This is a genomic window from Pararhizobium sp. O133, from assembly GCF_051669845.1.
GTDB lineage: Bacteria > Pseudomonadota > Alphaproteobacteria > Rhizobiales > Rhizobiaceae > Pararhizobium.
On record NZ_CP196426.1, the window covers coordinates 4,551,108 to 4,605,976 of the forward strand.

The 54,869-nt window shown below is 62.0% G+C and carries 62 protein-coding genes (2 of these 62 cut by a window edge); 27 read left to right on the forward strand and 35 right to left on the reverse strand.

Annotated elements, in window-relative coordinates; all coding sequences use genetic code 11:
* The 3 genes from ACST81_RS22105 to ACST81_RS22115 form a co-directional block, all read right to left on the reverse strand.
* Positions 1-620 carry the 5' portion of a peptidase M14 gene (locus ACST81_RS22105; RefSeq protein WP_438750607.1) on the reverse strand. It extends 439 nt beyond the left edge of the window, so the window shows 620 of its 1,059 coding nt (coding positions 1-620); it begins with the start codon at positions 618-620; its stop codon lies off the left edge, out of view.
* 156 nt (positions 621-776) lie between these two features.
* Complete coding sequence (locus tag ACST81_RS22110) at positions 777-1,688, reverse strand: alpha/beta fold hydrolase (protein ID WP_438750609.1); 912 nt, start codon at positions 1,686-1,688, stop codon at positions 777-779.
* 139 nt (positions 1,689-1,827) lie between these two features.
* Complete coding sequence (locus ACST81_RS22115; RefSeq protein ID WP_438750610.1) at positions 1,828-2,469, reverse strand: 2'-5' RNA ligase family protein; 642 nt, start codon at positions 2,467-2,469, stop codon at positions 1,828-1,830.
* A 158-nt stretch (positions 2,470-2,627) separates the two neighbouring features.
* Between ACST81_RS22115 and ACST81_RS22120 the strand changes: the two genes are divergently transcribed.
* Positions 2,628-3,125: a methylated-DNA--[protein]-cysteine S-methyltransferase gene (locus ACST81_RS22120; protein WP_438750612.1), complete on the forward strand. Its 498-nt coding sequence runs from the start codon at positions 2,628-2,630 to the stop codon at positions 3,123-3,125.
* Positions 3,126-3,178: 53 nt separating this feature from the next.
* Positions 3,179-3,742, forward strand: coding sequence for a methylated-DNA--[protein]-cysteine S-methyltransferase (locus ACST81_RS22125; RefSeq protein WP_438750614.1), 564 nt, complete (start codon positions 3,179-3,181; stop codon positions 3,740-3,742).
* 24 nt (positions 3,743-3,766) lie between these two features.
* Here ACST81_RS22125 and ACST81_RS22130 read toward each other — a convergent pair whose 3' ends face one another.
* Positions 3,767-4,138 carry a YciI family protein gene (locus ACST81_RS22130; protein WP_438750616.1) on the reverse strand — a complete coding sequence of 124 codons (372 nt, stop codon included), beginning with the start codon at positions 4,136-4,138 and terminating at the stop codon, positions 3,767-3,769.
* 188 nt (positions 4,139-4,326) lie between these two features.
* On the opposite strand from ACST81_RS22130, the gene ACST81_RS22135 reads away from it, so the two are divergent.
* Positions 4,327-4,677 carry an ArsR/SmtB family transcription factor gene (locus ACST81_RS22135; protein ID WP_438750618.1) on the forward strand — a complete coding sequence of 117 codons (351 nt, stop codon included), beginning with the start codon at positions 4,327-4,329 and terminating at the stop codon, positions 4,675-4,677.
* Entirely contained in the window at positions 4,670-5,170 is a 501-nt protein-coding gene (locus tag ACST81_RS22140) for an SRPBCC family protein (RefSeq protein WP_438750620.1), read from the forward strand. Before ACST81_RS22135 ends, ACST81_RS22140 begins: the two co-directional genes overlap by 8 nt.
* A 207-nt stretch (positions 5,171-5,377) precedes the next feature.
* On the opposite strand, the gene guaA is transcribed toward ACST81_RS22140, so the two are convergent.
* Positions 5,378-6,940, reverse strand: a complete 1,563-nt coding sequence (gene guaA, locus ACST81_RS22145) for a glutamine-hydrolyzing GMP synthase (RefSeq protein WP_438750622.1) — start codon at positions 6,938-6,940, stop codon at positions 5,378-5,380.
* A gap of 163 nt (positions 6,941-7,103) precedes the next feature.
* Between guaA and ACST81_RS22150 the strand changes: the two genes are divergently transcribed.
* The gene (locus ACST81_RS22150) at positions 7,104-7,406 is read left to right on the forward strand and encodes a BrnT family toxin (protein WP_438750624.1); all 303 of its coding nucleotides are present in this window, start codon (positions 7,104-7,106) and stop codon (positions 7,404-7,406) included.
* Complete coding sequence (locus ACST81_RS22155) at positions 7,378-7,683, forward strand: BrnA antitoxin family protein (RefSeq protein ID WP_438750625.1); 306 nt, start codon at positions 7,378-7,380, stop codon at positions 7,681-7,683. Before ACST81_RS22150 ends, ACST81_RS22155 begins: the two co-directional genes overlap by 29 nt.
* Position 7,684: 1 nt before the next feature.
* Here the strand turns inward: ACST81_RS22155 and ACST81_RS22160 are convergent, their stop codons facing one another.
* The 3 genes from ACST81_RS22160 to ACST81_RS22170 form a co-directional block, all read right to left on the reverse strand.
* Positions 7,685-8,323, reverse strand: coding sequence for a 5'-methylthioadenosine/S-adenosylhomocysteine nucleosidase (locus tag ACST81_RS22160; RefSeq protein ID WP_438750627.1), 639 nt, complete (start codon positions 8,321-8,323; stop codon positions 7,685-7,687).
* Positions 8,320-8,772, reverse strand: coding sequence for a PaaI family thioesterase (locus tag ACST81_RS22165; protein WP_438750629.1), 453 nt, complete (start codon positions 8,770-8,772; stop codon positions 8,320-8,322). Before ACST81_RS22165 ends, ACST81_RS22160 begins: the two co-directional genes overlap by 4 nt.
* Before the next feature lie 83 nt (positions 8,773-8,855).
* Entirely contained in the window at positions 8,856-9,308 is a 453-nt protein-coding gene (locus tag ACST81_RS22170; protein WP_438753763.1) for a TspO/MBR family protein, read from the reverse strand.
* 86 nt (positions 9,309-9,394) lie between these two features.
* On the opposite strand from ACST81_RS22170, the gene ACST81_RS22175 reads away from it, so the two are divergent.
* Positions 9,395-9,922, forward strand: coding sequence for a GNAT family N-acetyltransferase (locus ACST81_RS22175; RefSeq protein ID WP_438750631.1), 528 nt, complete (start codon positions 9,395-9,397; stop codon positions 9,920-9,922).
* A 7-nt stretch (positions 9,923-9,929) separates the two neighbouring features.
* Here ACST81_RS22175 and ACST81_RS22180 read toward each other — a convergent pair whose 3' ends face one another.
* The 10 genes from ACST81_RS22180 to ACST81_RS22225 all read right to left on the reverse strand — a co-directional run bounded on the left by ACST81_RS22180 (position 9,930) and on the right by ACST81_RS22225 (position 22,144).
* A complete protein-coding gene (locus ACST81_RS22180; protein ID WP_438750633.1) occupies positions 9,930-11,030 on the reverse strand; it encodes a DUF1513 domain-containing protein in 1,101 nt (366 codons plus the stop codon).
* 210 nt (positions 11,031-11,240) lie between these two features.
* Entirely contained in the window at positions 11,241-12,272 is a 1,032-nt protein-coding gene (locus ACST81_RS22185) for a magnesium transporter CorA family protein (protein WP_438750635.1), read from the reverse strand.
* Between the two features lie 202 nt (positions 12,273-12,474).
* On the reverse strand, positions 12,475-13,608 hold the full coding sequence (locus ACST81_RS22190; protein ID WP_438750637.1) for an imelysin family protein: 1,134 nt from the start codon (positions 13,606-13,608) through the stop codon (positions 12,475-12,477).
* Positions 13,608-15,053, reverse strand: coding sequence for a di-heme oxidoreductase family protein (locus tag ACST81_RS22195; RefSeq protein ID WP_438753765.1), 1,446 nt, complete (start codon positions 15,051-15,053; stop codon positions 13,608-13,610). Before ACST81_RS22195 ends, ACST81_RS22190 begins: the two co-directional genes overlap by 1 nt.
* Positions 15,054-15,435: 382 nt before the next feature.
* On the reverse strand, positions 15,436-16,716 hold the full coding sequence (locus ACST81_RS22200) for an imelysin family protein (protein ID WP_438750638.1): 1,281 nt from the start codon (positions 16,714-16,716) through the stop codon (positions 15,436-15,438).
* A gap of 217 nt (positions 16,717-16,933) precedes the next feature.
* Positions 16,934-18,223, reverse strand: a complete 1,290-nt coding sequence (locus ACST81_RS22205; protein WP_438750639.1) for an RsmB/NOP family class I SAM-dependent RNA methyltransferase — start codon at positions 18,221-18,223, stop codon at positions 16,934-16,936.
* Positions 18,224-18,402: 179 nt separating this feature from the next.
* Positions 18,403-18,765, reverse strand: coding sequence for a septal ring lytic transglycosylase RlpA family protein (locus ACST81_RS22210; RefSeq protein WP_438753767.1), 363 nt, complete (start codon positions 18,763-18,765; stop codon positions 18,403-18,405).
* A 468-nt stretch (positions 18,766-19,233) separates the two neighbouring features.
* The gene (locus ACST81_RS22215; RefSeq protein WP_438750641.1) at positions 19,234-20,106 is read right to left on the reverse strand and encodes an SDR family oxidoreductase; all 873 of its coding nucleotides are present in this window, start codon (positions 20,104-20,106) and stop codon (positions 19,234-19,236) included.
* Positions 20,106-21,266, reverse strand: a complete 1,161-nt coding sequence (queG, locus tag ACST81_RS22220; RefSeq protein WP_438750642.1) for a tRNA epoxyqueuosine(34) reductase QueG — start codon at positions 21,264-21,266, stop codon at positions 20,106-20,108. Before queG ends, ACST81_RS22215 begins: the two co-directional genes overlap by 1 nt.
* A 185-nt stretch (positions 21,267-21,451) precedes the next feature.
* Positions 21,452-22,144, reverse strand: a complete 693-nt coding sequence (locus ACST81_RS22225) for a glutathione S-transferase family protein (RefSeq protein ID WP_438750644.1) — start codon at positions 22,142-22,144, stop codon at positions 21,452-21,454.
* Between the two features lie 179 nt (positions 22,145-22,323).
* On the opposite strand from ACST81_RS22225, the gene ACST81_RS22230 reads away from it, so the two are divergent.
* Positions 22,324-23,130, forward strand: a complete 807-nt coding sequence (locus tag ACST81_RS22230) for an undecaprenyl-diphosphate phosphatase (RefSeq protein WP_438750645.1) — start codon at positions 22,324-22,326, stop codon at positions 23,128-23,130.
* A gap of 98 nt (positions 23,131-23,228) precedes the next feature.
* Here ACST81_RS22230 and ACST81_RS22235 read toward each other — a convergent pair whose 3' ends face one another.
* The 3 genes from ACST81_RS22235 to ACST81_RS22245 all read right to left on the reverse strand — a co-directional run bounded on the left by ACST81_RS22235 (position 23,229) and on the right by ACST81_RS22245 (position 25,027).
* Complete coding sequence (locus tag ACST81_RS22235; protein WP_438750647.1) at positions 23,229-23,387, reverse strand: hypothetical protein; 159 nt, start codon at positions 23,385-23,387, stop codon at positions 23,229-23,231.
* Between the two features lie 250 nt (positions 23,388-23,637).
* A complete protein-coding gene (locus ACST81_RS22240; protein ID WP_438750648.1) occupies positions 23,638-24,618 on the reverse strand; it encodes a complex I NDUFA9 subunit family protein in 981 nt (326 codons plus the stop codon).
* A 121-nt stretch (positions 24,619-24,739) separates the two neighbouring features.
* Entirely contained in the window at positions 24,740-25,027 is a 288-nt protein-coding gene (locus ACST81_RS22245; RefSeq protein WP_438750649.1) for a DUF1330 domain-containing protein, read from the reverse strand.
* A 521-nt stretch (positions 25,028-25,548) separates the two neighbouring features.
* On the opposite strand from ACST81_RS22245, the gene ACST81_RS22250 reads away from it, so the two are divergent.
* Complete coding sequence (locus tag ACST81_RS22250) at positions 25,549-26,511, forward strand: IS110 family transposase (protein WP_438749419.1); 963 nt, start codon at positions 25,549-25,551, stop codon at positions 26,509-26,511.
* An 86-nt stretch (positions 26,512-26,597) separates the two neighbouring features.
* Here the strand turns inward: ACST81_RS22250 and pyrF are convergent, their stop codons facing one another.
* From pyrF to ACST81_RS22275, 5 genes are all read right to left on the reverse strand, one after another.
* Positions 26,598-27,296 (reverse strand): orotidine-5'-phosphate decarboxylase, encoded by a 699-nt coding sequence (pyrF, locus tag ACST81_RS22255; protein ID WP_438750651.1) that lies wholly within the window; start codon positions 27,294-27,296, stop codon positions 26,598-26,600.
* Positions 27,293-27,883, reverse strand: coding sequence for a histidine phosphatase family protein (locus ACST81_RS22260; protein ID WP_438750652.1), 591 nt, complete (start codon positions 27,881-27,883; stop codon positions 27,293-27,295). The genes pyrF and ACST81_RS22260 overlap by 4 nt, the downstream gene beginning before the upstream one ends.
* 8 nt (positions 27,884-27,891) lie before the next feature.
* Positions 27,892-28,488: a phospholipid N-methyltransferase PmtA gene (gene pmtA / locus ACST81_RS22265; protein WP_438750653.1), complete on the reverse strand. Its 597-nt coding sequence runs from the start codon at positions 28,486-28,488 to the stop codon at positions 27,892-27,894.
* Between the two features lie 529 nt (positions 28,489-29,017).
* Positions 29,018-30,136: a DNA polymerase III subunit beta gene (dnaN, locus tag ACST81_RS22270; RefSeq protein ID WP_438750655.1), complete on the reverse strand. Its 1,119-nt coding sequence runs from the start codon at positions 30,134-30,136 to the stop codon at positions 29,018-29,020.
* A gap of 293 nt (positions 30,137-30,429) precedes the next feature.
* Positions 30,430-30,954, reverse strand: coding sequence for a DUF6428 family protein (locus ACST81_RS22275; protein ID WP_438750657.1), 525 nt, complete (start codon positions 30,952-30,954; stop codon positions 30,430-30,432).
* 42 nt (positions 30,955-30,996) lie between these two features.
* Here ACST81_RS22275 and ACST81_RS22280 point away from each other — a divergent pair, with 42 nt between their 5' ends.
* The 10 genes from ACST81_RS22280 to ACST81_RS22325 all read left to right on the forward strand — a co-directional run bounded on the left by ACST81_RS22280 (position 30,997) and on the right by ACST81_RS22325 (position 38,949).
* A complete protein-coding gene (locus ACST81_RS22280) occupies positions 30,997-31,353 on the forward strand; it encodes an ArsR/SmtB family transcription factor (RefSeq protein WP_438750658.1) in 357 nt (118 codons plus the stop codon).
* Complete coding sequence (arsN2, locus tag ACST81_RS22285) at positions 31,317-31,784, forward strand: arsenic resistance N-acetyltransferase ArsN2 (RefSeq protein WP_438750660.1); 468 nt, start codon at positions 31,317-31,319, stop codon at positions 31,782-31,784. The genes ACST81_RS22280 and arsN2 overlap by 37 nt, the downstream gene beginning before the upstream one ends.
* Positions 31,784-32,482: an aquaporin gene (locus ACST81_RS22290; protein WP_438753769.1), complete on the forward strand. Its 699-nt coding sequence runs from the start codon at positions 31,784-31,786 to the stop codon at positions 32,480-32,482. Before arsN2 ends, ACST81_RS22290 begins: the two co-directional genes overlap by 1 nt.
* Positions 32,479-32,934 carry an arsenate reductase (glutaredoxin) gene (arsC, locus tag ACST81_RS22295; protein WP_438750661.1) on the forward strand — a complete coding sequence of 152 codons (456 nt, stop codon included), beginning with the start codon at positions 32,479-32,481 and terminating at the stop codon, positions 32,932-32,934. The genes ACST81_RS22290 and arsC overlap by 4 nt, the downstream gene beginning before the upstream one ends.
* An 86-nt stretch (positions 32,935-33,020) precedes the next feature.
* Positions 33,021-33,950 carry a 16S rRNA (cytidine(1402)-2'-O)-methyltransferase gene (gene rsmI / locus ACST81_RS22300; protein WP_438750662.1) on the forward strand — a complete coding sequence of 310 codons (930 nt, stop codon included), beginning with the start codon at positions 33,021-33,023 and terminating at the stop codon, positions 33,948-33,950.
* Positions 33,940-34,308, forward strand: a complete 369-nt coding sequence (locus tag ACST81_RS22305; protein WP_438750663.1) for a YraN family protein — start codon at positions 33,940-33,942, stop codon at positions 34,306-34,308. The genes rsmI and ACST81_RS22305 overlap by 11 nt, the downstream gene beginning before the upstream one ends.
* 104 nt (positions 34,309-34,412) lie before the next feature.
* Positions 34,413-35,711, forward strand: a complete 1,299-nt coding sequence (locus tag ACST81_RS22310; protein ID WP_438750665.1) for an extracellular solute-binding protein — start codon at positions 34,413-34,415, stop codon at positions 35,709-35,711.
* 438 nt (positions 35,712-36,149) lie between these two features.
* Positions 36,150-36,974, forward strand: a complete 825-nt coding sequence (locus ACST81_RS22315) for an ABC transporter permease subunit (protein ID WP_438753770.1) — start codon at positions 36,150-36,152, stop codon at positions 36,972-36,974.
* Between the two features lie 11 nt (positions 36,975-36,985).
* Complete coding sequence (gene ugpE / locus ACST81_RS22320) at positions 36,986-37,828, forward strand: sn-glycerol-3-phosphate ABC transporter permease UgpE (protein ID WP_438750667.1); 843 nt, start codon at positions 36,986-36,988, stop codon at positions 37,826-37,828.
* Between the two features lie 11 nt (positions 37,829-37,839).
* A complete protein-coding gene (locus tag ACST81_RS22325) occupies positions 37,840-38,949 on the forward strand; it encodes a sn-glycerol-3-phosphate import ATP-binding protein UgpC (RefSeq protein ID WP_438750668.1) in 1,110 nt (369 codons plus the stop codon).
* 452 nt (positions 38,950-39,401) lie between these two features.
* Here ACST81_RS22325 and ACST81_RS22330 read toward each other — a convergent pair whose 3' ends face one another.
* Entirely contained in the window at positions 39,402-40,106 is a 705-nt protein-coding gene (locus ACST81_RS22330) for an SDR family oxidoreductase (protein ID WP_438750670.1), read from the reverse strand.
* A gap of 131 nt (positions 40,107-40,237) precedes the next feature.
* On the opposite strand from ACST81_RS22330, the gene gcvA reads away from it, so the two are divergent.
* The 3 genes from gcvA (at position 40,238) to ACST81_RS22345 (ending at position 44,595) form a co-directional block, all read left to right on the forward strand.
* Positions 40,238-41,125, forward strand: coding sequence for a transcriptional regulator GcvA (gene gcvA, locus ACST81_RS22335; RefSeq protein ID WP_438750671.1), 888 nt, complete (start codon positions 40,238-40,240; stop codon positions 41,123-41,125).
* A 756-nt stretch (positions 41,126-41,881) separates the two neighbouring features.
* A complete protein-coding gene (gene gshB / locus ACST81_RS22340) occupies positions 41,882-42,829 on the forward strand; it encodes a glutathione synthase (RefSeq protein ID WP_438750673.1) in 948 nt (315 codons plus the stop codon).
* 233 nt (positions 42,830-43,062) lie between these two features.
* On the forward strand, positions 43,063-44,595 hold the full coding sequence (locus ACST81_RS22345) for a YifB family Mg chelatase-like AAA ATPase (protein ID WP_438750674.1): 1,533 nt from the start codon (positions 43,063-43,065) through the stop codon (positions 44,593-44,595).
* A gap of 640 nt (positions 44,596-45,235) precedes the next feature.
* On the opposite strand, the gene cysK is transcribed toward ACST81_RS22345, so the two are convergent.
* Both cysK and ACST81_RS22355 read right to left on the reverse strand, forming a co-directional pair.
* On the reverse strand, positions 45,236-46,204 hold the full coding sequence (cysK, locus tag ACST81_RS22350; protein ID WP_438750675.1) for a cysteine synthase A: 969 nt from the start codon (positions 46,202-46,204) through the stop codon (positions 45,236-45,238).
* Positions 46,205-46,336: 132 nt separating this feature from the next.
* Positions 46,337-46,954, reverse strand: coding sequence for a LysE family translocator (locus tag ACST81_RS22355; RefSeq protein WP_438753773.1), 618 nt, complete (start codon positions 46,952-46,954; stop codon positions 46,337-46,339).
* A 212-nt stretch (positions 46,955-47,166) separates the two neighbouring features.
* Between ACST81_RS22355 and ACST81_RS22360 the strand changes: the two genes are divergently transcribed.
* Positions 47,167-47,724: a cysteine hydrolase family protein gene (locus ACST81_RS22360; protein WP_438750676.1), complete on the forward strand. Its 558-nt coding sequence runs from the start codon at positions 47,167-47,169 to the stop codon at positions 47,722-47,724.
* Between the two features lie 2 nt (positions 47,725-47,726).
* Here ACST81_RS22360 and ACST81_RS22365 read toward each other — a convergent pair whose 3' ends face one another.
* Together ACST81_RS22365 and ACST81_RS22370 are read right to left on the reverse strand one after the other, a co-directional pair.
* Positions 47,727-48,032: an NIPSNAP family protein gene (locus tag ACST81_RS22365; RefSeq protein ID WP_438750677.1), complete on the reverse strand. Its 306-nt coding sequence runs from the start codon at positions 48,030-48,032 to the stop codon at positions 47,727-47,729.
* A 15-nt stretch (positions 48,033-48,047) separates the two neighbouring features.
* Positions 48,048-48,950 (reverse strand): DMT family transporter, encoded by a 903-nt coding sequence (locus ACST81_RS22370; RefSeq protein WP_438750678.1) that lies wholly within the window; start codon positions 48,948-48,950, stop codon positions 48,048-48,050.
* Between the two features lie 134 nt (positions 48,951-49,084).
* Between ACST81_RS22370 and ACST81_RS22375 the strand changes: the two genes are divergently transcribed.
* Entirely contained in the window at positions 49,085-49,528 is a 444-nt protein-coding gene (locus ACST81_RS22375; RefSeq protein ID WP_438750679.1) for an Lrp/AsnC family transcriptional regulator, read from the forward strand.
* 3 nt (positions 49,529-49,531) lie between these two features.
* On the opposite strand, the gene ACST81_RS22380 is transcribed toward ACST81_RS22375, so the two are convergent.
* Together ACST81_RS22380 and dut are read right to left on the reverse strand one after the other, a co-directional pair.
* A complete protein-coding gene (locus tag ACST81_RS22380) occupies positions 49,532-50,419 on the reverse strand; it encodes a GNAT family N-acetyltransferase (protein WP_438750680.1) in 888 nt (295 codons plus the stop codon).
* Positions 50,420-50,890: a dUTP diphosphatase gene (dut, locus tag ACST81_RS22385; RefSeq protein ID WP_438750681.1), complete on the reverse strand. Its 471-nt coding sequence runs from the start codon at positions 50,888-50,890 to the stop codon at positions 50,420-50,422.
* 90 nt (positions 50,891-50,980) lie between these two features.
* Between dut and ACST81_RS22390 the strand changes: the two genes are divergently transcribed.
* From ACST81_RS22390 to ACST81_RS22400, 3 genes are read left to right on the forward strand one after another with little or no spacing between them, the layout of a single operon-like run.
* Complete coding sequence (locus tag ACST81_RS22390; protein ID WP_438750682.1) at positions 50,981-52,564, forward strand: peptide chain release factor 3; 1,584 nt, start codon at positions 50,981-50,983, stop codon at positions 52,562-52,564.
* A gap of 22 nt (positions 52,565-52,586) precedes the next feature.
* Positions 52,587-53,636: a ketopantoate reductase family protein gene (locus tag ACST81_RS22395; protein ID WP_438750684.1), complete on the forward strand. Its 1,050-nt coding sequence runs from the start codon at positions 52,587-52,589 to the stop codon at positions 53,634-53,636.
* A gap of 3 nt (positions 53,637-53,639) precedes the next feature.
* A complete protein-coding gene (locus tag ACST81_RS22400) occupies positions 53,640-53,996 on the forward strand; it encodes a VOC family protein (RefSeq protein ID WP_438750685.1) in 357 nt (118 codons plus the stop codon).
* Positions 53,997-54,008: 12 nt separating this feature from the next.
* Here ACST81_RS22400 and ACST81_RS22405 read toward each other — a convergent pair whose 3' ends face one another.
* The gene (locus ACST81_RS22405) at positions 54,009-54,683 is read right to left on the reverse strand and encodes an HAD family hydrolase (protein ID WP_438750686.1); all 675 of its coding nucleotides are present in this window, start codon (positions 54,681-54,683) and stop codon (positions 54,009-54,011) included.
* Between the two features lie 125 nt (positions 54,684-54,808).
* A protein-coding gene (locus ACST81_RS22410) for a LysE family translocator (RefSeq protein WP_438750688.1) crosses the window boundary here: on the reverse strand, positions 54,809-54,869 show its 3' portion. Its footprint extends 551 nt past the window's final position; 61 of the gene's 612 nt are visible here — the last part of the coding sequence; the start codon falls outside the window, past its right edge; its stop codon occupies positions 54,809-54,811.

A 54,869-nucleotide genomic window follows, 5' to 3' on the forward strand; every position in this document is an offset into this window, starting at 1 on the left:
CGGCTGGCCTTCTCGCCGGTCTCGTATTTCCAGGCGTATCCGACCGCCTCCTCGAAGGCCGAGCTTTCGCCGTCTGCCAGGAACACCACGGCCATGTCGAGTGCTGCGGCGAGATCGGACGCCTCCGGCCAGAAGGCCTCGTCAATATAGGCATATTGCAGGGATTCGTCGTCGCAGTGCAGGTCGAGCACCAGATCGGCACCGAGCGCCATATGCAGCAACTGCCGCTTCAACCGGTCCACCGCCGTGTAACGGTCGAGATCGGCGATCAGCGTCTCGCGCTCGCCAAGCGAAACCAGCGGGAATTCGCGATTGAAATTGGTGCGCGAACCGAGATCGAAGCGGCCCTGGGGATCGCCGAAATGCGACTGCGCGCCGCCGATCGGATTGGCCTGCGGCACGATGGTGATATCGCCCCGAATGGCGCCATCAGCCTCGGCCTTGCGCAAGTGTTCGCAGAGGAAATGCAGAAGCGCCGTGCCGGGCAGTTCATTGGCATGCAGCGCTGCCTGCAGATAGACCTTCGGCGCCGTGGGATCACTGCCCTTGAACCGGATGACCGGCAGGCGAAAGCTCGTGCCGATCGTGTCGCCCTCGATGATAACTTCGGAAATGTTCATGCGCAGCCTCTCCCGTTTTGAGGAGCTTATGCGGTCTTGCGACGGCTGGTGCAAGACGCCAAAAATCGCGGCTAAACCGCGATGGATCACGCTTTGCCGGAAACGGAACGACGCGCTGGCAATCCACGCGTCGCTGCAATCTCCGGCTTGCGCCGACTACTGGTCGAGAAAGGTCCGGATCGCCTTGACGGACGCTTCGGGCTGCTCCTCCATCAACCAATGGCCGGAAGCCGGGATCACCACTTCGGTGACATTGTCGGCCGCGGCGCGGGCAACGACAGCCATGGTCGATCCGAACGACGTCTCGCCGCCGATCGCAAGAACCGGCATGGTCAGCTTGCCCCTTGCCAGAAGCGCCGCGTTGTCGACGGCATCCTGATCGAAGGCCAGGAACTGGGCAAAGCCGGCATGCATGGCGCCGGGCTGCGCATAGAGCGCCGCGTAATGTTCACGCGCCGCCTCGTCCCACTTTTTCGGATCAGCCGAGAATTCATTCCAGAAACGGTCGAGATAGATGCGCTCGCGGCCGGCGACCAGGCGCTCCATGTCCGGGCCACCGAAATGGAAATGCCACAGCAGCGGATGCTTGAGAATCTGCTCCCAAGGACCGACACCCGGGATCGGCGCATCCATCAGCACGAACTTGCCGACCTCCTGCGGATACTGGGCGACGAAGGCATAACCGACCATGTTGCCGATATCATGGGCGACGACATCGGTCTTTTCGACATTCAAGGCCTTCAGCACGCCGGCAATATCCTGCCCTTGCGTCTTCTTGTCGTAACCCTTGTCCGGCTTTGCCGACAGGCCCATGCCGCGCAGGTCGGGCACGATCACCGTATGATCGCGTGCGAGCTCCGTTGCCAGCGGCACCCACATGTCGCCGGTTTCACCGTAGCCGTGCAGCAGCGTCACGGCCGGGCCTTTGCCGCCGATGCGCACATGCAGCGTCGTGCCGTTGGTTTCGATCTCCTGCGTCGTAAACTCCGCAGGATATTGCGGAACGCCGGCGGCGAAGACCGGGGAGGAAAAGGCGATGACGGCACTGGCAATCAACGAGCGGAACATGGGGAAGATCCTGTCCTTGCGGCAGACCGGATTGGCTGCCTGATGACTGCAAGCTCGCACACTGCAGGGGTTCGGACTAGCCGGAGAAATCCGGAACTGCCGTTCGGAAAAACAGAACGGCAATTCCAGTGGATCGTCATCACCCCAGAAGCGGCCAGCGGTCGAGACATTCATACCGGCTCTTGCCGATGATGCTGCGGACAAGGACGAACTCGCGGGCGGTCCAGGTTACGCGCTCGGCAACGAGATGTTCCGGAATGGGCTTATCGTCATAAACCAGCGTCATATGCGGCAGGAAGCGCGGATTGTAGGTGAAGGTCAGGCCGACCGCCCACATTTCCTTGGCGATCTGCACATGCAGGTCCATCATCTCCTCGCTGCGCATGGCATTGGTCAGCACAACGGCGTTCGGCCCGGCGAAATACGAGACCCGGTCGAAGGCTACCTCGAAGGGCATCGCCTTGATCGTCGACATCGCCGCCGAAACGGCAAAGATCGTCTCTTCGGGAACACCGTTATACCGGCCGACGCCGTTTAGCGACACATGCATCAGGTCCTGCGGGCGCGGTACACCCGACAGGTCGTGACGGCGGACGGTATCGCGGCCGATATCGGCCGCGCGCAGGGCCACGTCCCGCTCCGGCATCAGGGCAAGGAAGAGATTGCTCGCTCCGAAATCCCCGACACGTCTGTTGCGCGGCCTCATCCCCGCCCCTCCATTGCCGAACGCGAACGATTGCTGATCGGCGCGCACGACTTCATTCCCGGCTGTTTCAAGCATGGCAAACCTCACCTCTTTCTGGATGCGGCCAGTATACGTGAGTCCACGTTTCGATCAAGAACAAAACAAGAACATTGTGAATTTATTCCCACAAAGCGGAACGCAGAACGCGCAAGAAACGGGTGGCTTTCGCGCGAAAACTGATCGAAAATCGGACCATGATCCAGGTTAAAAAGACAATTTCCTCGCCGGTCGGCCGGCTCACGCTCGTCGCGCGCGGCGAAGGGCTGGCGGCGATCCTGTGGGAGAACGACGATCCGAAGCGCGTGCGGCTTGGCCCTTCCGTTGAGGACGGCGACCACCCGGTCATCGAGGAGGCCGAGCGGCAGCTGCGGCAATATTTCGATGGCAGCCGCACCGGCTTTTCCGTGACGCTCGACCTCGTCGGCACGGAATTTCAGAAAGCGACCTGGCATGCGCTGCTGACGATCCCTTACGCAGAAACGCGGACCTATGCCGAGATTGCCCGCCAGATCGGCAGCCCGAAGGCCTTCCGCGCCATGGGTGCCGCCAATGGGCGCAATCCGGTGTCGATCATCGTGCCCTGCCACCGGGCGATCGGCTCGGACGGCCTGCTGCACGGCTTTGCCGGTGGGCTGGAGGCCAAGCGCTACCTGCTGGACCTCGAAATGAACCACCGGTGCGCCGCGGCCTGAGCGGCCGGCGAGACCACGCTCCGCCCGGCGGGAGCGAAGCGAAGGAGAAAATCATGGCCGAGAGAGCCCAGACCTATCACATTTTCGAAACGGCCGGGGGCTGGTGCGGCATCGCCTGGAACGACGTCGGCGTCACGCGTTTTCAGCTGCCGACACGCAGCCTGGATGCGACCGAGCGGAACATGCTGCGCCGCGTGCCCAGTGCCGAACGGGGCATGCCGACGCCGGCAATCGCCGAGACCATCGCCGCCGTAAAACGCTATTTCGACGGCGAGACAATCGATTTTTCAAATGTACAGCTTGACCTCGAAGGCCAGGAGGATTTCTTCCGGCAGATCTATACCGCCTTGCGCCGCGTCGGCTGGGGGCGCACCACCACTTATGGCACGCTGGCCAGGGAACTCGGTGCCGGCCCGCAGGCTGCGCGCGATGTCGGTCAGGCCATGGCGAAAAACCCGATTCCGCTGATCATTCCCTGCCACAGGGTGTTGGCGGCCGGTGGCAAGGTCGGTGGCTTCTCGGCCCCCGGCGGCGCCACCGCCAAGGTCCACATGCTGGAGCTGGAAGGCGTGCGCCTTGGACCGCCGGAGCCGACGCAGCAATCGCTGCTGCTGTAGCGCCGCCGGCAGAGGTGTGCACGACTATTGCTGCAGGTCGGCCATATCGTAGAGCGGGCGGATTTCGATCTCGCTCGGTCCGGGCATCGGGTTGGGGCAACGCTTGACCCATTCGACCGCCTCGTCCATGTCCTTGACATTCCACAGCCAGAAGCCGGCGACCAGTTCGCGCGCCTCGGCGAACGGGCCGTCGATCACCTTGCGACTGGGGCCATCGAAGGCGATCCGCTTGCCCGCCGACGAAGGCTTTAGCCCGTCGGCGGCGACGAGGATACCAGCGGCCTCCAGTTCATCGTTGAACCGACCCATCGCCTCCATCATCTCGTTGGTTTCGGGCGTCGGGAAAAAGCCCTTTTCACTGTCTTCGGTCGCCTTCACGAGAACCATCACACGCATCACCTGTCTCCTTGTTGAAGCCGGTCTGACCGGCCGGACATCACAACGACGAACGGCCCGCCGGAAAATCGACAGCACGCCGCAGATTTTTCAATGGTAGAGGATGGACGAGCGACATCAAGGCTGGCCGCCGCGATACGCCCCCCCCTCTTGCGCGCCGCTATCCCTTGCGCTATATACTGAACCAAATGGTTCAGCATTCATCACCCCATCTCAATGCCGCCTTCGCAGCCCTGTCCGACGCCACAAGACGTGGCGTGCTGGAGCAGCTCGGACGTGCCGACGCCTCGATCACCGAGCTTGCCGACAGGTTCCACATGACCCTGACGGGCATGAAGAAGCATGTCGGCGTGCTGGAGCAGGCGGGGCTGGTCCAGACGGAGAAGATCGGCCGCGTGCGCACCTGCAGGCTCGGTTCCCGCCGGCTGGAGGATGAGGCAGCGTGGATCGAGCGCTATCGCCAGCTCTGGACGGCGCGCTTCGACGATCTGGATGCAGTTCTTGAGGATGTGAAACGGAAGGAGAAAACCAATGGATGAGCAAAGGCAGGCAGAATCCACCTTCATGGACCAGCGCACGACGGTCGAACGCAAATCGGACCGGGAACTGGTCGTGACGCGCTTCTTCGATGCCCCGGCGCGCCTCGTGTTCGAGGCCTGGACGAAGCCTGAACTGTTCATGCGCTGGTGGGCGCCGAAATCCTCCGGCGTTCCGCTGTTTTCCTGCGACATGGACGTCCGCACCGGCGGCGGCTACCGCGTCGCCTTCGGCCATGACGCCGAAAACACCATGGAATTCTTCGGAAAATATCTCGAAGTCATCCCCAACGCCCGCCTCGTCTGGACAAACGAGGAAAGCCCGGACGCGGCACTCACCACCGTCACCTTCGAGGACAAGGGCGACAGGACGCTGCTCACCCTGCACGAACGCTACCCCAACAAGGAAGCCCTCGACGAAGCCATTTCCGGCATGGAATGCACGCCCGCACAGTTCGATCAGCTGGAGGAACTGCTGGCTACGCTCAAGGCTTGAGGGTTACAGAGCGGATCAATGGAGCGGCGGCAGTCATATGCCGCCGTCAGTTCGCGGAAGCGACCGGCCCATATTCTCCGTCGTGCTCGGGCCTGTCCCGAGCATCTACCAGGGTATGATTTTGCTGGCATTTGCAGATCCTCGGCACAGGGCCGAGGATGACGGAGGCAAGTTCAACGACGGCAGTCAATGCCGCCGTTCGCCTTCTCACTCCCACTCGATCGTGCCGGGCGGCTTGCTCGTCACGTCGTAGACCACCCGGTTGATGCCGCGGACTTCGTTGATGATGCGGGTGGCGGCGCGGCCGAGGAATTCCATGTCGTAGTGGTAGAAATCCGCCGTCATGCCGTCGACGGAGGTGACGGCGCGCAGGGCGCAGACGAATTCATAGGTGCGGCCATCGCCCATGACGCCGACGGTCTGGACCGGCAAGAGCACGGCGAAGGCCTGCCAGATGGCATCATAGAGGCCGGCCTTGCGGATTTCGTCGAGATAGACGGCGTCCGCCTCGCGCAGGATTTCCAGCTTTTCACGGGTGATGCCGCCCGGGCAGCGGATGGCAAGGCCCGGTCCCGGGAAGGGATGACGGCCGATGAAGCTGTCCGGCAGGCCGAGTTCCTTGCCGAGAATGCGGACCTCATCCTTGAACAGTTCGCGCAGGGGCTCGACCAACTGCATGTTCATGCGGGCAGGCAAGCCGCCGACATTGTGGTGCGATTTGATGGTGACCGAGGGGCCGCCGGTGAAGGAAACGCTTTCGATCACATCCGGATAGAGCGTGCCCTGGGCAAGGAATTCGGCGCCGCCGAGCTTCTTGGCTTCCGCCTCGAACACGTCGATGAACAGGCGGCCGATCGTCTTGCGCTTGGTTTCCGGATCGCTCTCGCCTTCCAACGCATTGATGAACATGTCGGATGCATCGACATGGACGAGATGCAGGTTGTAGTGCTCCTTGAACATGGCGACGACATCGGCCGCCTCGTTCTTGCGCATCAGGCCGTGGTCGACGAGGATGCAGGTCAGCTGGTCGCCGACCGCCTCGTGGATGAGCAGTGCCGCGACGGAACTATCGACGCCACCGGACAGGCCGCAGATGACGCGCTTGTCGCCGACTTGGCGGCGGATTTCGGCAACGGCCTTGTCGCGATAGGCGGCCATCGACCAGTCGCCCTTGAGGCCGGCGATCTTGTGGACGAAATTGGCGAGAAGCTTGGCGCCATCCGGCGTGTGCACGACTTCCGGATGGAACTGCACGGCATAGAAGCGCTTGGCTTCGTTGGCGATGAAGGCGAAGGGGGCGTTCGGCGAGGTGGCGACGACCTCGAAGCCGGGGGGAATCGCGGTAACGCGATCGCCATGGCTCATCCAGACCTGATGGCGCGAGCCGACGGCCCACAGCCCGTCGTAAAGCGCGCAGTCCTTGTCGATCTCGATGAAGGCGCGGCCGAATTCGCGGTGATGACCGGCCTCGACCTTGCCGCCGAGCTGTTCGCACATGGTCTGCTGACCATAGCAGATGCCGAGAACCGGAAGGCCGCTGTCGAAGATGATTTTTGGCGCGCGCGGGGAACCGATATCGAGCGTCGATGCTGGGCTGCCCGACAGGATGATCGCCTTCGGATTGAGCCGCTTGAAGCCCTCTTCCGCCGACTGGAACGGAACGATCTCGCAGTAGACGCCGGTCTCGCGCACCCGGCGCGCGATCAGCTGGGTGACCTGGCTGCCGAAATCGACGATGAGAACGGTATCGGGATGGACTGTCGCTGTCATGACGCGCTTCCGTGGGCTTGGGGGATCATGGCGAGCCTTTAATGAAAGCAGGGCCTAAGAGCAACGATTACATTGCACCCGGACAATTTCAGACCTTGATACGAATTTTTGTATGCACAAAAATCAACCATGCTATAATCGGGCACCTGAACTTGGAGACGCGATGTCCGAAGCATTGGGCAGGCTGACGATCAACTATGACCCCGCCAAGAATGAGCAGAATATGCTTCAGCGTGGCCTTCCATTTTCACTCGTCGGAGAGTTTGAGTTCGATAGTGCCTTCATCGTTGTCGATGACCGATATGATTACGGCGAAGTGCGTCAGGCGGCTCTGGGTTTTATCAAACAACGGATCCATGTTCTGATTTTCACCATCCGGGCAGAAACGCTGTGGGTCATTTCGTTGCGCAAAGCAAACAAGCGGGAGATAAGACGTTATGTCGAATATCTTGAAGAAAAACCCTGAGACTTTGGCGAAGACCCCATTAGAGCGGGCTCGTCTGGCCTTGGCCGACATCAGCACAGAGGAGGATGCTTCGATTACCGCCGACGCGCTGCTGGATGCGGATAACCCGCCGGCCGGCGCGCTTTTTGCCAGGCGCGGGAGGCCTGCTGCGGAAAACCCGAAAGAACGTATAACGATCCGGGTGGATAGCGACGTTCTCACGCATTTCAAAGCGAATGGCCCGGGATGGCAAACCCGCGTCAATGCAGCGCTGCGCAAAGCAGCCGGCTTGCAGTAGATTACAGAGCGATGTCGCCCAATGCCAAAGCCTCTTCCAGCACATCGACGGCAGAGGCCAGCTTCTCGTCGATGACGTGGAGATATTCCGTCCAGTCGCCGATCTGCTTCAGCTCCGCCTTGCCATCGGAAATGCCGCGCAGGCCGATCAGCGGAATGCCGAAGGATTGGCAGGCGCGCAAGGCCGCGAAGGTTTCCATCTCCACCATGTCGGCGGCGATCGTGTCATAGGCGGCGCCCGAAACGATATTGGCGCCGGTCGATAGGCTCGCCGGTTTGACACCGGGAATCGAGAACGGCAGATCGACGGTAACGGGCAGGTCGAGGAAGGGGGTCGCGCCCTTGACGAAACCGAGCGGCGAGGCGTCCATATCGCGATAGGCGACCGAGGTCGCCTGATACACTTCCGCCTGTTCCAGCCGGGCGGAACCGGCCGAGCCGAGAGAAATGACCAGATCCGGCAGGCTTTCACGGGCGTTGAGTTCGGCAAGCGTGCGCGTCAAGACCACTGCAGCTTCCACCGGGCCGACCCCTGTCATCAGCGGCGAGATGCGGGCGCGCAGATGCGTGCCGTATTCCGCATCGACAGCCATGACGTAAAGCAGCGTCTTGCCCACCACAGGCTTCAGCTCGAAACTCATCCTTCGATCCCCTCGCGTCCACGGATCACCATCATCGTGCCGGTCATCGATGCGATGAGCTTGGCCGGGCCGTCGGAGGAAATCGCATAGCCACGGCCGTCGGAAACGATGATCGTGGTGCCGGGCTTGGTCACCTCGCCGCGAAACAGGAAGCGCTCGCCCCGTCCCGGCGACATCAGGTTGACCTTGAACTCGATGGTCAGGATCGAGGCGTCGGGATCGATGACGGAATAGGCGGCATAGGTGCCGGCCGCATCCAGCGCCGCCGAAATGATGCCGGCATGCAGGAAACCGTGCTGCTGCGTCAGTTTCTCGTCGAACGGCAACTCGATTTCCACCGTGCCCTGCTCCACCCGCGTCAGCTCGGCGCCGATCGTCGCCATGGCGGCCTGTCGGTTGAAACTCTTAGCGATGCGGTCGCGGAAATCCGCATTATGCCAGTCTGTCATCGGCCTGAACACATGCCCCCATGACCGGGCGCGATTGCCCGGTTGCGCTGCAACAGTGGCATGTGGCCGAGACCGGGACAAGTTCAATTCATCAGGAAAATCGACCCGTTGAGCAGGGTGGCAAAGGCGACCCAGGCGAGATAGGGCACGAACAGGATCGCCGAAAGATAATCTTGCCTGCGGGTCGCGGCGATGAAGGTGACGATCGAAACCAGCAATGCGATGATGACGATCAACGCCAGTGCGACCTCGTTTGCGCCGAAGAACAGCGGCGACCAGGCGAAGTTGAAGATCATCTGCGCCACCCACAGCCGCATCGCCGCTGAATGCCGGTGGTCGAGGAAAGTCCGGGCGCCGACGAAACCGATGATGACATAGAGCACGGACCAGACCGGCGCGAAGATCCAGTTCGGCGGATTGAACGACGGCTTGGCGAGCGACTGGTACCATTCGCCGGGAATATTGTTGATGCCGATGAGCAGGCCGCAGCCGAGCACGCAGACGACGAAGATGATATGGGTGAGGATACGGTTCATCCGACGGAGGTAGAGCGGGACGCTCCCAGGTCCAGTCCAGGCCATTCTCCCTTTCGCAGGCACGCTTTCGCACCCATATGCCCCTCATGAACCAGAACTTCCGCATCCGCCCCGCCGACACCGAGGACCTGCCAATGATCGGCGAAATTCTCGTCGAGACCTGGCGGCATACCTTTCGCGGTATCATCGACGACGCCTTTCTTGCCGGCATGAGCGAGCAGGATCAGATGATGCGCCACACGCGCCGCATGGGCATTGCAGGTGTCGCCTACCAAGCTGGTGTGGATACCGACGGCCTGATCGGGTTTGCCAACTATGGGCCTGCTCGTGGGTCAGTATCTTCCGGCGTGATGGAACTCTATTCGCTCTACATTCGCCCGGCCGCTCAGGGAATCGGTCTCGGCAAGGCACTGGTCAAGGCAGCCGCCACGGATTGCCGAAACCAAGGCGCAGAAGGCCTTTTCGCCTGGGTGCTGGCCGAAAACGCCAATCGCGGATTTTACGAATATCTCGGCGCCACAGCCTCGGCCCGGTCAACAATCCACGTCGGCAACAGTGATCACGAGCAGATCGCCTATCTCTGGCAGGACCTCGACGAACTCATCGAGATCTGATCCCGCCTCAGCCGAGGCGGACAATATGCTGATCCCAAGCCACCTCGCTCCTCGTCCAGCCAAACCATCCGTCATAGGACGACGCGACAAAATCATCCGCCGACGATGCGATCCCGGCCGCTTCGGCCAAGACAGTCTGCCGCAAAACCTTCCCCGACTTCGCATCGATCGTCACCTCTGCGCCGCCCTTCGGCGATGTCAGGCCGATGAGCCCGTGGCGCCGGTTGACGGCGATCGCCCCGACATAATTGGCAAGTGCCAGCGTCGTCTCCTCCGGCAGGTCGAGGAAGCGGATATCCTCACCCTTCGAGAAGGATCCTGCGAGCGGCGGCAGGTCGTTGCGCGCGCCCTCGTACTGGCAGGCAAACCAGATCCGGCCGTTGGCGTCGATATCGACATGGCGGGTCGATAGCTGGCGCAATTTGGCCGGCATGACATGTCGCTCGATCAGGCGACCGTCCCTTGTATCGATCAGCGCCAGCGACGGCTCCATGTGATCGAGATTGAGCTTGGTGCGGCCGAAGTCCGGATGGGTCTCGATGCCGCCATTAGCGACGACGAGCATATGCCCGTCCATCCCAAGCGTCATGTCATGCGGCCCGATGCCATAGGACGGAAATTCGCCGATCCGCGCAAAGCCGTCGGTGCCGTCATAGACGCCGATCATGCCGCGGTTTTCGTCGAAGTCGTTTTCCGTCGCATAAAGCAGACGTCCGTCGGCGGAAAAGCAGCCATGGCCGTAGAAATGGCGGCCTTCCACCGATGTGATGACGATCGGCTCGATGCTGCCGTCAGGTGCGAAGATCATCGCGAACGTACCCGGACGGCGGGCAAAGGCGACGGCGCGATTGGCAACCGGGCTATAGGTCATGCCATGGGCCCGGGCCGGCAGCGGCATGCGATCGATGATCGCGCCTTCCTCGCTCAGCATCGCCACGCCATAGGCCCCATCGGGCGACCGGAACGCGGAGGCATAGATGGCGTCAGTGCGCGACAGCGCGACGGCCGCTTGCGGCGCGAGCGTCGCCACCCAGGCCGCGCCAGCCATCTTCAGGAAGTCCCGGCGGTCGGTCAGGACCCGCTTCGACGATATGTTTTGATATGCCATGACGTTCCGCCAGCACGCGAGTTGCCGTTGATCGACACGGCCTCAACACCCGTCACTCCTGTGCTTGTCACAGGAATCCAGCCACGCGAAGTCCTTCGCGTGAATGAGTCTTTCGCGTCGCGGACGCGACGCGGCTGGATCCCCGCCACAAGGGCGAGGATGACGGAAGTTAAAGCCTTCCGCAGTTTCCAATATTCCTCAATTCCACCCCTACAGCCAGCCCCGCCGCTTGAAATACAGAAACGGCAACACAGCCGACAGCACCATCATGCCGAGCGCCATCGGATAGCCGAACTCAAACTTCAGTTCCGGCATGATCTCGAAATTCATGCCGTAGATCGAGGCGACCAGCGTCGGCGGCAGGAAGACGACGGCGGCGACCGAGAAGATCTTGATGATCTGGTTCTGCTCGAGATTGATCAGGCCGAGCGTCGCATCGAGCAGGAAATTGATCTTGTTCGACAGGAACAGCGCATGGTCGCCGAGCGACGCCGCGTCGCGCTGGATCAGCTTGACGCGCTGCCGGCTTTCCTTGATCGCCTTGCGGGTACCGATGCCGTCAAGCGCCGTGTGATAGGCAACGAGGCGGCTGACGCTGACCAGGCTTTCGCGGATCACCGTCAGGAGATCACCCTTCTGGCCGATCTGCTCGATCAGCGACTGCAGGTCGCGGGTCTTCTTGGTCACCGTCGCATTGGTCTTGCGGAACACTTCGCGCGAAATGCCGTCGACCTCGTTGCCGACGCGCTCCAGCGCATCCGCCGTCCGATCAATCATCGCTTCCAAGAGCCCGATCATGGTCAGTTCACCGGTCTCGCAGGAGGCGCCGTTCAGCTTCTGCATGCGGGCCGCATAGATGTGAAACGGCTTCGGGTCGGCATGGCGCACCGTCACCAGCGTCGTGCCCTTCAGGATGAAGGTGATGGGAACCTTGACCGGATAATCGCCGTCGAGCTCGGTCGCGGCGGTCATGGTCATGAACTCGGCGCCATCCTCCTGGTAGAGGCGGGCCGAAAGCTCGATCTCCTGCATTTCGTCACGGGTCGGGATTTCGATGCCAAGCTCGCGCTCGACGGTCCTGATCTCGTCCTGCGAGGCGTTGAACAGGTCGAACCACACGATCGAGCTGGTCTCGGTCACGATCGAGCCGATCTCGGTCACGGCCGGAACGGTTCCGGTCTGGCCGGTTGCGGCATCAATGAGGACGAGCTGGTTGCCCTGGCTTTTGTAGGTGCGCAGCATATCGGGTTCCAATCTGGCAAGTCTATCGACCGCCAGCGGCACCCCTTGCGATCAGGGCCGGACGGTCGAAAACATCGAAGCTGTACTTCGACTGTCGGGGTTCATGATCCTTGATCCTTGTTTGGCGTGTTCGCCTTGAACACAGCCGACCCATTGCGCCAATATGGCCGCCCTGTCAACCGCTTGGCAGCCTTCCCCTTGCTCAGTCGCCGTCGGCGAACGAGAAGCCCGATGTCAATCCGATGGCGGCGCCAAAATCGAGGTTCAGGCGCTGCAGCACATCGTTGGTATTCTGCAGGATACGGTTCAACAGCGCCCGCTGTTCATCGTCGGCAATGGCCTCGTCGATCGGCAGGTCGATCTGGTCGGCATCGTCGACGATCGCCTGCAGCACATAGTTGACCGCGCTCACCACCGACTGGTCTTCCTGCGGCAAGAGCGCTTGCATGTCGGCGGCGTTGAACAGAGTCTGCAGCGCCATGAAATTCGCCGATAGCGCGGGCATCGTATTACCGGAGCGCCAGTAGATCGCCAGTTTCGGATGGCCCTTGTCCGGCTCGCCCTTGATGATGCCGGCATAGAACGGTCGCAGCCGCTGGTCGCGAATGCTTTCGACGCCATGCACAAGAATGCCCAGGAGTTCGGTCGCGGCCTCCTTGCCGTCACGATAGAGCGGATTGGCGGGGCCGGGATTCTTCCAGGCCGCCTGGATGCCATCGGGGTTTTCCCATTCGGCGCTCAGCTCAGTGGCGATGGCTTTCAGATTGTCGGCGATGGCGGCGCCATAGCGGCAGCGAAAGCTGCTCTTTTCCTGCGGCAAGACTTCGGCTCCGGTGCCGTAGAGCACATATTCCAGCGCACCCAGCCCCTGCGTCGCGACGCTCTTGCCCTTCAGCGTGTCGGGCGACGTCGCGGTCTCATCTCTGGTCGCCAGAATGCGCTGAACCTGCTTCAGGCCGGTGCTCTTGCGATCCGGAAAAAACAGGAAGCGTTCGAAGCGATTTCCCTCAATCACCGGCCCGACGCGAACGATCTCGATTGTCGACCACTGCTGCACCACTTCGTCGAACGTCATCTGGACGTCGCCCAGCGTTTCTTCCGATGGTTTCTCGCACAGCACATGCGCGGCCTCGGCCAGCGATTCGGTGCCTTCCATCAGGTCGCGGTAGCTAGGGCGGATGAAATCGTCGACGGCCTTTTTCATGACGTCGGGCACGGCTTCCTGCTTCAGGGTGGCGCGCGGCGCCGCCGCATCCTCGGCATCCTCGGCAAACGCGGAAAAGGAGAGCGTGGCGGACAGAATAAGGCTCATAAGCAAAGTGGGCCGATGGCGCATCAAAGGGACTCCAGGAATGTGATCAAGGCTTGCCTTTCGGCTTTTTCGAGAGCGGCAAAGCGGTCGCGGGCCTTTTGCGCCTCGCCGCCATGCCAGAGAATGGCTTCCGTGAGATTGCGCGCCCGCCCGTCATGCAGAAAGAACGTGTGCCCGCTCACCACCTTGGTCAGACCGATACCCCAAAGCGCCGGCGTGCGCCATTCCCTGCCCGATGCTTCGCCCACCTGCTGGCCATCGGCAAGTCCCTCGCCCATGTCGTGCAGCAGGAAATCGGAATAGGGCCAGATCAACTGGAAGGCATGCGCCTTGTTGCCGGCATCGCGGCGGGTGACGAATTTCGGCACATGGCAGGAAATGCAGCCGGTCTCGTAAAATACTTTCTTGCCATCAAGCGTTTCCGGGAAACTCGCCTTACGGCGGGCAGGTACGGCGAGGTTTTCCGAATAGAAGGTGATGAGGCCCAGAACCGGGTCTGGCGCTTCCGTATCGCCGAGCCGCGCCTGCACCCCATCGGCCATCGACAGGCATTTGGCCTGCGCGGCCGTGCAGTCGCCATGGCTGCGTTTGGCGGCGGGCGAGGAAATACCGATATCGCCGGCCAAAGCTTCCGCCGCCTGCTGCCGCACCGAGGCCGTCTGCGCCTTCCAGCCGAACCGGCCGAGCACCAACTGTCCGGACTGTGGATCGCGCACCATCGCTGCCTTGCCGCTGATCCCGTCGCCGTCCCGGTCATCGGGATCGGCGTTGGCGATTATATCGGCGGAATGGATAGCCTCGACCAGCCCGAGCCCGCCCATTGCCTGTGTCACACGCGGCGACAATGTCGTTTCCGCGTCGAGCGGCCCATAACCCAATTCCGCAATCGAATATTCCGGCTGGCGCAGCGACACGATCTCGCCGTCGGCAAGCGTCATCGTCTTTTCGGTATAGCTGATCGTCATATGGCCTTCGGCGGGAAGACCGGGCACGGCGCTGTCCTGCAATTGCGCGCCATAGACGGGATCGGGGAAATTCAGCACGTCATGTGCCGCGACCGCCTGCCGCTCCGCTTCCGTCGCGGCCGGCCGGGCCAGCCGCAGGAACATCGACGTCGTATCCGTGGCCTCTTCCGGCGGATGGCCGCGCCCGTCCTTCAAATGGCATGTCTGGCAGGCGCGGGCATTGTAGAGCGGCCCCAGCCCGTCCGATGCCTGCGTCGAGGAAGGCGACGAGACCCAGAGCTTGCGAAACAGCGCATTGCCGAGCTTGAAACTTTCTTCCTCGGCAAAGGTGATATTGGCGGAGAACTGCGAAAAACTGTCCTGATTGACCGGCGCGATCGAGGTGCCGGCGCCACCCGCCATTGCCTCGAACTTCTCAGCCTTCTCGAAATTGACCGTCGGGCGGGTAACATTCTCGACACGCTTGCGGTCGGCCTCGGACAGGTCGGTGCGCGGTGACGCCAGATCCTCTACGTGGCTCTCGCTGTTTGCCGACGCGTTGTCGGCGTCATTCGTATCATCGGCAAGGGCAATTGAAGACCCCTCCCCAACCCCTCCCCACAAGGGGGAGGGGCTAGGCTGCTGCACTCTCCCACCATTCAGCGACACATCGAGCAAGGTGACAATTTTGTGTGGCGGTGCGACTGGGTTAAGCCCCTCCCCCTTGTGGGGAGGGGTTGGGGAGGGGTCTTTTGCGCCAAATGCAAAACTTTCCGTCCAAAAAACAGAAAAGCCGCCCGCCACGCAGCAGAATGCGATGGCAAGCGGCAGGATCAGACGGGGTAAGCCCCAAGCATTCATTCCGGACAACCGGGCCGCCGTCATGCGACGGCCCGCCTTTGCTTTCTTATTGGAAGACCGCGTTAGGATTATCCAGGCTGTCGGAACCTTCAAGCTCGATCGTGCCGAGATCGAGCGACGCAATGACGCGCTCGACGGTCTTGGCCTGGGCGACGAGGCCGTCGATGGCAGCCTGGACGACGGCGTTACCCTCGGCATTGCCCTCGGCGATCATCTGGTCGTATTTTTCGACCGTGTCGCCGCGCTTGGCCATGGCCTGCATCGCCGTGACGGTCGTCGCCAGCTTCTCCTTCATTTCCTTGTCGAGCGCCGGATCCTTGGCGGCAACGAGTTCGGACAGCGACGGGCCGGTCAGCTTGGTGCCGTCGGCCTTGGTATAGTCGCCGGTATAGGCGGCCTGGATACCGATGGCGTCGTGCAAATGCGAGTTGTAGGTGTTGTCGGAGAAGCAATCATGCTCTTCTTCCGGATCGTGCAGCAGCAGGCCGAGTTTCATGCGCTCGCCGGCCAGTTCGCCGTAGGACAGCGAGCCCATGCCGGTGAGGATAGCGGCGATGCCGGCCTTGGCGTCACCCTCGACAGTCTTGGTGGCCGCGCCATCCGGCGCCCAGTTACCGACCATTTCCTTCAAATCGGAAACCAGAAGTTCGCTGGCAGCCTTCAGATAGGCGGCGCGGCGATCGCAATTGCCGTTGGTGCAGGCCTTGGTGTCATAATCCGTGTACGGGCGGTTTCCGGCGCCCGCGCCGTTGCCGTTCAGGTCCTGGCCCCAGAGCAGGAATTCGATGGCGTGATATCCGGTTGCAACGTTCGCCTCGATACCGCCCGCTTCCTGCAGCGTACCTGACAGAAACTCCGGCGTGATGTTAGCAGCGTCGACATCCTTGCCGTCGATCTTGATCGTCTTGTTGGCGATGACATTGGCGGTGAACAGCGCGTTCTCGTCGCTCTCGGTACCGTAGCTCGGATCGACATAGTCGATCAAACCTTCGTCCAGCGGCCAGGCGTTGACCTTGCCTTCCCATTCATCGACGATCGGGTTGCCGAAACGGTAGACTTCGGTTTCCTGGTAGGGGTTGCGGGCCGCCAGCCAGGCTTCACGCGCCGCCTTCAGCGTCGCCTCGCTCGGCGTGGCGATCAGCGCATCGACGGCCTTGTCGAGCGCTTCGGCGGTCAACAGCGCATCGGCGTATTTCGCATGCGCGACTTCGGCATAATGCTTGACGACAGCGGCCGCATCGGTCGCCGCCTGCGCCGGCTGCAAGGCCAGCAAGGATGTCGCGGTGGCCAGCGCCAGCGCGGCGCTGCGAAGGAATGATTTGGTCATGACCTCTCCTGATATTTTTCCGAATGGATTCGGTGTTCCCCGCCGCCCGCAATGATGATCCCCGTCGCGCAAACCGCGCGGCCCGGACCATGGGCGTGGCTATTCAGCCCGGTTTTCATGAACCAAAACCAAACTTGTGTCAAAGTGTATAGTTTAGAACGTTTTCAATGTGCTGGGTGGCGATCGGACAGCCGAACACAACGCTCGAAAACCAAGCTCAGCCCTTCCTGCCCATCATGCAGAAGAAGAAGCCGTCTGTGTCGGTGGAAGCCGGCGTCAGCGTCACGGTCTTCATGTCCGCCGACCAGGGCTGGCGCTTGTCGGTGCCGAACAGGTCGGCCCAGGCGTCCGCCACCGACAGGATCTCGAAATCCGGGTTCTCCTCGCAGAACGCATAGACCTGCGCCTCGTTTTCCTGCGGCAGAACCGAACAGGTGACATAGATCAGGTGACCACCCGGTCGCACGAAGATCGAAGCCCCCGCGAGCGCTTCCTGCTGCTGGCCCAGCCGTTCGTCGAGGTTTTTTTGCGTCAGCCGCCATTTGGTATCCGGACGGCGGCGCCAGGTGCCGGTTCCGGTGCAGGGCGCATCGACGAGAACGCGGTCGCAGCGGCCGGCAAGCGGCTTCAGGCCTTCCAGCCGGTCGTGGACCTGGACATTGCGCGTGCCCGCCCGCCTCAGCCGTTCGATGATCGGGGCGAGCCGCTTGCGATCGGTGTCGTAAGCGTGAATCTGGCCCTTGTTGTTCATGGCCGCGGCCATGGCCAGCGTCTTGCCGCCACCGCCGGCGCAATAGTCGAGGATTTGGTCGCCTTCCTTCGGCATGACGAGATCGGCGACGATCTGCGATCCCTCGTCCTGAACCTCGAACCAGCCCTTTTCGAAGGAGATTTCGGCGGTGACATTGGGCAGGCGCGAAGCCCCCTCGCCCGCCTGCACCCGCACGCCATTGCGGGCGATCGCGGTCGGCTGGACGCCGCTTCGGTCAAGCGCCTTCAACACCTTGTCGCGGGATGCTTTCAACGTATTGGCGCGCAGGTCGAGCGCCGGACGTCCGGCCAGCGCCTGCGCTTCGGCGAGCCACTCGTCCTCGAAATTCTCCTCGAAGGACGGCTGCACCCATTCGGGGATATCGCCCTGCACATGCAGCGGCGCATCATCAAGCTTGCGGCTGGAGAAGGCGGACTTCATGTCGCCGGTCAAAGGCTCGGGGGCGAACCGGTCGCCCTCCAGTTCCTGCGCCAGTTGTTCGGGCGAAACGCCCCACTGGCGGAACATCACCGCATGACCGAGCGCCGTGGCGCTATCGCTGTCCATCAGAAAGGCATGCGACAGTTTCATCCGCAGCGCGTCATAGACGATATTGCCGATCGCCGCCCGGTCGCCGGATCCGGCGAAGCGGTGTGCCAGCCCCCAATCCTTGAGGGCATCGGCAACGGGACGCTTGCGCGTCTCTATATCGGCAAGAACCTCAATGGCTCCGGCGAGCCTGCCACCCAGTCGCATCGTTCAAACTCCATTTTCCGCCGTGGTAGCGGTGATGGACGTCAAGAGCAAGCAGGCAGTGCCGCTGCGTGACGATTGCCGACCAGTTGCGAGGCGAGACCGAAAGGGAAAACCGGTGGTTCTCCGATCGGGCCGGATCAAAGTCGCCGGAACAATATCCGGGCGAGTGTGTTGTCGTCTCAGCCGACGACGCGATAACAGACGCTGGCTGTTCCCGAACGGATCATGCCGATATGGGAAGCAGCGGCCTTGGACAGATCGATGACACGACCGCGAATGAACGGGCCACGATCGTTGATGCGAACGACAACCGTCTTGCCGTTGCGCTTGTTGGTGACGGCGACCTTGGTGCCGAACTTGAGGTTGCGGTGGGCGGCAGTCAGGTAGGAAGCGTTCATTCGTTCGCCGGATGCCGTGCGCGACGACAAGGCGTACCAGGAAGCGCCGCCACAGCCTTTTCCGGCTGCTTGGCTTGGTGTCACGAATGTAAGAGTTGCCCCCACGGCAAACGCTGCTGCCAGCGCAGCAGAAGTGATTTTCATCTTGATCAAACAGATGACCCCTTCGTTTGAAATTTAGTCAAGTCTTACGAAGGATGCGCTTGTCACCGCCAAAAATGGCGAAAAAGTGCTTCAACCTTTAACCCTGGATTAGGAAATATTGACAATCTGCGAAAAATTAAAATTACGAAATCTTCAATGACGATCACAAAACTGCAGAAGTGCTTTGGAATCAGGCGTTAACCGAAAGCGACCAGACAAAACCTCCCCAAACGTGCACGCGCACATAAAAAGCGATTCAATTTTTTGAAATTGGCTAAAGCCGGCGGATTTAAAAGCTAGAAAAACAACAGATCACGCCAAGGTTGCATTTCATCGGAAGCATAAAAGCAGATCATCTTCCAACATGGAAAGACCAAAACTGGAGAAATCCGGTAATATTATTAGGCGAATGCGCGAGACTGTCGCCGGAAAGCCGGACACTATTCCAGCACCGCTTTACTTGACAGATCATCCCCGCCAGCTGTCGTTACCCCACAAATCCGCTAACGAAATCCGATAGTCGGGGAAGAGGAAGACATAACCGCTGTCACGCAGTCGGGCGTTGGAGACGCGCTTGTTCTCGCCGTAGAACGAGCGCGCCATCGGCGAAAGCTCGGCGGTCTCGAAGGGGATTTCCGGCGGTGGGCTGACGCCCATCAGCCGCGATGCCTCCAGCACCACATCCTGCGGCGGCGCCGGCTCGTGATCGGTGACATTGAAGACGCCTCCCATCGATCTCTCCGACAGAAACAGCGCGGCGCCGGCGATATCCTCGACGCGGATGCGATTGAAGACCTGGTTGGGCTTGATCAGCCGGCGCGCCGTGCCAGCGGCGATATTGCAGAAGGCGTTGCGGCCGGGACCATAGATTCCGGAGAGACGCAGCACGGCGACCGGAATATGGTTGCCGCGCCCAACGGCAAGCCAGTCCTTCTCGGCCGCGACACGCTCGACGGAACGGGCCGAGACCGGCTCCAGAGACGCGTCCTCCGTCACCCAGGCGCCGCCGTGATCACCGTAGACACCGACGGTCGAAAGATAGCCCGCCCATTTCAGGTTCGGCATCAGGTCCTGCAGTGGTGCCGCATCCGGCCGCATCATCGGGTCACCGTCGCGACCTGGCGCGATCGACTGGATCAGATGCGTCGTCCGCTGCATCACGGCCGCAAGCTCCGGCGAAATGGTCACGCCGTCATAGACCAGCGCATCGATCCCTGCGGCCTCGATGGCGGCGAGCTTGGCGGCCGAGCGAGTGGTGCCAACGACCGACCGCGCCAGCGGCAGGAAAGCCTTTGCGATCGCCTTGCCGGAGAACCCGGCGCCCAAAATCAGAACATGCATCAGACCACTCCTGCCAGTTTCCATTCGGCGAGAACTTCCGGATTGGTCTCGCTGTGCCGTCTTGCCGCAAATTGCGAGAAATCGCCAGAGGGCATGAGGCGCGACAGAGCCCAGACCGCCATACCGCGCACAACGGGGGACGCATCGTCCGCCAACGCCAAGCATGGACCCAGCAGCGAGATATCCCCGGAATTCCCGGCCGCGATCAGACAGTTGCGCACGAACCGGTCACGGCCGATGCGCTTCACCGGCGAGCCCGAGAAGAACGTCCGGAACGTCGCATCGTCGAGCCCCAGCAGATCGGACAGTTGCGGCTCCTTCAGGTCTTCGCGCGCCTGCAGCTTCATTTCCGAGGCCGTCGCGGCGAACTTGTTCCAGGGACAGGCGGCCAGACAGTCGTCGCAGCCATAGATCCGGTTGCCGATCTTCTGGCGCAGTTCCGGGTCGATCGGCCCCTTGTGCTCGATCGTCAGGTAGGAAATGCAGCGGCGCGCATCGATCCGGTACGGTGCTGGAAAGGCATCGGTCGGACAGGCATCGAGACAGGCGCGGCAGGAGCCGCAATGATCCCGTTCCGGCGTGTCGACCAACAGTTCCGCCGTGGTGAACAGGCTGCCGAGAAACAGCCAGGAGCCGAAGTCGCGGCTGACGAGATTGGTATGCTTGCCCTGCCAGCCGAGGCCCGCCTGTTCGGCGAGCGGCTTTTCCATCACCGGCGCGGTATCGACGAAGACCTTGACGTCTTCGCCGGCCCGCGCCGCAAAGCGCGTGGCGACCTCTTTCAGCCGGCCCTTGATGAGATCGTGATAATCGCGGTTGCGGGCATAGACGGAGATGGCGCCCCGGTCCGGCCGATCCTGAAGGGCGCGCGGATCCTCGTCCGGCCCATAATTCATGCCAAACAGCACGACGGAGCGGACATCGCCCCAAAGGACACGCGGATCGGCCCGTCGCTCCGCCGTCTCGGCCATCCAGTCCATCGTCCCGTGGAAATCTTGCGCAAGAAAATCGGTCAACCGCTCCGGCGCGCGCGGAATGGAATCCGGCAGCGCGACGCGACAGACGTCGAACCCCTTCTGCCGGGCCTCGTCCTTCAGGAAGTCGGTCAGCGTCCGGCGCTTCTTTTCGTCTTTCTCCTCACGGAGCGCATTGCCGGACACAAGACCCTCCTGCGCAGGAATATAGCCGATGGCGTAAAGACCCCTCTGGCCTGTCGGCCATCTCCCCCACAAGGGGGGAGAAACCCAGCCGCTGCCCGCTGTTTTCATCATCGGATAGGGCGGCAGGCTAAGCCCCTCCCCCTTGTGGGGAGGGGTTGGGGAGGGGACTTTACCAAGGATAACGATCAGAAATCCAGATCGGCGTAATGAGACACCGGCGTCACGCCGCGCACGCGCTCGGCCAAGAGCGGACGGAAGGACGGGCGCGACTTCAGCCGCTGGTACCAGTCCTTGACGGAGGGCACTTCCGACCAGTCGATCTCGCCGAGATAATCCAGCACGGAGATCGCTGCGGCGGCGGCAAGATCGGCATAGGACAGCCGGTCGCCGGCCAGATAGGTGCGCGAGCCGGCAAGCCAGCCGAGATATTTCAGATGCTGGCGAATGTTCGAACGCGAAGTGCGCAGCATCTTCGAATCCGGCGCGCCGCCGCCCTGGTCCGGCGTCATCTGCAGCTTGAAGATGCGCTCGCGCACCAGCGGCCGCGTCACGTCGGCCTCCATCTTCTGCAGGAACCACTCGGCCAGCCGGCGGATTTCCGCGCGCTGGAAAGGATCTTCCGCCAGAAGCCGGCGGTCGCGCTTCAGCACGCCATTGGTCTCGTCGAGATATTCGGAAATCACCGTCGCGCCACAGAGCGCGCGCATGCTGTCATCGACATAGACGGGCAGCGTACCGGCGGGGTTGAGGGTCAGGAAATCGCGCCGCTTCTCCCACGGCTGCTCCTCGGCCAGTTCCGTCTGATAGCCGTATTCCGACAGGATCAGGCGTACGAACCGGGACGCTGTAGACATGGGGTGGTGATAGAGTGTCGGCATCGGATATCGGTTTTCGTCAATTCGTTTGGGAGGGAACGGGTTTGTCGCACAGGTTTCGTCTGGCCACGACGCGTTTGAAAAAGCTATAGGAATTTGCTGCCGCGAACACAAGCGAATCAGCCAACGCCCTTCGATGGTCCCAGACCCTAACCTCCAATGCTTCAGGGATACTTAATTTCATGGCCGATCAATCGATCATCAGTGCGCTTATCCTTGGCCTCATCGAAGGCCTGACGGAGTTCATCCCGGTATCATCGACCGCCCATGTTCTGCTCGCCGGCCATTTCCTCGGCTTCAAGTCGCCCGGCAACACATTCGCCGTTCTGATTCAGCTTGGTGCGATCCTGGCTATCCTGCTCGTCTATTTCCAGCGGCTGCTGTCGATCGCTTTTGCCTTGCCGTCCAGCGCCAAGGCGCGGGGCTTCGTGCTCTCGGTCCTCATCGCCTTCCTGCCGGCCGCCGTGATCGGCGCCATCGCCCATGACTTCATCAAGAGCGTGCTGTTCGAAACGCCGATGCTGATCTGCATCGTCCTCATCATCGGCGGCATCATCCTCTATGCGATCGATCGCATGCCTCTGAAGCCTATCTATCGCGACGTCATGGATTATCCACCCTCGCTGGCGCTGAAGATCGGTCTTTTCCAGTGCCTGGCGATGATCCCCGGCACGTCGCGCTCCGGCGCCACCATCGCCGGCGCGCTTTTGATGGGAACCGACAAGCGTTCTGCCGCCGAGTTCTCCTTCTTCCTCGCCATGCCCACCATGCTCGGCGCCTTCACGCTCGATCTCTACAAGAACCGTGATGCCTTGAGTTTCGACGACGTCTCGCTGATCGCCGTCGGCTTCATCGCGGCCTTCGTATCCGCCCTGTTCGTGGTGCGCTCGTTGCTGAACTTCGTCTCGACCCGCGGCTTTGCTCCCTTCGCCATCTGGCGCATCCTCGTCGGCACGGCGGGCCTAATCGGCCTCTGGCTGGTCGGCTGAGCGCAATAAAAAACCGCGCGCGTCCCGTTGAAAGGATGCACGCGGTTCCTGGCCCCCGCCATAAGGGAAAGCCGCCCCGATTGACGAGGCGCAATATCTTACTTGTCGAGCGATCCGATCGACGCGGTCGTGCAGGGATCGACGCCATAGGCCGGCGTGCAACTGTGATTGCTGGCAACCGTCTTCGGTGCGGCGAACGACCCGGCCAGAACGACAAGTGCCGCGCACGCAAAGAAAATCGCGATCGATTTACCCATGAAAAAAGTGCCTCTCAAGATGAATGTGATGGCGCCGGCCGGTCTCTCAACCGAACGATGCGGCGCGGCTGCTGTCTAGGCGCTGGCACCGTCGTTATCAATATCGAGACATGTTGAATCGACGGTAAATGCCAATCGCTTTTTTAAGTGAGGCAGAAACGCAACGCTTTTTCAAACCGAACAAAAAGAAACCGCCGGTGGAGGCCGGCGGTCGTGATTGCAACCCGATGCAAAGGGATGAAAATCGTCCTCAGGCGGCGCTGCCGGAGCGGCTGTACTGACCCTGCGGACGGTAGCGGACCATGTAGGACGGCAGCACGGATTCGACCGACGTGCCATCGATGCCAAAGGCCTTCAGCGTGCGGCCTTCCGACTGCGCGGCACCGGAAACGACATTGTCGGTCTTCAGGAGCGTGACCTGGTCGACCGTCAGCGGCGGCGTGATCAGCGGGATCATCGAGACGACGGAGCCGATCATCGAGGCGATGCCGAAGGGTAGCGGCAGGAGCATGCGCTTGCGGTCGATGACCTTCATCATGATCTCGAGACAGTCCTTGAAGGTCAGTACGTCCGGGCCGCCAAGCTCATAGATCCTGCCGCGCGCGACCTTGCCTTCGACGGAGCGAACGACCGCTTCGGCGACATCCGTGACATAGATCGGCTGGAACGCCGTGTTGCCGCCGCCGACCAGCGGCAGGACCGGCGAGAAGCGCGACATTTCCGCGAACTTGTTGAAGAAGCCATCTTCCGGACCGAACACGATCGACGGACGCAAGATCACCGCATCCGGAACGATATCGAGGATGGCCTTTTCTGCGCGGCCCTTGCTGCGGGCGTAAACCGATTCGGAGTTCACATCGGCGCCAAGCGCCGAGACATGGGTGAGCGTCGCGCCGACGCCTCGCGTCGCTTCCGCCACCGCGCGCGCGCCAAAATCCTGAACGGCGTCGAATGTGTTGCGGCCAGCCTCGAACAGGATGCCGACGCAATTGACGACGTGATCGGCGCCCTGCACCGCCGCATCCACCGACTTGCGATAACGCAGGTTGGCCTGGACGAAGGAAATCTGCCCGACATTGCCGAGCGGCTGAAGGAAACCGGCGAGATCCGGGCGGCGGACGGCGACGCGGATGCGATAGCCGCGCTTGGCGAGCGCCCGTACGACATGACGGCCGACAAATCCGGAGCCGCCGAAAACGGTGACGAGCGGCGGGAGGTTGGACAAGGTCATGGCGCAGGCACTCCTGATGTTCTGCAAGATATATGTGAGCTACATAGCCCAATCACCGGGCGAGGTGAAGGCTTATAGCGCCGGCTTTGCTGCCGCTTTCCGCCGCAGCCGCAAATGATCGTCAGATACCTTCGACGACGACCATTTCCGCATCCGCCACTTCCTGGCGGATGGCGGCGGCGATCTGGTATTCCGGCGAGTTGTAGCAATGGACGGCCGCCTGCAGCGAGGGGAACTCAATCACGACATTGCGCGCCCGCACATCGCCCTCGAGACGGTGAAAAGCCCCGCCCCGGGCAAGGAAGCTGGCCCCGTATTTTTCAAAGGCCGGCTTTGCCGCCGCAACATAGTCCTTGTAACGCTCGGTGTCGCGCACATCGACCCGTGCGATCCAGTATCCCTTGGCCATGATCGTCTCCTTTGTTCGTTGCAATCCGGCTCTGTTCCCGCTTCTTCCGCCAAATCATTTGGCCGGTCAAGCGGGCTTGCTCGGTGGTGGACCGTCGCTCGTTCCGAATGACAGGATCAACGGCAATGGCGACTGAACATCCAGGCTGCTGACGATGCTCAAACCGGCTTATTGGATGAAGATTGCACCCCATTCTCCGTCATCCTCGCCCTCGTGGCGGGGATCCAGCGACCCGACGTCCGTCGGGTCAAAAGACTCTTTCCATCTCAATGACTTGAGCTGACTGGATTCCTGTGACAAGCACAGGAATTGTCTGTCTGAATCATGCTTTAATGGGGTGAAGCTGGATCATGCCCGGGGTGGCCACCCCGGGCATGATGCGGTCACGCGCCCGAACAGGAATAGGTCTTGACGACCGGCCTCATCCTGGGCCGTGAGCGCACCAGCTTCGCATCGCTTGTTGACTTGAATGGGCCGGTTTTCACCGCGCCCGCAGACAATGCCAAGCATGGAGCCCCATCATGATCGCGAATGCCGATGAAATCCAGTCCACCCTCGGCTGTGATGTCGCCAAGGATACCGTCACCCTTTTCGACAGCCGCACCTTGAAAACTCTCACCGTCTCCAACACGACAGCTGCTCTGAAGGCGGCTCTGAAGCCCTATGCCGGACGCACCGGCATGCTTGCCATCTGCGAGGCGACCGGCGGTTACGAAGACGAACTGCTGCGCGTTCTGGAGAGCCTGGCCATCCCGGCCCACCGCGCCGATGCCGCGCGGGTGAAGGCCTTCATCCGCTCTTGCGGCACGATGGCCAAGACCGACCCGATCGATGCCCGCCATATCGCCGAATACGGCCTCCTGCGGGCAAAATCGCTGCCGCGCTTCCAGGCGCCGGAGCCACAGGACGCGCGCATGAAGCTTTTGGTCGCACGCCGGGCCGACCTCGTTGCCATGCGGGTGCAGGAAGAAAACCGGCTGAAGGCGCCGCGCAACAAGCCGATCGCGCGCGAAATCGCCGGGCATGTCGCCGAGATCAAGCGGCGCATCGATGCCATCGACCGGCAGATCGAGGCGACCGTCAGCGGCAACCGCCGGATGAAGGAGCGTCAGGCGATCCTGCGCGGTGTCCCAGGCATCGGAAAGGTGATCGCTCCCGTCCTGCTCGCCCTCATGCCCGAACTCGGCCGGATCGACCGCAGGCAGGCCGCAAGTCTCGCCGGCTGTGCGCCGCATCCCCGCGACAGCGGCACCTATAAAGGACGGCGATTTGCCACCGGCGGGCGCCGCCAGCTCCGCCCGCTGCTCTTCACCGCCGCCATGGCCGCAAGCCACAGCAAAAGCCACCTCGCCGTCATATACCGACGCCTCCTGGCCGCGGGAAAATCAAAGATGACAGCCCTCGGCGCCCTCATGCGACACATCGTCGTCATCGCAAATGCAAGGCTCAAGGAATATGAAGCCGCCGATGCACGACTGACTTGATGAGGGAGAGGATGGCAGCCGCAGGACTTCCAAAATGACCTGCAGAATCATCGGAAAATGCGTTTGTCAGCGGCCTGAGCGCCTGATCAGAGCGCACCGCTCATCTCGTCGAGAATGACGCGAGCGGCAGCCTTCGGATCGTTGGCCTTGACGATCGGGCGTCCGACAACGAGATGGCTCGAGCCTGCATTCAGCGCGGCGGCAGGTGTCATCACCCGCTTCTGGTCGCCCCTGTCGCTACCGGCCGGGCGGATGCCGGGCGTGACGATCGCCATGTCCGCACCGACGATCTTGCGCACGGCCGCCGATTCCTCGGCCGAGCAGACGATGCCGCCCATGCCGGCATTGCGCGCCTGTTCGGCGCGGCGCAGCACCAGCGTGTGCGGATCATATTCATAACCGGCGTCGATGACGTCCTGTTCGTCCATCGAGGTCAGCACCGTCACGCCGAGCAGGCAGAGATCCGAGCCCTTCGCCGCCTCGACCGCCGCCTTCATGGCTTTCGGATAGGCATGAAGCGTCAGCATCGACATGCCCATCTTGACGATATTCTCGACGCCCTTGGCAACCGTGTTGTCGATATCGAGCAGCTTCATGTCGAGGAAGACCTTCTTGCCGTCCCTGGCGAGGTCGCGAGCAAGTTCCAGGCCGCCGGCAAAGACCAGTTGGTAGCCGATCTTGTAGAACAGCGCGTCATTGCCCAGTGCTTTGACGATGGATTCGGCCTCGCCGATAGTGGGAAGATCAAGGCCGACGATCAGCCGGTCGCGCGCGGTCGCAGTCATTGTTGCCATCCTTGCCAGAACTCCATGGCGGTCCAGTCGCATGCAAGGGACCGGTCCGCAAGGGAAAATGCGAACAGATTGCCGCCGCCGGCCGGCTGGTCCTGGCTGCGCGCGATCGGCCGGCCGGCCAGATGGCATTTCAGCAGGGTGCCGACGCCGCCATGGCCGACGAACGCGATCGGTTGTAGCGGATCATGCTTGTCGAGCACGGAAGAAACCGCAGACACGATACGCTGTTGCGCATCGATGGCCCGCTCCCATCCGTGGAAACTCTCCTGCGGATGGGCAAAGAACCAGTTGGCAGCCTTTTCGAATTCCTCGGGAACGAGAAAGCCGGTCGCCGAGCGGTCGTTTTCACCGGAATGTTCCAGCACCTCGACATCGCAACCACTTGCTTGCGCCAGGATCGCGGCGGTTTCCAGCGCCTTGGTCTCGTCGCTGGACAGGATGCGCTTCAACTCTGCCGCCCACTCGCAGCGCGCCGCCTGTTCAGCCCGGGCGGCACCAATCTCCGACAGACCCCAGCGCGGCACCGGCACGCTCGGATCGATGCGGACCTGCGGATGGGTGATATAGACCCCGAACACGGAAAGGCTCAGTGCGTCTTGCGATAGACCCAGAGCTGGGCCGGGGGAATGTTGCGCACCATGAAATCGTAATGCGCGATCTGGTAACGATCGGGCATGGCCACGACCGGCGACAGCGGGCCATAGGAGATCTGGATGACCGGTCGCCCGACGGGTATGCGCGACAGCAGGTCTTCGATCAGCGATACGCGCACATGCATGGGAAAATTGAGAAGCGGCACGGCGGAGATGACACAGTCGAATTTCTGGTCGCGGCGCAGACCGAGCGTCGTGTCGAGATCGAAGGCATCACCATTGATGAACTCGACGCCGGGATAGGTCTTCACGAGATGCTGGTAGAAATCGGTGGAGAACTCGACGGAAACAAGGTTTTCCGGCTGAACGCCCTTCTGCAGGATCGCCTTGGTGATGACGCCGGTGCCGGGGCCGAGTTCGAGGACCGGCAGGCCCGAATACGGATTGACGACGCTGGCCATCCTGCGGGCGGTAAAGCCGGATGTCGGCACGATCGAGCCGACCGCCTTCATGTTGCTCTTCCATCCTTTGAAGAAACGGATTTCCTCATCGAATTTCTTGCCAAGACGCTCTTTCAGACGAAAATTCATGCGGATCTCCAGCAACCTCGCCTGCGTTGCGGGCAGCACATCATGTCTGCCTGTTGCAACGCAGCACCCTCCATTACGAAATGATTATGTGTCGTCCGATGCGACAAAAACAAGTCATTTCGCGCCATAAATTGTTGCTGCCAACAGGAAGCTTGCCAATCCTCGCACGCCCACACTCCCGGCACCGCATTTCGTTTTTTCGACAATTCCTATACAAAAAAGACCGGATCAAGTCCGGCCTCCAGCCTGCTGACAAACCTGAAAGCGGCTGTTTGACGAAAGCCGCTCCCCACTCTCCGTCATGCCCGCCCTTGTGGCGGGTATCCAGCGACCCGACGTCTGTCGGGTCAAAAGACTCTTTCAGCTTAAGGACTTGAGCTTACTGGATTCCTGTGACGAGCACGGGAATGACGGATAGGATGGTAATCGCCGAGTGTCCCAAGTGATCTTCAAAGTCGTCAGGAAAAGACTTTGTCAGCTATTTCGGCCGGATCACGTCCGTCCCATTTTCGTTGCCGCAATACGCGTCCTAAACCCGCATCGGCATCAGCACATAGAGCGCATCGTCTCCCGCCATGTCACGCACCAGCGTCGGCGAGCCGGCATCGGCCAGCATGAACACGGCATCGGTGCCGGACAGCTGGGCGGTGATGTCGAGCAGATATTTGGCATTGAAGCCGATTTCCAGCGGGTCGCTGTCATAGCCGACCGGCAGTTCTTCCGTCGCACTGCCCGAATCCGGATTGTTGACGGTCAGTGTCAGCTGGCCGTCGCTCAGCGCCAGCTTCACCGCGCGGCCACGCTCGGAGGAAATCGTCGAAACGCGGTCGACGGCCTGCGCGAAGGACTGGCAGTCGATCTTCAACTCCTTGTCGTTGTTGGCCGGGATGACACGCTGGTAATCCGGGAAGGTGCCGTCGATCAGCTTCGAGGTCATGACGATCGAGCCGATGGTGAGCCGGATTTTGGCGTCCGACACCTCGACGGTGACGACGACATCGGGATTGTCGACCAGCTTCTGCAACTCGCTGACGGTCTTGCGTGGAATAATGATGCCCGGCATGCCTTCGGAACCCGACGGCGCTTCGAGATCGGCGCGGGCGAGACGATGGCCGTCGGTCGCGACCGCGCGCAGCTTCAGCTGGCCCTTGCTCTCGATCGTGTGGATATAGATGCCGTTCAGGTAATAGCGGGTCTCTTCCGTCGAGATCGCGAACTGGGTGCGATCGATCAGCATCTTCAGGTCCGTCGCCTTCATCTTGAACGTATGGGTAAAGGCTCCGGCCGTCAGGTCCGGGAAGTCCGACTGCGGCAGGCATTGCAGCGAGAATTTCGAGCGGCCGGACTGGACCGTCATCGCCGTTCCCTCGGCATTGGTGGCCAGCGCCACTTCCGAGCCGTCGGGCAGCTTGCGGACGATATCATAGAGCAGGTGCGCCGGAACCGTCGTCGCGCCGGGCGTCTCGACCTGGGCGGGCGTCGCCTCGGTGATTTCCAGATCGAGGTCGGTCGCCTTCATGTCGAGGCTGGCGCCATCGGCGCGCAAAAGCACGTTCGAGAGGATCGGAATGGTGTTGCGACGCTCGACCACGCGATGGACGTGGTTCAGCGACTTCAGGAGATTGGACCGCTCGAGAGTAATGCGCATGGATGCTACCGCTTTCAACCCGTGCCGGAAACAGGGCTCCCGGCCTTGACGTATTCGACCGCCCAGAAGGCAGCAAAGATGTGGACGGGCAAAATGGCAGAAAGAGGTCGCGAAAATCAAGCGCTATCGCGGATGAGTCGGGACGATTGTAGGCGGGATGGGGCGGATCATCCCCATTATCCCTTGAAGCTTCGGCATATACCTTCTCCCCGCGAGCGGGGAGAAGGTGCCCGAAGGGCGGATGAGGGGCAACTCCGCAGGCTTGTCACCTCCAAGCTCAAGGCCTCAAAATATCACGCGCAACACTTCGCCCCTGCGGCAGCCGGCCCGCAGCAGGAAGATGCCTGCCTGACCGTTTCCGCCAGCCAACGGTCGCGCGGCTTGCAGCTTGCCGGTCGCGGTCCGAGGTCGACATGAAGGACACCGCCGCGCAGCACCGGTGACGACGCCTTGTGGAGTTGCATCGGGGCGATGCCATCGGAGACCTCGAATGTCAGCCGCGCCGAGCCATCAAGCGCCACGTGTTCGGCGACCTTGCGAACGATGGCCGCGAATTTGCGGGCGGGCATATGAGTTCGATCACCTTCCTCGATATCCCACAACTGCACGAAAATCTCCGACCAGGCCTCCGGATTGGCGCCGCAATCGAGCGCGGAGAAGTGCCCGGCCTTGACCTCGGTGATGTGGTAGCCCGGCCGGATATCGGCGCCGTCATAGGAAAAGACCAAGGGCGCATCCGGGCTGGCGTCCAGCACCGCCAGCAGGAAGCCGAGATCGATGTCGTCGGCTGCGGATTGAGTATTGTCGAGTGTCGCCATTTGCGCTAATCCTTATTTTGACATTTTTAGGATTATTGAAATATGGATGAACGTCAAGCCCTCTCCGCCTTCGGCGCGCTCTCGCAGGAAACCCGGCTGCGAATTGTCTGCACCCTCGTGATCGCCGGGCCGGAAGGCCTGGCCGCCGGCTCGGTCGCCGAGGCGGTCGGTGTTTCCGCGACCAATGTCAGCTTCCACCTCAAGGCGCTCGAACAGGCCGGGCTGGTCAGCCAGCAGCGGGCATCGCGCTCGATCATCTACACCGCAAGCTACGATACGCTCGGCGCGCTGGTGCGGTTCCTGATGGAGGACTGCTGCGCCGGCCACCCGGAAATCTGCGCACCGATCAGCGCCGCTAATATTTGCTGCGCGCCGGCGATCACGGAGAAAACCCGGTGATAGAGTTCGAACCAGTTTCCGGAAATAATCCCGCCCTCAAGCGTATGTTGGAAGCCGCTGGGCTTCCGACCGACGATCTATTGGATGCCGGGCGTGCGTTCTTTGCGGCCACCAGGGGCGGTGTGGCGCGCGGTTTCGGTGGCTTTGAAACGGCAGGGACGGATGTGCTCCTGCGATCCATCGTCGTCGATCCGCATGTCCGGGGCCAAGGCGTCGGCCACGTGATTACACGCGGCGTGCTGGATCAGGCCCGCGCAGGCGGCGCGGCGCGGGCTTTTCTCCTGACGACGTCGGCAGCCCCCTTCTTCGAAAGAATTGGCTTCACGGTGATCGATCGCGCCGCTGCTCCCGACGCAATTCTTCAAACCCGGCAAGCCGCCTCCATCTGTCCGGTATCCGCCATTCTCATGATGATGGACCTAGCGTCATGATGGTCTTCAGCCTCGGCCGCCGCCTGTTCGCCGAAGCGATCGGAACGGCCATTCTCGTCGCAACCGTCGTCGGATCCGGCATCATGGCCGACAGGCTATCGGATGACACAGCCGTCTCGCTGCTGGGCAATACCATCCCGACCGGCGCGATCCTCGTCGTCCTGATCACGCTTCTGGGGCCGATCTCCGGCGCGCATTTCAATCCCGTCGTCACCATGGTCTTTGCCGCCAGGCGAGAGATCGGCTCCCGTGAGGCGCTGTTCTATGTTTTCGCGCAGGTCGCGGGCGGCATCGCCGGCACCTGGCTGGCGCATGCGATGTTCGATCTTCCGATCCTGCAGATCTCGCAGACGGCGCGGCTGGGAACAGGCCAGTGGACCGCCGAAGTGGTCGCCACCTTCGGCCTGGCGCTGACGATCCTCTGTGGACTGCGCTTTCGCGGTGACGCGATCCCGTGGCTCGTCGGCCTTTACATCACCGCCGCATACTGGTTCACGGCCTCGACATCCTTCGCCAACCCGGCGGTCGCCGTTGCGCGCGCGCTCACCAACACCTTCTCCGGCATCCGCCCCATCGATCTTCCCGGCTTCATCGTTTCGGAAATCGCCGGCGCGCTGCTGGCCGCCACCATCGCCGGCTGGCTGCTGACCGAACCGTCCCGCCTTCCGCTAACCGCCAATCCCGAGGGTGCAGAATGACCTTCCCCATCACGATCTATCACAATCCGCAATGCGGCACCTCCCGTAACACGCTCGCCCTGATCCGGCATGCCGGGATCGAGCCTGTTGTCATCGAATATATTCAGACGCCGCCGACGAAACCGGAGCTTGCGAAGATGATCACCGACGCCGGACTGACGGTCCGCGACGCCATTCGCGAGAAGGGAACGCCCTATGCCGAGCTTGGCCTCGACAATCCGGCGGTGAGCGACGACCAGCTTCTTGACGCCATGCTGGAACACCCGATCCTGATCAACCGGCCCTTTGTGATGACGCCGCTCGGCACCCGCCTGTCCCGCCCCTCCGAAGTCGTGCTCGACATCATCTCGGCCGAGATGTTCACCTCGGAATTCATCAAGGAAGATGGCGAGCGGGTGTTGGATGCCGTCGGCAAGCGGGTGGGCTCACGGGAAAAACGACAGTCCAGATGAGTGCTGTGCCGAGTTTCGGTGACCGCCCTTGCCCCCACACCTTCCCTCGCCCATAAAGGCCAGCAACGCATCGGGAAAAACATATCGTGGAACATCAGGCAGACGGCGAACAGGGAACGGCCGAACGGCAAAAGACCTACCGTGTCCACAACACGGTCGTCCCCGCCCGTCCGCTGGAGCCGGCGCTCTACCTGGTCGCCACCCCGATCGGCAATCTCTCCGATATAACGCTCAGGGCACTGGAAACGCTGGCCGGCGCCGATGTTCTCGCCTGCGAAGACACGCGCGTGACCCGTGTCCTGCTCGATCGCTACGGCATCGTCAATCGGCCCTATGCCTATCACGAATACAATTCCAACGAGGTCGGGCCGAAGCTTCTGGCGGCGCTGGACGAAGGCAAGTCTGTGGCGCTGGTGTCCGATGCCGGCACGCCGCTGGTGTCGGATCCCGGCTATCGTCTCGGCCAGCTCGCCATCGAAGCCGGGCATCGTGTCGTGCCCATCCCCGGCGCCTCGGCTCCACTGGCGGCACTTGTCGGCTCCGGGCTTCCCAACGATGCCTTTCTCTTTGCCGGCTTCCTCCCCTCCAAGGACAAGGCCCGCCGCGACCGCTTTGCCGAACTGGCGGCGATCCCCGCAACCCTGATGTTCTTCGAATCCCCGCACCGGATCGCAGCAACGATCACCGCTGCCCATGACGTGCTCGGGCCGGAGCGCCGCGCCACCGTCTGCCGTGAACTGACGAAAACCTTCGAAGAGTTCCGCCGGGGGACGCTTGCCGAACTCAAGGCGTTTTACGATGAGGGCGCCACCGTCAAGGGTGAGATCGTGCTGGTGATCGGTCCGCCGGACGCACCGGCAGCCCCGGAGGCCGAGGATGTCGATGCCATCCTGCTCAAACTCGTCAAGGATATGTCGACCGGCAAGGCGGCGACCGAGGCCGCGAAACAGACAGGCCTCAACCGCAAGAATCTCTACGACCGGCTGCTCGAACTGAAGGATCGGGATGACGCGTGAGGCGCCCGACAGGAATAGACTGAGGGCGGTTCGGCGCGGATCGTTCGCCGAATATCGCGCTGCTCTCTTCCTGTTTTTCAAAGGCTATCGCATCGTCGCCTTCCGCTACCGCACGAAACTGGGTGAAATCGACATCATTGCACGCAAGGGCAATCTGATCGCCTGCATCGAGGTGAAAGCCCGCCGCTCGCTGGACGATTCCGTGTTTGCGGTTTCCGATTTTGCACAACGCCGCATCCGTGCCGCAAGTGACGTCTGGCTCACCAAACAAAGGGATTCCGCACGCCTTTCAATCCGCTACGACATCATCTCCGTGACGCCCTGGCGCTGGCCCGTCCATTTGCCGGATGCTTTTTGAACAGCTGTGCATCACTGTAATCGTTCCGACACAAAAACGTTATCCGGACGTCATGAAAGGGCTTTAGCCGGTTCCTAACCTTAACCCTGGTGAAAGGAACTGCCATGATCAGGAAATTCACGATGACCGGCCTCGCGCTGGCTTTCTCCGCCACCTCCTCGTTTGCCGCGACCAACATTACCTGGTGGCACGGCATGGCCGGCCGCAACGGCGAAGTCATCAACGAGATCGCCCAGAAGTTCAACGCCGCGCAGACCGCTTGTGCGCTGACCCCGGTTTCCAAGGGCACCTATGAAGAGGCGCTGGCTTCCGGCATCGCCGCCTTCCGTTCGGGCGAACAGCCGAACATCCTGCAGGTTTTCGATGCCGGTGCGGCAACGATCATCAATGCCAAGGGCGCCGTCATCCCGGCTGAAGACCTGATCAACAACGCCGGCTACACGTTCGACCGCAACGCCTTCATCGATGGCGTGCGCTATTTCTACGCCGACAGCGACGGCAAGTTCGTCGGCATGCCGTTCAATTCCTCGGCCCCGATCATGTACATCAACGACGAAGCCCTGAAAAAGGCCGGCGTCGACGCCCCGAAGACCTGGGAAGAGTTCGAAGCCGCCGCTCCGAAGCTCAAGGAAGCCGGCTTCATTCCGCTCGTCCAGTCGCAGCTGACCTGGCAGTTCACCGAGAACTTCTTCTCGCGCAACAACATCCAGTTCGCTTCCAACAACAACGGTTATAACAGCGTCGTCGACACCCAGCTGAAGGTCACCGACCCGAACCTCATCATGATGTTCGACAAGCTGAAGGCCTGGGCCGACGAAGGCTATTTCGCCTATTACGGTGCCGGCTGGAACGATAACCAGAAGATGTTCGAGGAAAACAAGGCGGCTCTGTGGATCGGTTCGTCGGGCTCGTTCGGCGGCCTGCAGAAGACGGCACAAATGCCGTTCTCTGCAACCTTCCTGCCATACTGGGGTTCGATCAAGGGTGCTGGAACCTCCTCCTTCATCGGCGGCGCTGCCCTGTTTGCCATGTCCGGCAAGTCGGACGAAGAAAACAAGTGCGTTGCCGACTTCTTCCAGTTCCTGACCTCGCCGGAAATCCAGGTCTTCTACCATGAAGCCACCGGTTATGTCGCGATCACCAAGGCTGCCTATGAGCTTGCCAAGAGCCAGGGCTACTACAAGGAAAAGCCGGCTGCCGAAGTCGGCATCCAGCAGCTCCTGCTGCCGGCCGGCGAATGGTCGAAGGGCTACCGCCTCGGCTTCTACCCGCAGATCCGCGAAATCATGGAACGCGAATACGGCCGCATCTTCGCCGGCGAAGTCTCCGTCAAGGACGCCTTCGACACGATCGAGAAGGAAGGCAACGAACTTCTCGCCAGGTTTGCCAAGACGGCTGGTTGATCTGATCTTTCCCTCCCCCTTGTGGGGAGGGTGGCCCAAAGGGCCGGGAGGGGTTCTTTCTTAAAAATCCCCTCCCCAACCCTCCCCACAAGGGGGAGGGAGCGCCCCTCATCCGGCCTGTCGGCCACCTTCTCCCCGTCACGACGGGGAGAAGGGACAAGCGGCAAACTCCGTCATCCCTTCTCCCCGCCTGCGGGGAGAGGGCTAGGGTGAGGGGCAGGCCTCGCCGCCCTGTGTATTTCAAATCTTGAAAGTCCGTCCATGACGAACACGCCCTCATCTTCGGCCATGTCCGCGACACTCGCCGCTCCCGCCGCCGGCGGGTTTTCGCGTCTGTTCGGCTTGCGCAAATCCCCCACCAGGCCGCCGGAAGACAGCGCCGCCAAGCGCGTGCAGTTCTCCTCGCCCCTTCTGCCCTATCTCTTCCTCGCCCCGCAGATGGCGATCATCGTCATCTTCTTCTATTGGCCTTCGGTGCAGGCGATCCAGTCATCCTTCTACCTGGAAGACCCCTTCGGCTTCGGCTCCGCCTTCGTCGGCATGAGCAACTATACAGACGTGCTGAAATCCGGCGAATATCTCGGCATCGCCCGCTTCACCGCCGTCTTTACCGCCGCCGTCACCTTCTTTTCGCTGGCCATCGGCCTGCCGCTCGCCGTCAAGGCAGACGGCATCATCCGCGGTAATGCCACCTACAAGACACTGCTGATCTGGGTCTACGCCATCGCCCCGCCGGTCGCCGGCCTCATGGGCATGATGCTGTTCGACCAGCACATCGGCCCACTGGTCAAATTCGCCGGCCTGCTCGGCTGGGACATGAAGGTCGGGCTGAACTACAACGACACGGCCGCCGCGATGGTCATCGTTTCCGTCTGGAAGCAGATCCCATACAACTTCATCTTCTTCCTCTCCGGCCTGCAAGGCATCCCCGTCTCCGTGCGCGAGGCCGCGCTGATGGACTGTCGCTCCGGCTTCCGCCGCTTCTGGACCGTCACCCTGCCGCTGCTCGCCCCGACCGCCTTCTTCCTCCTGATCATCAACACCACCTACGCCCTGTTCGACACCTTCGGCGTCATCGACGTGATGGTGAAGGACAAGGCCGCCAACAACCCGATCACGCTGGTCTACAAGGTCTATATGGACGGCTTCCGCGGCAATGACCTCGGCGGGTCCTCGGCCCAGTCGGTCATCCTGATGATCATCGTCTTCGTGCTGACCATCTTCCAGTTCCGCTTCATCGAGCGGCGCGTCCACTACAACTGAGGGGCGGAGCCATGCAGCGCGTCAAACTCTTCGATCATTTCATCCTGCTGATGGGCGTCTTCGTCATGGTCGGCCCGCTGGTCGTCGCCTTGATGACCTCCAGCCACGAGGCTGCCGACATCCATCGCAATGGCCTATCCCTCCTGCCCGGCGGCCATTTCGTCGAGACCTACACCAAGGTCCTGACCAGGGAAGGCGGCTTCACCGGAAAGATCACCGGTCTTCGGATGATGATGAACTCGCTGATCCTCGGCCTCGGCTTTGCCGCCGGCAAGATCATTCTGTCGATGCTGGCGGCCTATGCGCTGGTCTATTTCCGCTTCCGCTTCGCGACCATCACCTTCTGGATGATCTTCACCACCCTCCTGCTGCCGCTCGAAGTGCGCATCCTGCCGTCCTACGAGGTGATGAATGCGCTGAAGCTGACCAACACCTATACCGGCCTGATCGTGCCACTTCTGGCGTCCGCCACCGGCACTTTCTATTTCCGCCAGTTCTTCAAATCGATCCCCGACGAACTGCTCGAAGCCGCCCGCATTGATGGCGCCGGCCCCTTCAAGTTCTTCATCGACGTCATCGTGCCTTTGTCGAAGACGATGATGGCGGCGATCTTCATCATCATGTTCGTCTATGGCTGGAACCAGTATCTCTGGCCGACGCTGATGACCACCGACGAGAGCTTCTTCACCCTCGTTCGCGGCATCAAGCAGATCCTGCTTGTCTGGGTCGGCTCCAACACTCCCGATTACAACGAGGCCTTTGCCCTGGCGATCCTCGCCATGCTGCCGCCTGTGATGATGGTCATGATCTTCCAGCGCTGGTTCATCAAGGGCCTCACGGAAAGCGACAAGTAAAGGAACGCCCGATGTCAGCGATCAACATCACCAATGTTTCTAAGATCTATGCCGGCGGCGTCGAGGCGGTGAAATCCGTGTCGATCGACATCGCCGACGGCGAGTTCATCGTGCTCGTCGGCCCTTCCGGCTGCGGCAAGTCCACGTTGCTGCGCATGGTTGCCGGTCTCGAAACCATCTCCAAAGGCACTGTCGAAATCGGCGACCGCATCGTCAACGATGTCGAGCCCGCCGAGCGCGACATCGCCATGGTCTTTCAGAACTATGCGCTCTACCCGCACATGACCGTCTACAACAACCTCGCCTATGGTCTCAAAAACCGCGGCACGCCGAAGGCCGAGATCGACGCCCGCGTGACGGAAGCCGCCCGCATGCTGGAGATCGAGCAGTATCTTACCCGCAAGCCACGGGCGCTTTCCGGCGGCCAGCGCCAGCGTGTCGCCATGGGCCGCGCCATCGTCCGCAAACCCGCCGCTTTCCTGTTCGACGAGCCGCTCTCCAACCTCGACGCCAAACTGCGCGTCTCGATGCGCGGCGAGATCAAGCAGTTGCAAAAGCGCCTCGGCACGACCTCGCTCTACGTCACCCACGACCAGCTGGAAGCCATGACGCTGGCCGACCGCCTCGTGGTCCTCAACGGCGGCGAGATCGAACAGATCGGCCGACCGCTCGACGTCTACCACAAACCGGCCTCGACCTTCGTCGCTAGCTTCATCGGCTCGCCCGCCATGAACCTTTTGCGCGGCACACGCGATGGCAACCGCCTGCATCTCGGTTCGCAGATCATTGAGGCCGACCGCCTCTCGTCGCTCCCGACCGACCTTACTGTCGGCATTCGCGCCGAAGACCTGCGCCTCGCCAACCCCGGCGAACAGGCGCTCACCCTCAAGATCGGCTATGTCGAGGAACTCGGCGCCCAGCGCCTCGTCCACGGCATGATCGACGGCAAGCCACTCACCGCCGCCCTCTCCCCGGAAATCGACCTCACCGACACGATCGCGCTCACCATCGCCCCGTCGCGGCTGCACTTCTTCGACACGACGACGGGCAAGCGGCTGATGCGGGGTGCTGCGAACGGCAAGCGCGAGGTGGCGGAGGTGATGGAGGTTGTTACGGGATAGCTCCGAACGCAGGGCCTCGGTGGTGGAGTTTTCTTCCGAGCCGGTTTTAGGGCCGACAAAACTGGAAAATTGATGCGTCGCGAGGGCTGCTAGGTATCTATAAAAAGCATAGTGAATTTCTCTATAATTTCAGACTGCTGACAAACTCCTCAGCCGATTGTTTGAGAACGAGGCATCCCCACTCTCCCTCATCCTCGCCCTCGTGGCGGGGATCCAGCCGCCGCGCGTCTGCGCGGCGAGAGGCTTTTTCACGCGATGGACATCGCGTGACTGGATTCCTGTGACGAGCACAGGATGACGGAGTGGATGGAATGATCCCTCGTCTCTCGCCCCCAGCCGAGCCAGTATTATGGCCAAGGGGATGATTTACAGCCCAGAGACGACGTTGCGCGGCGAGAGATAATGGTCGCTCCGAAACCTCTCCGGAGCATCCGGGCAAACACATTACCCGCTCAAATCGAACGCGTAATACCGCCATCGACGCGGATATTCTGGCCGGTGATATAGGCCGCACCCTCCGAGGCAAGGAACGCGACGGTCGCCGCGATCTCGGCGCTGGTGCCGTAGCGCTGCATCGGCACGCCATCCCGGCGTTCGTCGGTGGCGGGCAGGCTGTCGATCCAGCCGGGCAGGACGTTGTTCATGCGGATGTTTTCGGCCGCATAGGTGTCGGCGAAAATCTTGGTGAAGGAGGCAAGGCCGGCGCGGGCCACCGCCGAAGTCGGGAACATGGCCGATGGCTCGAAGGCCCAGGCGGTCGAGATATTGATGATGACGCCGGACTTCTGCTTCTGCATGATCGGGGTGACGAGACGCGTCGGGCGCACGGCGTTGAGGAAATAGACATCGAGACCGGCCTTCCAGTCGTCGTCGGTCAGTTCGAGGATCTGCTTGCGCGGTCCATGGCCGGCGCTATTGACCAGCACGTCGATACGGCCCCATTTCTCCACCGTCGTGTCCACCAGCCGCTGCAGGTCGTCATTCGACTGGTTGGAGCCGGTGATGCCGATGCCACCGAGTTCCTGCGCCAGCGCCTCGCCCTTTCCGGAGGAGGACAGGATGGCCACCTTGAAACCGTCGGCCGCTAAGCGCCGCGCGCTTTCCGCCCCCATGCCGCTGCCGCCCGCCGTTACAATCGCTACCTTTTCCATCGTCATCGTCTCATCCTTCCCGTGGTCATGGCCTCAAAGAGCCGTCTATTGTGTGGCTTGAAATATCACCGAAGCCGTCCAATATCGAAATAGTTCTCATGCGATTTACCAATAGAAAATCTTCTGGATCAACCGCCATGCTCGGCAAGCTCCCCTCGCTCAACGGCCTGAAGGCGTTCGAAACCTCCGCACGCCATCTCAACTTTCGCTTGGCGGCCGAAGAGCTCGACGTCACGCAGGCGGCCGTAGCGCAACAGATCCGCCGGCTGGAGGCGGAACTCGGCGTCCAGCTCTTCGAGCGGCTGCCGCGCACGCTGGCCCTCACCGGCGTCGGGCGCGGTTACGGCGCCGACATCAGACGTGCCTTCGAAATCCTATCGTCGGCCACCGAAAACCTGAAACCCCAGCCGGTCAAGCTCACCGTCAGCACGACGCCAACTTTCGCCTCGAAATGGCTGATCCCCCGGCTGCCGGAGTTGACACGGCATTATCCCGAACTCGACCTGCATATCCAGGCAACCGAACGCATGTCGAATTTCCAGGCCGACGGCGTCGATCTCGCCGTTCGGTATGGCCGCCCGCCGTTCGGTCCGGGGCTTGCAGCCGAACTGCTGTTCGAACAGGAGATCATCGCCGTCTGCAGCCCGCTGCTGCTCGAACAGCGGGACCGGCCACGCACGCCACGACAGCTGGAAGACTATACGCTGCTGCATGACGCCCATAATTTCTGGCCGGAATTCATCGAGCAGCACATCGGCAAGTCCGACACCGCCTTCAAGGGCATCAGCTTCAACCAGACCTCCCACGCCATCGAGGCCGCCATCGCTGGTCAGGGCATCGTGCTCGCCAACCACGACTTCGTCTCCGGCGACCTTCAGGGCGGCCGCCTGGTGCAAGCCATCGAAGGGTCGCTCAGGAGCCCCTCCGACTTCTACCTCGTTTGGCCGCGCTACCGGAAATCGGCCGAACTGACGACGTTGGTCGATTGGGTCCTGAGCGAGGCGAGGCCTGCTGAATCACGTTAGGCGATCCGCCTGACCTATATTCCCGCCTGAAAGCGGGGACGTGATTTAGCCTGAAGATTCGGCATCTCCGCCTCTCTCCCGGCGGCAGAGGACACAAAAACAGCACCTTAGCCAAAGGCTCAATGTTAGATTTTGTCGGTGAGGGGATTTCGGCCACGCGCCAAAATCCCCGCCCCCTTCACCCGTGCCATCATGACCTCGTCCCGTCACGGATACACCGGTTTGCGTTGCCGGCGAGGCGGGGCCGGTGCCCGGATGGTCTGGCGGAACGCGCGCAAGATCCCCGGGGCTGCGTGAAAGGCGGTTCTCCTCCGGTTCGTGAATGAACCGGGCGTGCCGGGTAGCCACGCCACGGGCGGTTCACGCCGCCGGACGGTTCTGCCGTCCAAGGGTCCAGGGCCAACCCCGCCAGATTGAAAGGCCCAGCGGATAAGCAGCGGGCCGGGGCATTGGAGGCTTCCATCTGACACCTGGAAGCGCAGAAGAACCTGAGAAGCGCGGCAAAAGACACCGAAACGGGGCACATCGCGTGTCATCTGTTTTTCTACTCACCAGGCACACGATGTGTTCCGGCCGAGTTTTCAAACCACGGGCGCATCGCGCCGCGTGAGCACCTGTGCTTGCCTTGTATATCCAAAGGAAAAATCGTTCCGCATTCGATCTTGGCGTGGATAGAAATCTGTAGGCTCCCGCCGACCCGGTTGCTATACAACGGCCTGCCCACCATGACGCCCACGATCAACAGGAAACCCACCCATGGCGAAGATCACCAATGTCGCGGTCCAGATGGATCATGTCTCCGGCATCACCATCGCCGGCGACAGTACCTTCGCCATGAGCCTCGAAGCACAGGCGCGCGGCTACAGGCTGTTCCATTACACACCCAACCAGCTGTCGCTGCGCGATGGCAAGGTTTATGCCACCGTCCAGCCGATGGAATTGCGCGACGTCAAGGGTGACCATTACACGCTGGGCGACGCCGAGCGCATCGACCTGTCGACCATGGATGTCGTGCTGCTGCGCCAGGATCCGCCCTTCGACATGGCCTACATCACCTCGACGCATCTGCTCGAGCGCATCCATCCCAAGACGCTTGTGGTCAACGATCCGGCCTGGGTGCGCAATTCGCCGGAAAAGATCTTCGTCACCGAATTTCCCGACCTGATGCCGAAGACGCTGATCACCCGTGATCCCGCCGAAATCGCAAGCTTTCGCGCCGAGATGGGCGACATCATCCTGAAACCGCTCTACGGCAATGGCGGCGCCGGCGTGTTTCACTCGACCCGTGATGACCGCAACATGTCGTCGCTTCTCGAAATGTTCGGCCAGATGTTCCGCGAACCCTTCATCGCCCAGGAATACCTGCCGGCGGTGCGCAAGGGCGACAAGCGGATCATCCTCGTCGATGGCGAGCCGGTCGGTGCGATCAACCGCGTGCCCGCCGAACACGATGCCCGCTCCAACATGCATGCCGGCGGCACCCCGATGCCGACGGAACTGACGTCGCGCGAAAAGGAAATCTGCGCCCGCATCGGCCCCGCCTTGCGCGAACGCGGTTTCCTGCTCGTCGGCATCGACGTGATCGGCGACGTGATGACCGAAATCAACGTCACCTCGCCGACCGGCATTCGCGAAGTGAAGAAATTCGGCGGCGCCGATATCGCCGCACGTCTCTGGGACGCGATCGAACGCAAGCGCGCCTGACCAGCAACTCCTCGCCCGAAGCGTGATACAACCCGTTTCGCGCTCCGGATGTTCACGGTTGTTCCGCTTCGTTCGCACAATACAACCGGCCTCAACCATCGCGATTGCATTCATCGAATCCGTTCGATGATTGTTCTTGTTTTATTCCGGTATTCGTGCCAGATTTCCCGCCACAACCGATGAAGGTTGTGGCGGCGGGTTGTTCATCCGTCGCGCGGTCAAGAGGGGCAATCATGGTCGCACGTGTCAGTACGGTTGCATTTCAGGGCATTGAAGGCGTTCCGGTCGATGTTCAGGTCATGGTCGCGCCGGGCAAGGTCGGCATGCAGATCGTCGGCCTGCCGGACAAGGCGGTGGCCGAAAGCCGCGAGCGGGTCCAGGCGGCCCTGCATGCTTCCGGCCTGTCATTGCCGGCCAAGAAGGTCACCATCAATCTCGCGCCTGCCGATCTTCCGAAAGAAGGCAGTCATTTCGACCTCCCCATCGCGCTCGGCCTGATGGCGGCACTCGGTGCCATTCCCGGCGATGCGCTGGATGGCTACGTGGTGATCGGCGAGCTCAATCTGGATGGCACGATCGCCACTGTGGCCGGGGCGCTTCCCGCCGCTATCGGCGCCAACGGGCTCGGCAAGGGCCTGATCTGCCCGGCCGACAGCGGTCCGGAAGCCGCCTGGGCCGGCTCCGAGATCGACATTCTCGCGCCGCGCAGCCTGATCGCGCTCGCCAATCATTTCCGTGGCACGCAGGTCCTGTCGCGGCCGGAAGCCTCGGTGCGCGCCAATGCCGCCAACATGCCCGATCTCGCCGACATCAAGGGGCAGGAAAGCGCCAAGCGGGCGCTGGAAGTCGCCGCCGCAGGCAATCATAACCTGCTGATGGTCGGCCCTCCCGGTTCAGGCAAGTCGATGCTGGCTTCCCGCCTGCCCTCCATCCTGCCGCCGCTGTCGCCATCGGAACTGCTGGAGGTCTCGATGATCCACTCGATCGCCGGACAACTCGCCGGCGGCAAGCTGTCGGATCGTCGCCCCTTCCGCACGCCGCACCATTCCGCCACCATGGCCGCGATGATCGGCGGCGGCATGCGCGCCAAGCCCGGCGAGGCGTCGCTCGCGCACAACGGCGTTCTGTTTCTCGACGAGTTCCCGGAATTCACACCGCAGGTGCTCGACGCGTTGCGCCAGCCGCTGGAAACCGCCGAATGCATCATCGCCCGCGCCAATCACCGCGTCACCTATCCCGCCGCCATCCAGCTGGTCGCCGCCATGAATCCCTGCCGCTGCGGCATGGCGGGAGAGCCCGGCCACAGCTGCGCCCGCGGGCCCCGCTGCGTCTCCGATTACCAGGGCCGGATTTCCGGCCCGCTGATGGACCGGATCGATATCCGCATCGATGTCCCCTCCGTCACCGCCGCCGACCTCATCCGCCCGGCTCCCGCCGAAACCAGCGCCGTCGTCGCACGGCGGGTGGCAAAGGCGCGCGAAATCCAGATGGACCGCTTCATTGCTTTCGGCACGCCACAGGTTCTATCCAACGCCCGCTGCTCGACGGCAATGATTGAAAAAATGGCCGAGCCCGATGCCGGTGGCCTGCAATTGCTACGCGACGCCGCCGAAAAGATGAAATTCTCCGCGCGCGGCTATCACCGCGTCCTCAAAGTCGCCCGCACCCTTGCCGATCTCGACGAGAAGCCGACGGTCGGTCGTATCCATCTGGCCGAGGCAATTTCCTATCGCATCGCCGGAGAACGCCTGACGGCGGCGGCCTGACAATTTCCCCGGAGATGCCGGGGAGGTTATGATGACGGAAGCATGTTGACGGATGCATTTCCGGCTCTTTGACACGATTATAGGGACATTGCGGCGGGTTAAGCCTTTCTCCCTTATGGCAGGGCTATCGCATATGTCGCAAACACCGCCTCCGGCCTGTCGACCATCTCTTTCACAAGGCGGCAGAGACCGGCCGCACCTGCTGTTTTCAGCCTCGAACGGTGCGGCAGGTTAAGCCCCTCCCCCTTGTGGGGAGGAGTTGGGGAGGGGATCTTTCCGCAGGCATTCACGACCGCGATTGATGCGAGGGAGACGCCGGTTGCTGCCTCGGAATCAGAGCCTTCAAACCCGACGCTCAATGCATCGACATCCACCCCAAGCAGGTGGTTTGACGAAGCGACATCCCCACCCTCCGTCATCCTCGGGCTCGACCCGAGGATCCAGCGACCCGACGTCCGTCGGGTCAAAAGACTCTCTCACCGCGCAGACGCGCGGTGACTGGATTCCCGTGACAAGCACGGGCATGACGGAGTGTTTGGCAATCGCTTTGTTTCCGGAACACGCTGCCGGCGCCAAAAACGTCACCTTGCCAACAGCCCGAGAGCCAGCCAAAGCCGGGCCCCAAACCCTCCGGAAAACCTTAGCCGCCAAGCCCCTCGAACAAAGCCGTCGACAAATAGCGTTCGGCGAAGGACGGGATGATGACGACGATGGTCTTGCCTTCGTTTTCCGGGCGCTGGCCGACCTTGATCGCCGCCGCCAGGGCCGCACCCGAGGAGATACCGACCGGGACGCCTTCGAGGCGGGCGACGTGGCGGGCGGTCTCGATTGATTCCGCGCTGGAGACGGTAACGACCTCGTCATAGATCTTGGTGTCGAGGATGGCGGGGGCAAAGCCGGCGCCGATGCCCTGGATCTTGTGCGGGCCGGGCGCGCCGCCGGACAGGACGGGGGATTCGACCGGCTCGACGGCGACGACCTTGATCGACGATTTCTTCGCCTTCAGCACCTGGCCGGCGCCGGTGATCGTGCCGCCTGTGCCGATGCCGGAGACGAGGATATCGATGCTGCCGTCCGTATCGTTCCAGATTTCCTCGGCCGTCGTCTTGCGGTGGATTTCCGGGTTGGCCGGATTCTCGAACTGCTGCGGGATGATCGCGTCAGGCAGCGAAGCCGCCAGTTCCTCGGCCTTGGCGATCGCGCCTTTCATGCCCTTCGGGCCTTCCGTCAGCACCAGTTCGGCGCCGAGCAGCGCCAGCATCTTGCGGCGCTCGACCGACATGGTCTCCGGCATGGTGAGGATCAGCTTGTAGCCCTTGGCGGCGGCGGCGAAGGCGAGCGCAATGCCGGTATTGCCCGAGGTCGGCTCGACCAGCGTCGTCTTGCCGGGGGTGATCTTGCCCTGCGCTTCCAGCGATTCGATCATCGCCACGCCGATGCGGTCCTTGACGGAGGCGATCGGGTTGAAGAACTCGAGCTTGGCCAAGAGATTGGCCTTCACGCCATTCTCCTTGGCCAACTTGTCCAGACGCACGATCGGGGTATCGCCGATCGTCTCGGTGATCGAGGAATAGATGCGGCCGCGGCCGGGCTTGCGCTGTTCTGACATGGTGTTCTCCCTTTTCGTTCAGTTGCGGGAACAATAGGGGCAAAGCGGCCGACTTGCCAGAGTTCTCCCGCCGGAGCCTCTGCCCGGATTGGAAAAAACTGTCGCCGAACCGCTGGTCGCAGGATGATTTTTTCAGGTGGCGCGGGCGGCGATATAGGCGGCGGTGACGCCGAGAATGCTGGCCGCCGCCCGGTTCAGCGATTTCAGCGCACGGGGTTGCTTCAGCAGCAGCAGGGCGCGTGACGCAAGCAGAATATAGGGGATCAGCACCGCCATCAGCACAATGAAGGTGGCGCCGACCAGCAGCGCATATTCATTGAAGCCGATCGCGTGCAGGTCGATCAGTGTCGGTACCAGCGCAACATAGAACAGCATGGTCTTCGGGTTGCCGAGGGTAATCAGCAGGCCGGACAGGAAGGACATGCCAAGGCTGGTGCTCTTGCGCGCCTGGATATCCTGCGGCAGCAGGCCGGCCGTCCAGAGCTTCCAGGCGATATAGACGAGGTAGAGCGCGCCAAGGATCTTGATGACCAGGAAAGCGGTGGTGAACGTCTGCGCCACGAAAGCGAGACCGAGGATGACGGCCGTCAGATAGGCGAGATCGCCGAGCACAAGCCCGAGCCCCATGAAGAAGGTTTCGCGAAAACCGGAGCCGAGCGCACGGGCGACGATCGCCGTCATTCCGGGGCCTGGGATGGCGGCCGCGATGAAAAGCGCCGTGGAATAGGCAAGAAGGGTGGCGATCGTCATCAGAAGCTCCGGAATGTGCGCCGGCGACATGTATCGGCTTTTTCTCATCAAGGCAATTTTCCCGGCATTGATCGGCTGCATCGATCGGTTTAATCAGGCGCCCTGTGCAAACGGCGGCGCTTCGAAAGCGTCCGTTCCGCATACCGGCGCGATGACGCCGCCATTGTCCTCGAAGAGGTCAACGCTCTTCCAAACATCGATCAGAGACAAACATGACCACTGCCCTGCTTATCATCGACGTTCAGAATGCCATCCTCGAAAACGAAGGAACGCCGGAACGACAGCCGGCCATCGATGCCGCGCTGACCGAAACCGTCGGCCGTCTGCAGTCGATCCAGGCCCGCGCCCGCGCGGCCCATATCCCGGTCATTCTGGTGCAGCATGACGGCGGCCCCGGAGATCGGTTGGCGCGTTCGTCACACGGCTGGGGCCTGCGCCACGAGATCGCGCCGGTTCCCGGCGAGACCGTCGTCCACAAGAAGGCCTGCGACAGCTTCTTTCAGACAGACCTGCAGGACGAACTGGCAAAACGCTCCATCACCCATCTGGTCGTCGGCGGCTGCATGACGCAGTTCTGCGTCGATACCACGGTGCGCCGTGCCGTCTCGCTCGGCTACGATGTCACGCTGCTATCGGACGGTCACGCGACCGGCGACATGGGCGAGCTGACCTTCCCGCAGATCATTGCCCATCACAATCGCCTCCTGAGCGGTTTCGATGCCGGAGCCCATCACGTCGAATTGCGCCGCGCCAACGAAATCAGCTTCTGAGCCTATTCGAAGACCGGTCGCATGAAGCTGCGCTCATAGCTGAGGATGCAGCGCGTGCGTTCGGCCAGCGCAAAGGCCGCCTGGCATTCGGCATCCTTGGCCATCCGCTCGCGGTAGGTCTCGTAGGCCGCCAGGCTCGGAAAGCTGAAGAGGGCAAGCGCGATGTTGTTTGCGCCTTCATGCGGCATGAAATAACCGTGATGCGTGCCGCCCAGCCGGTTGACCAGCGGGATCCAGAGCCGGGCATAGTCCTCGAATTCCTTAAGCTTGTAGGGATCGATGACGTAACGAAGCGTGCAGGTGATCATGCGGGTCTCCTTGGATCAGGTCTTGCCCGCCTGATGCCGCACCGGGCGGGGCCATGTCCAGCCGAATGTCATGCCCGCCGCCGCAAACAGGATCGCGACCGAGCCGATGATTTGCACCGGCTGCAGCTGATGGCCGAAGGCGATGCGGTCGACGGCAAGGGCGGCCACCGGATAGATGAAGGACAGGGCGCCGGTCAGATGCGTCGGCAGCTTCTGGATCGCGCCGTAGAGCAGAACATACATCAGCCCGGTATGGATGGCGCCCATGGCGATCAGCAGCGACCATTGAGCAGGCTCCGCCGACAGCCCGGATCCGCCGGCAAGCGGCGCCAGCATCAGGAGGCCGGTAACGACCTGGATGAGCGCGATCAGGTGCGGCGGCACGCCCTTGAGCTGCTTGGCGACCATCGCCGCCAGCGCATAGAAGAAGGCGGCGGCGAGCGCCATGGCGATACCCGTCAGATAGGCACCGCCGGTGAAGTCGCCCGCAGGCTTGGCTTCGACGATGGCAATCATGCCGGCAAAGGCGACGCCGAGCCAGGCGAGCTTGGTGGCCGTGACCTTCTCCTTGAAGAACAGCCCGCCGATCGCCAGCAGCATGAAAGGCTGGGTATTGTAGACCATGGTCGAGATCGAGATCGAGGCGCGGGAATAGGCGCCGAACAGCAAAAGCCAGTTGACGACGATCGCGACGCCGCCGAGCACGGCAAGCCCCAGCAGGCGCCGGTTAAGAATGCCGCGCCGGAAATGTCCGAGCGCGCCGCAGATGGCGAGCAGCGTCAGCGCGCCGAACAGGCAGCGCCAGAACACGACATCGACCACCGGCTGCCCGGACATCAGCACGAACCAGCCGATCGTGCCGGAGATCAGCATCGCCGCGGTCATTTCGAGACTGCCGGTCTTGATATCCTTGTCCATGTCCATCCACTCCATTGAACGTGACCGGAGAATATCGCGACGACCGACGCGACAATATGGATTATCACAGGCAATTGCCGTACACTGCCTAATCATCAAAGGCACAGTAGCAATTTGACCTAACGGAGATTTCCTTGCTCGACGATCTCGACCGCCGGCTTATCGACATCCTCTCCGTCAATGCCCGGATCTCCCTGAAGGAACTGGCGCAGGAGGCGGGCCTGTCCTCGCCCAGCACCGCCGACCGGCTGCGGCGGCTGGAGGATCGCGGCGTGATCACCGGCTTTACCGTCGGCATCAATCCGGCGGCGCTCGGGTATGCACTGCAGGCCGTCGTCCGCGTCCGGCCGATGCCGGGCATGTTGCATATCGTCGAAAAGCTCATTCAGGACACGCCGGAATTCGTCGAATGCGACAAGGTGACGGGCGACGATTGCTTCATCGCCAAACTTCTGGTGCGCGACATGGAACAGCTCGACACGATCCTCGACAAGGTGGCCGAACGCGCCCAGACCAACACCTCGATCGTCAAGTCGACCCCGGTGAAACGGCGCCTGCCGCCGCTGACCGGGAAGTAGACCTTAGAACTCCGCCATCGGTGAGAGCATGACGGGGCCATTGAAGGCGTCTGCCGGCAAGCCCCGGATCATTAGGCTCGTGCCGGACGAATAGACTTCCGGTGTCCCCTGCCAATCCAGCCGATCCGGCGGGAAGCAGACTTCGATACGGTCCGGCGTCACATTGAGTGCTGCAAGGATGTCGCTGAGAGGCGGGATCGTCCGTCCGGCAATGTCGAGCAACTTCACCGTCCCGCCATCTTCTTTCCAGGCGGCAACCGCGTCGAATACCTCAAGATGGTCGAGCCTGACATCGCCATCGAAAAAGCTGTTCAACAGGAACATCTCCATCTGGGAAAGGACGGCGAAACGCTCCGAGACCGGTGTCCTGTTCCGCAGCAATTTCTTGAGCAGAGCGATATCGGCATCGTTCTCGAGCGAGAGACGCCGCGCCGTTGTCCAAGGTTTCGCCTCTGGCGGCGAACCCACGAGCCGATACTGCGGGAGAACCCGAAAACCATACGGCTCGTAGAGCGCAGGCTTGTCGGTCAGAAGCAGACCCAGTTCGAAACCCTGTGCGTCACTCCATGCAAACGCCCGTTTCATCAGGTCGCGATAAAGTCCCCGACCCCGCCATTGTGGCCGCACCGCGCCGGACTGAAAGCCCGCCGCTTTCACGGACCGCCCGCCAATCATCACCGGCATGGAGAAGGCACTGAAATTGGCGACGCAAGTACCATCGGCATCGAAATTGCCGAACGGCATGCTCGTCGGGTCCGGGCCACCGAAGCGGTGCTGGATGCCGACATTGATGTCGAACGTATCCTGCAGAAGAGCCACAAGCGCCGACCAGGCGGCGGGATCACCGAAATAGTCCTGACGGAAAGCCGGATGGGCGAGACCGGCGGTCACCTAGACGCCCGTCGAGCCGAACCCGCCGGCACCGCGCTGCGTCTCGCTGGTCTCGGTGGTCTCGCGAACGGTCACTTGCGTCACCGGGGCGATCACCATCTGGGCGATGCGCATGCCGCGCTCGATGACGAAATCCTCGTCGCCGAGATTGACCAGCAGCACCTTCACCTCGCCGCGATAGTCGCTGTCGATCGTGCCTGGGGTATTAAGGCAGGTGATGCCGTGCTTGAAGGCAAGGCCGGAGCGGGGGCGGATCTGAGCCTCGTATCCGGCCGGAATCTCGAAGATGAAACCGGTCGGCACCAGGTCTCGCTTCCCCGGAGACAGGATTATCGGGCGGTCTTCGGCCACCGCAGCCCGCAGGTCCATGCCAGCGGCTCCCGCCGTTTCGTAGGACGGCAGGTCGATATCCTCGCCGTGCGGCAAGCGAAGGAGGCTCAGGGATGGGCGTGTCTGTGCGGGAAGGGTCATGGCGGCATTAGCCTTCCGGCGCCCCGCCCGGTCAATTGCATATTCTCGCCCGAGCCTGTAGAAGACGCCGCAATTCACAGGATTCACATCATGGCCGAAAGTCTCGCCGAGGCGGTCTCCCGCCGCCGCACCTTTGCTATTATCGCGCACCCGGATGCCGGTAAAACCACGCTGACCGAAAAGCTGCTGCTGTTCGGCGGTGCCATCCAGCTTGCCGGCGAAGTCAAGGCCAAGAAGGACCGCATCCAGACGCGGTCCGACTGGATGAAGATCGAACGCGAGCGCGGCATCTCCGTTGTCACCTCGGTGATGACGTTCGAGTATCACGGCAATGTCTTCAACATTCTCGACACGCCCGGCCACGAAGACTTCGCCGACGACACCTATCGCACGCTGACGGCCGTCGATGCCGCCGTGATGGTGATCGACGCGGCCAAGGGTATCGAGCCGCGCACGCTGAAGCTGTTCGAAGTCTGCCGCATGCGCGACATTCCAATCATCACCTTTATCAACAAGATGGACCGCGAAAGCCGCGATCCCTTCGAAATCCTGGATGAGGTCGAGGAAAAGCTGGCGCTCGACTGCGCGCCGGTGACCTGGCCGATCGGTCGTTCAAAGACCTTCTGCGGCTCCTATCATCTGGCCGACAATACGGTACGCGGCGCCGATACGCAGGAAATCCCGACCAAGGTGAACGGCCCGGAAATGGCCGCGCATCGCCTGCCGGAAAACGAGCGCGAAGCCTTTATCGAGGAAACATCGCTGGCGATCGAGGCCTGCAAGCCGTTCGACAGGAAGGCTTTCCTCGAAGGCCATCTGACGCCCGTCTTCTTCGGTTCGGCGCTACGCAATTTCGGCGTGCGTGATCTCATCAACGCGCTCGGCGATTTCGCCCCGCCGCCGCGCGACCAAGTGGCGGACACCCGCACAGTTCATGCCACCGACGACAAGATGACGGCCTTCGTCTTCAAGATCCAGGCCAACATGGACCCGAACCACCGCGACCGCATCGCCTTTGCCCGCATCTGCTCCGGCAAGCTGGAGCGCGGCATGAAGGCGCGGCTGGCGCGCACCGGCAAGCAGCTCGGCCTCACCGCACCGCAATTCTTCTTCGCCTCGCAGCGCCAGCTTGCCGATACCGCCTATGCCGGCGATGTGGTGGGCATCCCCAACCACGGCACACTGCGCATCGGCGACACACTGACGGAAGGCGAACAACTGGTGTTCCAGGGCGTGCCGAACTTCTCGCCGGAAATCCTGCGCCGCGTGCGCCTGGAAGATGCGATGAAGGCCAAGAAGCTGAAGGAAGCCCTGCAGCAGATGGCCGAAGAAGGCGTCGTGCAGCTGTTTTCGCCGGAGGACGGCTCGCCGGCCATCGTCGGCGTCGTCGGCGCGCTGCAGCTCGACGTTTTGAAAGAACGGCTGAGCTCGGAATACGGCCTGCCAGTCTCCTTCGATGTCGCCCGCTTCTCCGTCTGCCGCTGGATTTCGGCCGACAACCCGGCGGATCTCGACAAATTCATCACCGCGCGGCGCGGCGACATCGCCCGCGACCTCGACGGCGACCCGGTGTTCCTGGCGCAGGACTCATTCTCGCTGCGCTACGAAGCGGAGCGCTACCCGGCCATCAAGATGATCGCCATCAAGGAGTATCACGTCGCCAAGGCGGCGTGATATCGCCATCGCAGGAGCCACCATGTTAAACACGGCGACCACCCAACAGGCGACGACACGGTTTCGCAACATCTGCATCTTCGGCGCCGGCGCCATCGGTGGTGCGCTTGCCGCACGGTTTGCCGCCTCCCCGGCCCTTGCGGGCTCGACGATTTCGGCGATCGCCCGCGGCGCGCATCTGCGGGCAATCCGTGAAAATGGCCTGCATCTGCACGCGCCGGGCAAGACCGAGCCGCTGATCGCCAAGTTTGCCGCCACCGACACCGTAGCCGACTTGCCGCCGCAGGATCTGGTGATCGTCACGCTGAAGGGGCATCAGCTTTCCGCCGCCAGCGCCGATATTGCCCGCCTGCTGAAGCGCGATGGCCGCGTGGTGATGATCCAGAACGGCATTCCCTGGTGGTATTTCCATGGCGACACGGCGAGCGGCCTTGAAGGCCGGCAGATCGAGGCGCTCGATCCGGGCGGTCTCATCTGGCAGCGGATCGGTCCGGAGCGGGTCATCGGCGGCGTGATCTATCAGGGCGCACAGATGATCGAGCCCGGCCATATCCGGCTGACCAGCACCGGCCTCCTGCATCTCGGCGAGCCCTCCGGCACGCTGCCGCCCGCGCTGACCGAAATCGCCGATCTCTTCAAGGCGAGCGGCTGGACCATCAAGCCGACCGACCGGATTCGTGACGAACTCTGGCTGAAACTGCTGGGGAACGCCGCCCTCAACCCGATCAGCGCCCTGACCCGCGCCCGGATCAACGAGATCGTCGATGGGCCTCTGGAATCCCTCGTGCGGACAATCATGATCGAGACCAAAACCGTCGCCGAACGGCTTGGTTGCCATGTCAACTCGACGATCGATCAGCGGCTGGAACATACCCGCACACTGGGCGGCGCCAAGACGTCGATGCTGCAGGATCTCGAACAGGGCCGGTCGATGGAGATCATGCCGCTCACCCGCGCGATCACCCAGTTGGCCCGTATGGCCGATGTGCCGACGCCGACAAACGACATGCTGCTGTTACTGATCTCGCAACTCGATCAATCGATGGCGCAGGCGCGCGCGGACACGGCCTGAGCGATGACCGTTCGCCGGATCGTCGCCAACCTCAATGCTCCTGATCCGAAGCTTGCCCGGGCCTTCTATGGCGACGTGCTCGGTCTTGACCTCGCCATGGATCACGGCTGGATCGCCACTTTCGCATCGGGTGAACAGGCAGCCGCACAAGTCTCCATCGCCAGCGAAGGTGGCTCCGGCACGCCGGTGCCGCAGCTTTCGATCGAGGTCGACAATGTCGATGAGGTCTATGCAAAAGCCCAAACCATGGGCTTTGCTATCGTCTACGACATCACCGACGAACCATGGGGCGTGCGCCGCTTCTACGTGCGCGATCCGTTCGGCACGATCATCAACATCCTCTCGCATGGAGCGGGTTGACGACCTGTCTCCTTATCGGCGGTCCGTCAGCATGAGATCGCCGTTTTCATCCACCGAGACTTCGATGCCGATATAGCCGGGGATCGTCTGGTGTGCCGTTTCGAACGGGTGGGTGTGCGTGGCGGTGATGACCATGACGTCGGAACCGGCCGATTCACCGGCGATCACGCCTGCAGCGACGTCTTCGAAGACGAGGCAATCCTTGGCATCGAAACCGACGCGCTTGGCACCGAGCAGGTAGCATTCCGGGCTCGGCTTGCCGCGCGAGACGTCCTCGGCGATGACGATGAATTTCGGCTCCGGCAGGCCGGCGGCGGCGATGCGGACCTTGGCCAATTCGCGCGGCGAGGAGGTGACGATCGCCCAGCGCTCCGGCGGCAGGCTCTTCAGGAATTCGATGGCACCCGGCAGCGGCTTGACGCCCTCGACATCCTCCATTTCGGCAAGGGTGATCTTGTCGGCCTCGGTCTGCGGATCGACGCCCGGCAGGCCCAGTTGGCGGATGGTATCGACGCCGCGCTTGCCGTGCATGGTCGGCAGGAAGGTTGCGACGTCGAGGCCATGGCTTTCCGCCCAGCGGCCCCAGACGCGTTCAGCCGCTTCAATGGAGCTCAGCAGCGTCCCATCCATGTCGAACAGGAAGGCGGAATATTTCTTGCCGAAGACCGGCGACGAGGCGGAGGACAAGGGCGGCTCCTTTGATGATCTGGATGGCCACCGGTCCGGCGGCGATGAGGGTCCCCGTTCGAATAGGCGGATTCCCTCTTGAGATCAAACGGATATCCGCCCGGTCATACCGTAAATCATGCCTTTCACCGGGCCGAGAGGGCGAGGCGCAGGCCCATCAGCCCGAAGGCACCGGCAAAACCGCGC

Bases quoted from the DNA above. Each gene is read 5' to 3' on its own strand.
- guaA (WP_438750622.1), bottom strand. From the start codon at position 6,940: ATGACAGCGACAGTCCATCCCGATACCGTTCTCATCGTCGATTTCGGC.
- ACST81_RS22235 (WP_438750647.1), bottom strand. From the start codon at position 23,387: ATGGGTAAATCGATCGCGATTTTCTTTGCGTGCGCGGCACTTGTCGTT.
- pmtA (WP_438750653.1), bottom strand. From the start codon at position 28,488: ATGAATTTTCGTCTGAAAGAGCGTCTTGGCAAGAAATTCGATGAGGAA.
- ACST81_RS22170 (WP_438753763.1), bottom strand. From the start codon at position 9,308: ATGAACCGTATCCTCACCCATATCATCTTCGTCGTCTGCGTGCTCGGC.
- ACST81_RS22165 (WP_438750629.1), bottom strand. From the start codon at position 8,772: ATGACAGACTGGCATAATGCGGATTTCCGCGACCGCATCGCTAAGAGT.
- ACST81_RS22155 (WP_438750625.1), top strand. From the start codon at position 7,378: ATGTCGAATATCTTGAAGAAAAACCCTGAGACTTTGGCGAAGACCCCA.
- ACST81_RS22125 (WP_438750614.1), top strand. From the start codon at position 3,179: ATGGCCGAGAGAGCCCAGACCTATCACATTTTCGAAACGGCCGGGGGC.
- ACST81_RS22315 (WP_438753770.1), top strand. From the start codon at position 36,150: ATGGCGATCATCGTCATCTTCTTCTATTGGCCTTCGGTGCAGGCGATC.
- ACST81_RS22210 (WP_438753767.1), bottom strand. From the start codon at position 18,765: ATGAAAATCACTTCTGCTGCGCTGGCAGCAGCGTTTGCCGTGGGGGCA.
- ACST81_RS22120 (WP_438750612.1), top strand. From the start codon at position 2,628: ATGATCCAGGTTAAAAAGACAATTTCCTCGCCGGTCGGCCGGCTCACG.
- ACST81_RS22395 (WP_438750684.1), top strand. From the start codon at position 52,587: ATGTTAAACACGGCGACCACCCAACAGGCGACGACACGGTTTCGCAAC.
- ACST81_RS22400 (WP_438750685.1), top strand. From the start codon at position 53,640: ATGACCGTTCGCCGGATCGTCGCCAACCTCAATGCTCCTGATCCGAAG.
- ACST81_RS22230 (WP_438750645.1), top strand. From the start codon at position 22,324: ATGGCCGATCAATCGATCATCAGTGCGCTTATCCTTGGCCTCATCGAA.
- ACST81_RS22390 (WP_438750682.1), top strand. From the start codon at position 50,981: ATGGCCGAAAGTCTCGCCGAGGCGGTCTCCCGCCGCCGCACCTTTGCT.
- ACST81_RS22160 (WP_438750627.1), bottom strand. From the start codon at position 8,323: ATGAGTTTCGAGCTGAAGCCTGTGGTGGGCAAGACGCTGCTTTACGTC.
- ACST81_RS22115 (WP_438750610.1), bottom strand. From the start codon at position 2,469: ATGCTTGAAACAGCCGGGAATGAAGTCGTGCGCGCCGATCAGCAATCG.
- ACST81_RS22200 (WP_438750638.1), bottom strand. From the start codon at position 16,716: ATGACCAAATCATTCCTTCGCAGCGCCGCGCTGGCGCTGGCCACCGCG.
- ACST81_RS22360 (WP_438750676.1), top strand. From the start codon at position 47,167: ATGACCACTGCCCTGCTTATCATCGACGTTCAGAATGCCATCCTCGAA.
- ACST81_RS22280 (WP_438750658.1), top strand. From the start codon at position 30,997: ATGGATGAACGTCAAGCCCTCTCCGCCTTCGGCGCGCTCTCGCAGGAA.
- ACST81_RS22215 (WP_438750641.1), bottom strand. From the start codon at position 20,106: ATGCATGTTCTGATTTTGGGCGCCGGGTTCTCCGGCAAGGCGATCGCA.
- ACST81_RS22135 (WP_438750618.1), top strand. From the start codon at position 4,327: ATGGTTCAGCATTCATCACCCCATCTCAATGCCGCCTTCGCAGCCCTG.
- ACST81_RS22245 (WP_438750649.1), bottom strand. From the start codon at position 25,027: ATGGCCAAGGGATACTGGATCGCACGGGTCGATGTGCGCGACACCGAG.
- ACST81_RS22150 (WP_438750624.1), top strand. From the start codon at position 7,104: ATGTCCGAAGCATTGGGCAGGCTGACGATCAACTATGACCCCGCCAAG.
- ACST81_RS22175 (WP_438750631.1), top strand. From the start codon at position 9,395: ATGAACCAGAACTTCCGCATCCGCCCCGCCGACACCGAGGACCTGCCA.
- ACST81_RS22130 (WP_438750616.1), bottom strand. From the start codon at position 4,138: ATGCGTGTGATGGTTCTCGTGAAGGCGACCGAAGACAGTGAAAAGGGC.
- ACST81_RS22370 (WP_438750678.1), bottom strand. From the start codon at position 48,950: ATGGACAAGGATATCAAGACCGGCAGTCTCGAAATGACCGCGGCGATG.
- dut (WP_438750681.1), bottom strand. From the start codon at position 50,890: ATGACCCTTCCCGCACAGACACGCCCATCCCTGAGCCTCCTTCGCTTG.
- gshB (WP_438750673.1), top strand. From the start codon at position 41,882: ATGGCGAAGATCACCAATGTCGCGGTCCAGATGGATCATGTCTCCGGC.
- ACST81_RS22325 (WP_438750668.1), top strand. From the start codon at position 37,840: ATGTCAGCGATCAACATCACCAATGTTTCTAAGATCTATGCCGGCGGC.
- ACST81_RS22140 (WP_438750620.1), top strand. From the start codon at position 4,670: ATGGATGAGCAAAGGCAGGCAGAATCCACCTTCATGGACCAGCGCACG.
- ACST81_RS22185 (WP_438750635.1), bottom strand. From the start codon at position 12,272: ATGCTGCGCACCTACAAAAGCCAGGGCAACCAGCTCGTCCTCATTGAT.
- ACST81_RS22305 (WP_438750663.1), top strand. From the start codon at position 33,940: ATGACGCGTGAGGCGCCCGACAGGAATAGACTGAGGGCGGTTCGGCGC.
- dnaN (WP_438750655.1), bottom strand. From the start codon at position 30,136: ATGCGCATTACTCTCGAGCGGTCCAATCTCCTGAAGTCGCTGAACCAC.
- cysK (WP_438750675.1), bottom strand. From the start codon at position 46,204: ATGTCAGAACAGCGCAAGCCCGGCCGCGGCCGCATCTATTCCTCGATC.
- ACST81_RS22110 (WP_438750609.1), bottom strand. From the start codon at position 1,688: ATGTTCCGCTCGTTGATTGCCAGTGCCGTCATCGCCTTTTCCTCCCCG.
- ACST81_RS22240 (WP_438750648.1), bottom strand. From the start codon at position 24,618: ATGACCTTGTCCAACCTCCCGCCGCTCGTCACCGTTTTCGGCGGCTCC.
- ACST81_RS22250 (WP_438749419.1), top strand. From the start codon at position 25,549: ATGATCGCGAATGCCGATGAAATCCAGTCCACCCTCGGCTGTGATGTC.
- arsC (WP_438750661.1), top strand. From the start codon at position 32,479: ATGACCTTCCCCATCACGATCTATCACAATCCGCAATGCGGCACCTCC.
- ACST81_RS22275 (WP_438750657.1), bottom strand. From the start codon at position 30,954: ATGGCGACACTCGACAATACTCAATCCGCAGCCGACGACATCGATCTC.
- gcvA (WP_438750671.1), top strand. From the start codon at position 40,238: ATGCTCGGCAAGCTCCCCTCGCTCAACGGCCTGAAGGCGTTCGAAACC.
- ACST81_RS22180 (WP_438750633.1), bottom strand. From the start codon at position 11,030: ATGGCATATCAAAACATATCGTCGAAGCGGGTCCTGACCGACCGCCGG.
- ACST81_RS22290 (WP_438753769.1), top strand. From the start codon at position 31,784: ATGGTCTTCAGCCTCGGCCGCCGCCTGTTCGCCGAAGCGATCGGAACG.
- pyrF (WP_438750651.1), bottom strand. From the start codon at position 27,296: ATGACTGCGACCGCGCGCGACCGGCTGATCGTCGGCCTTGATCTTCCC.
- ugpE (WP_438750667.1), top strand. From the start codon at position 36,986: ATGCAGCGCGTCAAACTCTTCGATCATTTCATCCTGCTGATGGGCGTC.
- ACST81_RS22355 (WP_438753773.1), bottom strand. From the start codon at position 46,954: ATGACGATCGCCACCCTTCTTGCCTATTCCACGGCGCTTTTCATCGCG.
- ACST81_RS22365 (WP_438750677.1), bottom strand. From the start codon at position 48,032: ATGATCACCTGCACGCTTCGTTACGTCATCGATCCCTACAAGCTTAAG.
- ACST81_RS22345 (WP_438750674.1), top strand. From the start codon at position 43,063: ATGGTCGCACGTGTCAGTACGGTTGCATTTCAGGGCATTGAAGGCGTT.
- ACST81_RS22190 (WP_438750637.1), bottom strand. From the start codon at position 13,608: ATGCGCCATCGGCCCACTTTGCTTATGAGCCTTATTCTGTCCGCCACG.
- ACST81_RS22225 (WP_438750644.1), bottom strand. From the start codon at position 22,144: ATGCCGACACTCTATCACCACCCCATGTCTACAGCGTCCCGGTTCGTA.
- ACST81_RS22310 (WP_438750665.1), top strand. From the start codon at position 34,413: ATGATCAGGAAATTCACGATGACCGGCCTCGCGCTGGCTTTCTCCGCC.
- ACST81_RS22330 (WP_438750670.1), bottom strand. From the start codon at position 40,106: ATGACGATGGAAAAGGTAGCGATTGTAACGGCGGGCGGCAGCGGCATG.
- ACST81_RS22205 (WP_438750639.1), bottom strand. From the start codon at position 18,223: ATGCGACTGGGTGGCAGGCTCGCCGGAGCCATTGAGGTTCTTGCCGAT.